This window comes from Alteromonas oceanisediminis (assembly GCF_018474025.1).
GTDB lineage: Bacteria > Pseudomonadota > Gammaproteobacteria > Enterobacterales > Alteromonadaceae > Alteromonas_E > Alteromonas_E oceanisediminis.
In genome coordinates, this window is the sequence record NZ_JAHCTA010000009.1 from 57,157 (window position 1) to 114,827 (window position 57,671).

56 protein-coding genes and 1 pseudogene (2 of these 57 only partly in view) are annotated in these 57,671 nt (G+C 48.1%); 42 read left to right on the plus strand and 15 right to left on the minus strand.

Features of this window, described 5'->3' with window-relative positions:
* Positions 1-2,907 carry the 5' portion of an amidohydrolase family protein gene (locus KIU71_RS14975; protein ID WP_214132111.1) on the minus strand. It extends 420 nt beyond the left edge of the window, so the window shows 2,907 of its 3,327 coding nt (coding positions 1-2,907); its start codon is at positions 2,905-2,907; the stop codon falls past the left edge of the window.
* A gap of 212 nt (positions 2,908-3,119) precedes the next feature.
* Positions 3,120-4,652, minus strand: a complete 1,533-nt coding sequence (locus KIU71_RS14980; protein WP_214132112.1) for a DUF3369 domain-containing protein — start codon at positions 4,650-4,652, stop codon at positions 3,120-3,122.
* Between the two features lie 194 nt (positions 4,653-4,846).
* On the opposite strand from KIU71_RS14980, the gene KIU71_RS14985 reads away from it, so the two are divergent.
* Both KIU71_RS14985 and glpD read left to right on the plus strand, forming a co-directional pair.
* Positions 4,847-5,638 carry a DeoR family transcriptional regulator gene (locus KIU71_RS14985; RefSeq protein WP_214132113.1) on the plus strand — a complete coding sequence of 264 codons (792 nt, stop codon included), beginning with the start codon at positions 4,847-4,849 and terminating at the stop codon, positions 5,636-5,638.
* 85 nt (positions 5,639-5,723) lie between these two features.
* Complete coding sequence (gene glpD, locus KIU71_RS14990; protein ID WP_214132114.1) at positions 5,724-7,256, plus strand: glycerol-3-phosphate dehydrogenase; 1,533 nt, start codon at positions 5,724-5,726, stop codon at positions 7,254-7,256.
* A 4-nt stretch (positions 7,257-7,260) separates the two neighbouring features.
* Here glpD and gorA read toward each other — a convergent pair whose 3' ends face one another.
* The 5 genes from gorA to KIU71_RS15015 form a co-directional block, all read right to left on the minus strand.
* A complete protein-coding gene (gene gorA, locus KIU71_RS14995; protein ID WP_214132115.1) occupies positions 7,261-8,607 on the minus strand; it encodes a glutathione-disulfide reductase in 1,347 nt (448 codons plus the stop codon).
* Positions 8,608-8,703: 96 nt separating this feature from the next.
* Positions 8,704-9,999 (minus strand): response regulator, encoded by a 1,296-nt coding sequence (locus KIU71_RS15000; RefSeq protein WP_214132116.1) that lies wholly within the window; start codon positions 9,997-9,999, stop codon positions 8,704-8,706.
* Positions 9,996-11,657: a sensor histidine kinase gene (locus KIU71_RS15005; RefSeq protein ID WP_250207544.1), complete on the minus strand. Its 1,662-nt coding sequence runs from the start codon at positions 11,655-11,657 to the stop codon at positions 9,996-9,998. The genes KIU71_RS15000 and KIU71_RS15005 overlap by 4 nt, the downstream gene beginning before the upstream one ends.
* Positions 11,654-12,484, minus strand: a complete 831-nt coding sequence (locus tag KIU71_RS15010) for a phosphate/phosphite/phosphonate ABC transporter substrate-binding protein (RefSeq protein ID WP_250207545.1) — start codon at positions 12,482-12,484, stop codon at positions 11,654-11,656. The genes KIU71_RS15005 and KIU71_RS15010 overlap by 4 nt, the downstream gene beginning before the upstream one ends.
* Before the next feature lie 10 nt (positions 12,485-12,494).
* On the minus strand, positions 12,495-13,067 hold the full coding sequence (locus KIU71_RS15015) for a response regulator (RefSeq protein ID WP_250207546.1): 573 nt from the start codon (positions 13,065-13,067) through the stop codon (positions 12,495-12,497).
* A gap of 190 nt (positions 13,068-13,257) precedes the next feature.
* On the opposite strand from KIU71_RS15015, the gene prlC reads away from it, so the two are divergent.
* The 13 genes from prlC (at position 13,258) to KIU71_RS18140 (ending at position 26,397) form a co-directional block, all read left to right on the plus strand.
* Positions 13,258-15,288 carry an oligopeptidase A gene (gene prlC / locus KIU71_RS15020; RefSeq protein ID WP_214132178.1) on the plus strand — a complete coding sequence of 677 codons (2,031 nt, stop codon included), beginning with the start codon at positions 13,258-13,260 and terminating at the stop codon, positions 15,286-15,288.
* Positions 15,285-15,977, plus strand: a complete 693-nt coding sequence (locus tag KIU71_RS15025) for a DNA-3-methyladenine glycosylase I (protein ID WP_214132118.1) — start codon at positions 15,285-15,287, stop codon at positions 15,975-15,977. Before prlC ends, KIU71_RS15025 begins: the two co-directional genes overlap by 4 nt.
* 78 nt (positions 15,978-16,055) lie before the next feature.
* Positions 16,056-16,841, plus strand: a complete 786-nt coding sequence (ubiE, locus tag KIU71_RS15030) for a bifunctional demethylmenaquinone methyltransferase/2-methoxy-6-polyprenyl-1,4-benzoquinol methylase UbiE (RefSeq protein WP_214132119.1) — start codon at positions 16,056-16,058, stop codon at positions 16,839-16,841.
* The gene (locus tag KIU71_RS15035; protein ID WP_214132120.1) at positions 16,841-17,470 is read left to right on the plus strand and encodes a ubiquinone biosynthesis accessory factor UbiJ; all 630 of its coding nucleotides are present in this window, start codon (positions 16,841-16,843) and stop codon (positions 17,468-17,470) included. Before ubiE ends, KIU71_RS15035 begins: the two co-directional genes overlap by 1 nt.
* 4 nt (positions 17,471-17,474) lie before the next feature.
* Complete coding sequence (gene ubiB, locus KIU71_RS15040; protein ID WP_214132121.1) at positions 17,475-19,112, plus strand: ubiquinone biosynthesis regulatory protein kinase UbiB; 1,638 nt, start codon at positions 17,475-17,477, stop codon at positions 19,110-19,112.
* 281 nt (positions 19,113-19,393) lie between these two features.
* On the plus strand, positions 19,394-19,603 hold the full coding sequence (gene cspE / locus KIU71_RS15045; protein WP_214132122.1) for a transcription antiterminator/RNA stability regulator CspE: 210 nt from the start codon (positions 19,394-19,396) through the stop codon (positions 19,601-19,603).
* A 274-nt stretch (positions 19,604-19,877) separates the two neighbouring features.
* Positions 19,878-21,059, plus strand: a complete 1,182-nt coding sequence (locus KIU71_RS15050) for an acyl-CoA dehydrogenase (RefSeq protein WP_214132123.1) — start codon at positions 19,878-19,880, stop codon at positions 21,057-21,059.
* Positions 21,060-21,440: 381 nt separating this feature from the next.
* On the plus strand, positions 21,441-21,974 hold the full coding sequence (locus KIU71_RS15055; protein WP_214132124.1) for a hypothetical protein: 534 nt from the start codon (positions 21,441-21,443) through the stop codon (positions 21,972-21,974).
* Positions 21,975-22,118: 144 nt separating this feature from the next.
* Positions 22,119-24,260, plus strand: coding sequence for an RHS repeat-associated core domain-containing protein (locus KIU71_RS15060; protein ID WP_214132125.1), 2,142 nt, complete (start codon positions 22,119-22,121; stop codon positions 24,258-24,260).
* Positions 24,261-24,267: 7 nt separating this feature from the next.
* The gene (locus tag KIU71_RS15065) at positions 24,268-24,750 is read left to right on the plus strand and encodes a DUF2947 family protein (RefSeq protein WP_214132126.1); all 483 of its coding nucleotides are present in this window, start codon (positions 24,268-24,270) and stop codon (positions 24,748-24,750) included.
* Positions 24,751-25,039: 289 nt separating this feature from the next.
* Positions 25,040-25,186 carry a hypothetical protein gene (locus KIU71_RS15070; protein ID WP_214132127.1) on the plus strand — a complete coding sequence of 49 codons (147 nt, stop codon included), beginning with the start codon at positions 25,040-25,042 and terminating at the stop codon, positions 25,184-25,186.
* Positions 25,187-25,208: 22 nt separating this feature from the next.
* Positions 25,209-25,784 (plus strand): hypothetical protein, encoded by a 576-nt coding sequence (locus KIU71_RS18060; protein WP_214132128.1) that lies wholly within the window; start codon positions 25,209-25,211, stop codon positions 25,782-25,784.
* A gap of 487 nt (positions 25,785-26,271) precedes the next feature.
* Complete coding sequence (locus KIU71_RS18140; RefSeq protein ID WP_390881911.1) at positions 26,272-26,397, plus strand: tyrosine-type recombinase/integrase; 126 nt, start codon at positions 26,272-26,274, stop codon at positions 26,395-26,397.
* A gap of 17 nt (positions 26,398-26,414) precedes the next feature.
* On the opposite strand, the gene KIU71_RS15085 is transcribed toward KIU71_RS18140, so the two are convergent.
* Positions 26,415-27,668: a type II toxin-antitoxin system HipA family toxin gene (locus KIU71_RS15085; protein WP_214132130.1), complete on the minus strand. Its 1,254-nt coding sequence runs from the start codon at positions 27,666-27,668 to the stop codon at positions 26,415-26,417.
* On the minus strand, positions 27,658-27,996 hold the full coding sequence (locus KIU71_RS15090) for a helix-turn-helix transcriptional regulator (protein ID WP_214132131.1): 339 nt from the start codon (positions 27,994-27,996) through the stop codon (positions 27,658-27,660). Before KIU71_RS15090 ends, KIU71_RS15085 begins: the two co-directional genes overlap by 11 nt.
* Before the next feature lie 137 nt (positions 27,997-28,133).
* On the opposite strand from KIU71_RS15090, the pseudogene KIU71_RS15095 reads away from it, so the two are divergent.
* Positions 28,134-28,262: pseudogene (locus KIU71_RS15095) on the plus strand (IS3 family transposase); the annotation flags it as partial.
* Between the two features lie 52 nt (positions 28,263-28,314).
* Here the strand turns inward: KIU71_RS15095 and KIU71_RS15100 are convergent.
* Positions 28,315-29,346: a hypothetical protein gene (locus tag KIU71_RS15100; RefSeq protein WP_214132133.1), complete on the minus strand. Its 1,032-nt coding sequence runs from the start codon at positions 29,344-29,346 to the stop codon at positions 28,315-28,317.
* Between the two features lie 274 nt (positions 29,347-29,620).
* Here KIU71_RS15100 and KIU71_RS15105 point away from each other — a divergent pair, with 274 nt between their 5' ends.
* The gene (locus KIU71_RS15105; RefSeq protein ID WP_214132134.1) at positions 29,621-30,808 is read left to right on the plus strand and encodes an efflux RND transporter periplasmic adaptor subunit; all 1,188 of its coding nucleotides are present in this window, start codon (positions 29,621-29,623) and stop codon (positions 30,806-30,808) included.
* 1 nt (position 30,809) lies between these two features.
* Positions 30,810-33,956 (plus strand): efflux RND transporter permease subunit, encoded by a 3,147-nt coding sequence (locus tag KIU71_RS15110; protein WP_214132135.1) that lies wholly within the window; start codon positions 30,810-30,812, stop codon positions 33,954-33,956.
* Here KIU71_RS15110 and KIU71_RS15115 read toward each other — a convergent pair.
* From KIU71_RS15115 to ubiD, 4 genes are all read right to left on the minus strand, one after another.
* Positions 33,953-34,792 carry a DUF2797 domain-containing protein gene (locus KIU71_RS15115; protein ID WP_390881916.1) on the minus strand — a complete coding sequence of 280 codons (840 nt, stop codon included), beginning with the start codon at positions 34,790-34,792 and terminating at the stop codon, positions 33,953-33,955. The genes KIU71_RS15110 and KIU71_RS15115 overlap by 4 nt on opposite strands.
* 2 nt (positions 34,793-34,794) lie before the next feature.
* Entirely contained in the window at positions 34,795-36,204 is a 1,410-nt protein-coding gene (locus KIU71_RS15120) for a M28 family metallopeptidase (protein WP_214132180.1), read from the minus strand.
* Positions 36,205-36,280: 76 nt separating this feature from the next.
* Positions 36,281-37,009, minus strand: a complete 729-nt coding sequence (fre, locus tag KIU71_RS15125) for an NAD(P)H-flavin reductase (RefSeq protein ID WP_214132136.1) — start codon at positions 37,007-37,009, stop codon at positions 36,281-36,283.
* Positions 37,010-37,072: 63 nt separating this feature from the next.
* Positions 37,073-38,542: a 4-hydroxy-3-polyprenylbenzoate decarboxylase gene (gene ubiD, locus KIU71_RS15130; RefSeq protein WP_214132137.1), complete on the minus strand. Its 1,470-nt coding sequence runs from the start codon at positions 38,540-38,542 to the stop codon at positions 37,073-37,075.
* A gap of 244 nt (positions 38,543-38,786) precedes the next feature.
* Here ubiD and KIU71_RS15135 point away from each other — a divergent pair, with 244 nt between their 5' ends.
* The 23 genes from KIU71_RS15135 (at position 38,787) to rplQ (ending at position 56,381) form a co-directional block, all read left to right on the plus strand.
* Complete coding sequence (locus KIU71_RS15135; RefSeq protein WP_214132138.1) at positions 38,787-39,029, plus strand: TIGR02647 family protein; 243 nt, start codon at positions 38,787-38,789, stop codon at positions 39,027-39,029.
* 97 nt (positions 39,030-39,126) lie between these two features.
* A complete protein-coding gene (locus KIU71_RS15140) occupies positions 39,127-39,768 on the plus strand; it encodes a tetratricopeptide repeat protein (RefSeq protein ID WP_250207549.1) in 642 nt (213 codons plus the stop codon).
* Between the two features lie 215 nt (positions 39,769-39,983).
* On the plus strand, positions 39,984-42,305 hold the full coding sequence (gene rnr, locus KIU71_RS15145) for a ribonuclease R (protein ID WP_214132139.1): 2,322 nt from the start codon (positions 39,984-39,986) through the stop codon (positions 42,303-42,305).
* A complete protein-coding gene (rlmB, locus tag KIU71_RS15150) occupies positions 42,306-43,049 on the plus strand; it encodes a 23S rRNA (guanosine(2251)-2'-O)-methyltransferase RlmB (protein WP_214132140.1) in 744 nt (247 codons plus the stop codon). It abuts the gene before it with no gap.
* A 311-nt stretch (positions 43,050-43,360) separates the two neighbouring features.
* Positions 43,361-45,016 carry a S8 family serine peptidase gene (locus tag KIU71_RS15155; protein ID WP_214132141.1) on the plus strand — a complete coding sequence of 552 codons (1,656 nt, stop codon included), beginning with the start codon at positions 43,361-43,363 and terminating at the stop codon, positions 45,014-45,016.
* Between the two features lie 197 nt (positions 45,017-45,213).
* Positions 45,214-47,208, plus strand: coding sequence for a S8 family serine peptidase (locus tag KIU71_RS15160; RefSeq protein ID WP_214132142.1), 1,995 nt, complete (start codon positions 45,214-45,216; stop codon positions 47,206-47,208).
* Between the two features lie 665 nt (positions 47,209-47,873).
* A complete protein-coding gene (rplN, locus tag KIU71_RS15165; RefSeq protein WP_214132143.1) occupies positions 47,874-48,242 on the plus strand; it encodes a 50S ribosomal protein L14 in 369 nt (122 codons plus the stop codon).
* 12 nt (positions 48,243-48,254) lie between these two features.
* Positions 48,255-48,569 (plus strand): 50S ribosomal protein L24, encoded by a 315-nt coding sequence (gene rplX, locus KIU71_RS15170; RefSeq protein ID WP_214132144.1) that lies wholly within the window; start codon positions 48,255-48,257, stop codon positions 48,567-48,569.
* A gap of 18 nt (positions 48,570-48,587) precedes the next feature.
* Positions 48,588-49,127 carry a 50S ribosomal protein L5 gene (gene rplE / locus KIU71_RS15175; RefSeq protein WP_214132145.1) on the plus strand — a complete coding sequence of 180 codons (540 nt, stop codon included), beginning with the start codon at positions 48,588-48,590 and terminating at the stop codon, positions 49,125-49,127.
* Positions 49,128-49,136: 9 nt separating this feature from the next.
* Positions 49,137-49,442, plus strand: a complete 306-nt coding sequence (rpsN, locus tag KIU71_RS15180) for a 30S ribosomal protein S14 (RefSeq protein WP_214132146.1) — start codon at positions 49,137-49,139, stop codon at positions 49,440-49,442.
* Positions 49,443-49,454: 12 nt separating this feature from the next.
* Positions 49,455-49,847 carry a 30S ribosomal protein S8 gene (gene rpsH, locus KIU71_RS15185; RefSeq protein ID WP_214132147.1) on the plus strand — a complete coding sequence of 131 codons (393 nt, stop codon included), beginning with the start codon at positions 49,455-49,457 and terminating at the stop codon, positions 49,845-49,847.
* Between the two features lie 13 nt (positions 49,848-49,860).
* Positions 49,861-50,394, plus strand: a complete 534-nt coding sequence (rplF, locus tag KIU71_RS15190) for a 50S ribosomal protein L6 (protein WP_214132148.1) — start codon at positions 49,861-49,863, stop codon at positions 50,392-50,394.
* 12 nt (positions 50,395-50,406) lie between these two features.
* Positions 50,407-50,760, plus strand: a complete 354-nt coding sequence (gene rplR, locus KIU71_RS15195; RefSeq protein WP_214132149.1) for a 50S ribosomal protein L18 — start codon at positions 50,407-50,409, stop codon at positions 50,758-50,760.
* A 9-nt stretch (positions 50,761-50,769) separates the two neighbouring features.
* Positions 50,770-51,270 carry a 30S ribosomal protein S5 gene (gene rpsE / locus KIU71_RS15200; RefSeq protein WP_214132150.1) on the plus strand — a complete coding sequence of 167 codons (501 nt, stop codon included), beginning with the start codon at positions 50,770-50,772 and terminating at the stop codon, positions 51,268-51,270.
* A 6-nt stretch (positions 51,271-51,276) separates the two neighbouring features.
* Positions 51,277-51,456, plus strand: coding sequence for a 50S ribosomal protein L30 (gene rpmD / locus KIU71_RS15205; RefSeq protein WP_214132151.1), 180 nt, complete (start codon positions 51,277-51,279; stop codon positions 51,454-51,456).
* 3 nt (positions 51,457-51,459) lie between these two features.
* Positions 51,460-51,894 carry a 50S ribosomal protein L15 gene (gene rplO, locus KIU71_RS15210; protein WP_214132152.1) on the plus strand — a complete coding sequence of 145 codons (435 nt, stop codon included), beginning with the start codon at positions 51,460-51,462 and terminating at the stop codon, positions 51,892-51,894.
* 5 nt (positions 51,895-51,899) lie between these two features.
* The gene (secY, locus tag KIU71_RS15215; RefSeq protein ID WP_214132153.1) at positions 51,900-53,219 is read left to right on the plus strand and encodes a preprotein translocase subunit SecY; all 1,320 of its coding nucleotides are present in this window, start codon (positions 51,900-51,902) and stop codon (positions 53,217-53,219) included.
* Positions 53,220-53,256: 37 nt separating this feature from the next.
* Positions 53,257-53,370, plus strand: coding sequence for a 50S ribosomal protein L36 (gene rpmJ / locus KIU71_RS15220; RefSeq protein ID WP_013343810.1), 114 nt, complete (start codon positions 53,257-53,259; stop codon positions 53,368-53,370).
* A gap of 153 nt (positions 53,371-53,523) precedes the next feature.
* Complete coding sequence (rpsM, locus tag KIU71_RS15225; protein ID WP_214132154.1) at positions 53,524-53,880, plus strand: 30S ribosomal protein S13; 357 nt, start codon at positions 53,524-53,526, stop codon at positions 53,878-53,880.
* Positions 53,881-53,893: 13 nt separating this feature from the next.
* Complete coding sequence (gene rpsK / locus KIU71_RS15230; RefSeq protein WP_214132155.1) at positions 53,894-54,283, plus strand: 30S ribosomal protein S11; 390 nt, start codon at positions 53,894-53,896, stop codon at positions 54,281-54,283.
* A gap of 24 nt (positions 54,284-54,307) precedes the next feature.
* On the plus strand, positions 54,308-54,928 hold the full coding sequence (gene rpsD, locus KIU71_RS15235) for a 30S ribosomal protein S4 (RefSeq protein ID WP_214132156.1): 621 nt from the start codon (positions 54,308-54,310) through the stop codon (positions 54,926-54,928).
* A 20-nt stretch (positions 54,929-54,948) separates the two neighbouring features.
* The gene (locus KIU71_RS15240) at positions 54,949-55,938 is read left to right on the plus strand and encodes a DNA-directed RNA polymerase subunit alpha (protein ID WP_214132182.1); all 990 of its coding nucleotides are present in this window, start codon (positions 54,949-54,951) and stop codon (positions 55,936-55,938) included.
* A 41-nt stretch (positions 55,939-55,979) separates the two neighbouring features.
* Positions 55,980-56,381, plus strand: coding sequence for a 50S ribosomal protein L17 (gene rplQ, locus KIU71_RS15245; protein WP_214132157.1), 402 nt, complete (start codon positions 55,980-55,982; stop codon positions 56,379-56,381).
* A gap of 78 nt (positions 56,382-56,459) precedes the next feature.
* Here the strand turns inward: rplQ and KIU71_RS15250 are convergent, their stop codons facing one another.
* Positions 56,460-57,260 (minus strand): hypothetical protein, encoded by an 801-nt coding sequence (locus KIU71_RS15250; RefSeq protein ID WP_390881917.1) that lies wholly within the window; start codon positions 57,258-57,260, stop codon positions 56,460-56,462.
* 291 nt (positions 57,261-57,551) lie between these two features.
* Here KIU71_RS15250 and KIU71_RS15255 point away from each other — a divergent pair, with 291 nt between their 5' ends.
* Positions 57,552-57,671: the start of a lipopolysaccharide biosynthesis protein gene (locus KIU71_RS15255; protein ID WP_214132159.1), read on the plus strand. 1,143 nt of this gene lie beyond the right edge of the window; the window shows 120 of its 1,263 coding nt (coding positions 1-120); it begins with the start codon at positions 57,552-57,554; its stop codon lies beyond the right edge, outside the window.

The following is a 57,671-nucleotide window of genomic DNA, read 5'->3' on the forward strand; positions in this document are numbered from 1 at the left end:
CAAGGTCTTGGCATATTCTGCAACATTAACATGGTTATACTGGTTATCGGGTGCAGTAGGGCGGCGTACGGCGCGACGCTCAATGAGGAAGTTAGGCGTGTAACGCATCAGTCGCTCATTTTTCCATACATCGGTGCGGTCATACCAATACTCTTCCCCCATTAACCCGCCATAAGACACGACAAAGGTGGGTGTGTAGCCGAACTGAGTCGCTTTCCACAATTGCGTTAGATCGTTGTAACCTTTCGCGATAGGGATCGAATGCTCAAGCCCAGTATGGCCATCGACCAGCATCGAGATATTTTGCTGGAATTTACCGCCACCTTCGGGCACCACCATCATCTCAAGTTGCTTAGACGCTTCCAGTATTTGTTGACGTTGGTCACGACGAGGCTGGTTGTAGCTTTTGACAGAAATGGCACCCACGTCTTTTAACCGTTGTACGTGAAAGTACGCGTCGTCATAGTCGTTGATAATCGCCTTGTAACCCAGTGCTTCTGCACCGTATAAAATTGTGCCGGTGCTATAGATGCGCGGCGCGATAATTTTACCGGCACGTTGCAACTCCGCCGCAGCCATGACCTCAGTGGTGTCGTTTGATGGATCATGGATGGTAGTGACGCCGAACGCGACATTTGAATATTGGCTCCAGTTTTTTTGTGGAATGATTTCATTGCGACCCTGCGCGCCGTGGGCGTGAGTATCAACTAATCCAGGAATGACAGTATGGCCACTGACGTCAACACGGCGGGCATCACCCGGGATCTCAACGTCTTGCTGTGAACCTACAGCGACGATTCGATTGCCGTCTATCAATACCACACCCTTTTCAATCACTTCCTGCTGATTATCTGCATCGCGCATGGTGACAATATTACCGCCAACTAGCGCCGTGAGGCGTTCCGGATTATCGGTCTCAACGCTAAACGACAGGTTGACGCCTTGTTTTTCTGCGTCAGGCAATTGTTCTGGGGCGCCTGCCACAAAATCAAACGCCTCTTTTATACTGCGCTTAAAGAAATACGGTCCGTGAAACCACGAAACCGTCTGATTGTCAGGCTGCCAATTAAGGTACTCTCCTGCACGTGCCGAAATTTGCGTGACGGGCAACGACTTCATATCGGGTGATAAGGTGACTTTTTTGCCGTTATCAACGAACGGTGCAACGTAAGCATTGTATTGATGCACAAAGGCCACCCACTGCTTATCATGCGATAAACGGTATTCGCTGATCTTGTCCGCGCCATAGAGGTGCACTCGCTTATCTTCACCGTTGAGATTAACGGAACTGAATTGTGTTTCCGGATAAGGCGTTCCGCCAACAGATTCAGTGAAGTAAACACGCGAATTATCGCCCGCAAAGTGCGGTTCACTGCCGCCTTTTTCGACGCGTACTGCTGACTGCTTTTTCAAGTCCAGCACGTAAATGCCAGGATTGACTGAGTAAGCGGGGTCGAGCAGGTAGCCGCCATTGAATTTGCGATACGTAATAAGCTTACCGTCGCTGGAAAAGCTGGGTTCAACAAAACGACCCGGCTCTGTACTCACCACCTTACCGTTGCCGCCTTGCGCCGACACGATGCGAATAGTGCCTAACTCTTCGTCGTTCCACGTGGTGTAAACAATGGATTTTCCGTCATTGGAATAGCGCGGATAAAATTCATCATGTTGATTTTGCTTGGTTAGACGCTTCGCTTCGCCTGACTTGATGTCATGTAAATACAGTTTGCCCAATGCTTGAAAGAGAATATGTTTACCGTCGGGTGACTGTTGCGACCACCGAATGGCTTTAACATCAAAGGTTTGGGGAGCGACTTCAACAGGAAAGCGCAGGGCATCGGCGTATTGTAGCGTAGCGTTGACCTTCACATTTAGCGTCGTTAACTTTGGATCGCGCGCGGTACTATTCGGTACGTCAATCTTATGAAATTTACCGCCTGTCCAAAATACAATCGACTGGCTATCCGGTGTCCAGTCGAAATAGGCGAAGTAACCCTCAGTACCAAAACCCTCTTGCATATCGCGCTCTAAACCTAAAAATAGCGGTTTTTCCTGACCGGTTTCAAGGTCTTTAATAAACAGTGCTGTGCGCTCGGTAACGCGTCGTACAAACGCGACGTACTTACCATCCGGAGAAGGCGTCGGAACGACCGCGCCGCCGGTACCGGAAATAAAACGCTCTTCTTCGCCTGTTTCACGATCAAATCGCGTGATTGCAAAAATAGATTTTAGGGGATCGCGGTTATAGCTAAATGTGCTACCGGGCGTGATATCTTGCGTATAGTAGATGTATTGCCCATCTGGAGAAAAACTGGGATCGGCAATGTTCTTCTGGTCTTTCTTGCCGTTCATTCGCTCTTTGATCGCCAGGCCACTGCCGCCGCTTTTGTGATACAGCCAAATTTCTCCAGCTGGAATACTACGTGACGACATGATCCCTTTGGTGGCGATGATATAATCGCCATCTGGACTCCATTTTGGGGAGTGCAGTGTGTTTTCCTTTTCTGAGGTAACCTGACGCAAATTGTCGCCGTCAATATCCATTACCCACACGTTGCTCAAGCCATCGCGATCACTGATAAAGGCGATTTCTTTACCGTCGGGGCTTACTGAGGGATGGATGTTCCAGGCAAAATCCTGAGTTAACGGTTGTGCGTCTCCACCGTTTGAATCAACGATGTAGATGTCGCCCAACATGTCAAATACCATACGCTGCCCATCGGGCGTAATATCTAAACTTGACCATGTCGTTTCGTCAGTTTCAATAGTGACTGAAGACAATGAAAAAGGTGGGTTTAAAATATCCCATTGGGTTTCTTCTTCTGTCGAGCTTTGCGCGATGGCGGCGCTAGAAAGCGTCAGGCTCAATAACAGTGAACCTGCCAATGCAGTAGTTTTTTTTATCATAAGTTGTGTTCCAGTAGCGTTACCCAACAGGTTTCTCTGTCGGGTCTCAATCGTGGGTCAAATAGCTGACTTAGCATTCGACTGATTATCGAATTCAAGATTAACATATTTATAACGATTACGACGAGCAATGCGCGACCAAGCCGCGTGGTTGCGCGCTAAAGTGCACATCGACACTGGGCCCGAGCAGCGCTGAGCATCAGAATGTTAGGTCAGTCAGGATAGCGTTCGCGAATGGCGATAAAGTCGTCTAGATTTGCCAGTAATGCATCTACCAACGCGGGGTCGAACCGAGTTCCTCGCTCTTGTTTGAACAGGGCCACGATATCCGCCATGGGCCAAGGCTCTTTATAACAGCGACGGCTTCCCAGCACGTCAAAAACATCAGCAACAGCCGATATTCTGCCTGCGATATGAATGTCTTTGCCTTTGAGTTGATTGGGATAACCTGTGCCATCCCAACATTCATGGTGTTGTTGAGCAATAGTGGCGCCGAGCTTTAGTATAGGATTGTGAGATTTTTGCAACATCTCATAGCCAATCTGGGCATGCTCTTGCATGATTTCCCATTCATCGGCGTCGTGCTTGCCGGGCTTATTCAGTATTTTATCGGGTATACCCACTTTACCGACGTCATGCAGCGGTGAGGCTAGCTTGATCATGTCAGCGTCGTGCTCGTTCATACCGATTAGCTTCGCAAGGAGATAGCTTATATGGGCGACCCGGCGAACGTGACTACCGGTTTCTCTAGAGCGCATTTCGACCGCTTCACCAATGACATAGGATAATTCACGTTGCGACTCTTTTATGGTCTCTCGGAGACTTAAGTTTTCGTGAGCGACCGCTATATTATGCGCAAAATATTCCAGCAAATGGTGTTGAACAGGCTCAAGCGCTTCAGTGCGCGACACATAGAGTAAATTTTCAGTGCCCCGGTTGGTGGTAAAATAGCCAATAAAACAGTCGTCAGAATGAATGCTCTGTTTGTTTTCAATCGCTTTGGCGACACGTGTCATGATCTCGCTATTCGGAGCGGCCGTCTGTTCGACCAAATGGTCTTGGTTGGTGGCTAAAACATTTAAGCCACGCGTGGGGGCCATACCGTGATCGTGAGTCACCGCGCAGCAGACAATATCGCGCTCTTCTAACCCGAGTATGACTGAGATTTGACGCAAAATAGTTGACGCGAACTGTGGCAGAGTTTCGCATTCGATAAATTCAGACGTTGCTGCAATGATGCGTTCAAGGCCGCTGCGATGGCGCTCAATGATTTTAATGTCTCGGTAACTGCGCAACGCCGAGTAAGCGACGGTTTTTAATCGTAGAGCGGTGAGCTCGGTTTTGTTTTTATAGTCATTAATGTCGTAATCGCGGATCACGCTTTCTTCCGGTGCTTCACCCGGTTGACCGGTTCGTAATACCAGCCTGACAGTATGATTATTGAGCTCAGTACGTACCCACTCAATAAGCTCCAAGCCCGCATTTTGGGTTTCCATCACCACGTCGACAATTGCCAGAGCGATGTCATGATTATCATCCTTTGATAGGATTTCTCGCGCCTGAGACGCCGAATAGGCGCTGATGCATTCAATGTGACGACCGTCAAACTGCATGTCGGCCATCACCATACGTGTGATCGTGTGAATTTCTGGCTCGTCGTCAATAATGAGTAGCTTCCACGCTTGCCCCGTCGGTAATAACGGTTCGGCGTAGTCATCAGCGGCAAAAACGAATTCTTCTTCCACTAGCACATATCACTTAGGTTGATGAATGATCCTTTATTGAATCTATCAATATTGGCGCGCAATTGCTAATGCTTCACAAAGCGTCGCATCTTTATCCATTGACGCTAGCCATCGCACGCTTGCGAAGCCACGGTTTACTTGCGATAGTTTCGCAAGTTGGTTTCAACCCCATCACGCAGGAAACCTGAGATAGCATGAATCAAACACAACGCCACGCTGAGATAGAAAAGTTGCTGATCGCCCGTCAGTACCTATCAATTGATGCGTTGGTTGAACATTTTAAAGTGACCCCACAAACCGTTCGCCGCGATTTAAATATCATGGCTGAAAAAGGTTTACTGCATCGAGTGCATGGGGGAGCCGGGCAGATAGGCTCAGGCAGCGGCGCGCAGAATACGCCCTATCAGCAGCGGAAAGCGGAAAATCTTATCGCAAAAGAGCGAATTGCCGAAGCAGTAGCCGCTATGATCCCTGACGGCTCATCGCTGTTCATTAATATCGGAACTACCGCTGAAGTCATTGCAGAAAAGCTGTTGGGCCACAGCAATTTGCGTATTGTGACTAATAATATTCATGTTGCCACGATCCTGAGTGGCAAAGAGGATTTCAGTGTCATTATTGCTGCTGGAGAGGTACGTTTTCGTGATGGCGGCATTATTGGCGAAGCAACCTGTGATTTTATTAATCAGTTCCGCATGGATTATGGTGTCATTGGGATCAGTGGTATCAGCGAAGACGGTGCTTTGTTGGATTTCGATTTTCGCGAGGTCAAAGTCTCGCAGGCTATTCTCAAGCACTCACGCCACGTTATTCTAGCCGCAGATGCGGCTAAATTTGGACGACATGCAATGGTTGAACAAGGCCACCTCAGCCAAGTGGATCATCTCGTGACCGACGAGTCGCCTCCGAAAAGCTTGCAGACGATTATCGATACCCATGACTTACAATTGACCATCGTGACAAAATCGAACAAAAACGAAAACTAGAATTTCATTTGTGTTCATAAATTTGCGTTTGATCGAATTTTTAGCTACATTATTGGCCTAAAACGATTAAGGCAGGGGATAGGGCATGTCAAACCAGACTACGATAACCGAATCCGTAGACGTTGTTGTTGTTGGCGGTGGTATCAATGGTGTCGGTATTGCGGCAGATGCGGCAGGGCGAGGTTTGTCGGTATTGCTCTGTGAACAGGGGGACCTAGCAGGAGCGACATCTTCGCGCAGCAGCAAGCTTATTCACGGTGGACTGCGTTATTTGGAGCACTATGAATTTAAACTGGTGCGAGATGCATTGGCAGAGCGCGAAATTTTATTGACAAAAGCCCCTCACATCATGTGGCCACTACGCTTTCGTCTTCCTCATCAAAAACATCTGCGCCCGGCATGGATGATCCGTATAGGGCTATTTCTTTACGACAATTTGGCTAAACGTGAAATGTTGCCTGGCTCTCGCCGCGTGCAGACAGATTCGAGCAGCCCCTTAAATGCCTCGATATCCACCTGCTTTGAGTATTCAGATGGCTGGGTAGACGACGCGCGTCTAGTCGTTCTTAATGCTTTACAGGCTCAGCACCTAGGTGCCACTATACTGACTCACACTCGATGCACAACAGCGCAAAAACAGGGCGATCATTGGCTGGTTACTTTACAACAAGCAAATGGCGACACCGTCACTGTTCGCACTAAAGCCATCGTCAATGCGGCCGGGCCATGGGCCGCGCAATTTATCAACGACGTGGTGCAAAGCCCTAAGAAAAAATCAATGCGCTTGGTCAAGGGGAGCCACATTATCGTGAACCGAATGTACGATTCGGGTGAAGCGTATATTTTGCAGAACAAGGATGGCCGGATTGTATTTGCTATTCCTTATGAGGACGACTTTACGCTGGTGGGCACCACGGACGAAGACTATCAAGGTGACCCCGCTGAGGTGTCGATCAGCGAGGCTGAAATAGCGTATATTTTGACCATCGCCAACGACTATTTCAAGCGGCCGCTAAGCCGTGAGGATGTTGTTCACCATTACTCAGGCGTTAGGCCGCTGCTTGACGAAGGCAATGCGTCTGCACAGGAGCTGAGTCGCGATTACCAAATTAAAATCAGCGGTGGCAAAGGCGATGCCATTATGCTGAATGTATTTGGTGGCAAAATTACCACTTATCGTAAGTTGGCTGAGCAGGCCGTCGATGAACTGTGCGATACCCTTAAAATAAGCGCTAAGGCATGGACGAAAACCGCGCCATTACCAGGTGGCGATTTTTCTGATAAAGAAACCTATGCAGTGCACCTGCACGCAAAATATCCTTTTTTAACGCCTACCTTGGTGCGTCGCTATGTGCGAAGTTACGGCACGCTTTGTGAGAGATTTTTATATGGAAGCTCATCGTTAAATGATCTAGGCACTCATTTTGGTGCGGGGCTTTATCAGGCCGAAGTAGACTATCTGGTTCACTCAGAGTGGGCAGGAGATTCCGAGGCAATCCTGTGGCGACGTTCCAAACTGGGTCTTCGGCTCAGTGCGGAGCAGGTTCACGGTTTGGATGAATATCTTGTCTCACAACGCGCTAGTATTTGCCCTACGCAATATGCAGTAGGGCATTAGCTGATTACATAGTGACAAACTCTTCAGCGCTGGTGGGGTGAATAGCAACGCAGGCATCGAAGTCCGCTTTAGTTGCGCCCATTTTGATGGCGACACCAAACCCTTGCAGGATCTCATCCATCGCATAACCAATCCCGTGCAGACCTACCACCTTCTCATCCGGCCCTGCGCAAATCAGCTTCATCTTCGTTACCTGACGGTGCGATGTCACTGCAGTATACATCGCCGCAAAGCTTGAATTGTAGACTTTGATGCCGTCTTCACCGTATTGCTCTATTGCCTGTGGTTCGGTTAAACCAATCGTGCCAATTGGCGGGTGGCTAAACACGACTGTCGGCACCAAACTGTAGTCCATATGTGCTTCAGGCTTGTTGTTAAATAATCTTTCAGACAATAGTCGACCGGCCTTAACCGCCACTGGCGTCAGTTCGATGTTACCCACACAATCGCCAACGGCATAAATGCCTTCTGCTTTGGTGTTCTGATATTTATCGACTTCGATATAGCCTTTATCGTCCAGCGTAACCGCGGTATTTTCCAAACCAATCCCATGGTTTGCCGGACTTCTACCAATAGCCCAGATTAAGCAGTCGGTTTCAATTTTTTCTCCGTCTGTAAGGATTACCGTCAGACTTTCATCGGCATTTTTCTCAACGGCCTTGATCACGCGATGGGTATGCAACGTCGGGCCATCTTGCTGAATGAGTTCAGTGAGCGTTTCCGTAATCATGGGGTCAAAACTTCGCAGTGGTGCATTTTTACGTACCAATAAATGGGTTTCACTGCCTAGACTGTGCATAACGCCAGCCAGCTCAACCGCAATATAACCAGCGCCTGCGACTACAATACGTTTGGGTTGTTCCGTTAACGCAAAAAAGCCGTCTGAATCAATGCCGTATTCGGCACCGGGAACATCATCAATATTGGGGTGGCCGCCTGTTGCGATCAAAATATGCTTCGCAGTGTAACGTTCACCGTTAACTTCAACCGTGTGGTTATCCACAAATGTGGCAAAGCCTTCAATGCGGGTGATGCCAGCGTTCGAGAGGACGCGATCATACGATCCATGAATACGTTTAATATAAGCATCTCGACTTTCGATAAGCTTTTGCCAACTAAACTGGTTAAGCGTCACATCGAAACCGTAGTCGGCCGAATACGTATTAATGGCCTCAGCCACTTGCGCGCCATACCACATCGCTTTTTTCGGGACACAGCCCACGTTGACACAGGTACCACCAATCGCTTTGGCTTCGATCAGCGCAACCTTTTGCCCGTAACGCGCCGCTCGATTGGCTGAGGCGATACCACCGCTACCGCCCCCGATACAAATATAGTCAAACTCTGTCATCTTTGTTGATTCCTTAAACGTACATACTGCGATAGCAGATAGCTTTACACAGAAAAAACTTTCAAACAAAAAAACTCACAGCCTTTAGGGCAGGCTCTACGTACCTTCGTTTTCCTGATCACTCGGTGACTGCGTCTTTTTAAGCTGAATATCGAGCGTAAATTCGGTGCCGTGCCCGCGTTCAAATTGTTTGAGCTTTTGTATACTGGATTCGGTGAATACGTGCCCCTCAGGTAGCAACAGAATATGCTGTTCGTTGAACAGGTTAAATTTAAGCACCATGCCCGGCGCTAAATCCTGCGAACGCATTCTTCCCTGATGGGTTTGTTCGAGCGTTCTGATATCCAATTGGATGAAGGTCTTTAAAAAATGGCTGTCGTAACGCACGCCGGCATATTTAGTTAACTCGTTGCGTGCGTCAAGTGCCGTGAGCGGCTGAGCAGTGATACGACCCAGCCGGTAACGCCAGTAATCGCGACAAATTGAAATGATGCGAGCACCGGCTGGGGGTTCAGGGGTTTGATTGACACGGTCAAACTGGTGCGCAATCAAATGTATTTTGGATTCCCAGTCGCTAACCGGTGCGAGTATCAATCGCGCCAAATCCGCCTGGCTTAAAAACAGCTGTTGTTGCTCGTAATTTAGCTCGTTGAACGGTTTCAGGAGAATATCAGGGGTGAGACCGACCAACCCGAGTTCACAAATCAGGCCCGCAAACCCTATGTCATGACGCTCCGACTCACTCAATCCTAAAGCGGTGGCAAGTTGCTGTGCGCTCTCACTCACTTGTCGTGCAAATTTTCCATCGATATGTGGGTGCTTGACGATCACGTTGTAAAGTACTTTGCCAAGCGCTTTGTTGTGACTGTCAATATTGGTAAGCGCTTGTTTAATTTGCTTGGTACGCAGAGAAACTTTCTTTTCAAGCTCAGCGTTGTTGTCTCTTAGCTTCTGATTTTGCGCTTGGGTGAGTGCCAGCAGCCGGGCATTTTCACGGCGCAATGTGGTGCGCTCAACCCCTTCACTGATAACGTCAAGTAAGATGCCATTGTCCCATGGCTTATGCAGATATCGATGCACTTTACCCAAGTTAATCGCCGACAACATGGCATCTGCATCAGCGTGACCACTCAAAATAACCCGAAACGAATGTGGCTGTATTTCTGCGGCTTTGCCTAGTAACGCCGCACCAGTCATGCTCGGCATTTTCATATCGGAAATAATCACGTCGACGTGTCGGCTTTTAAGGATATCGAGCGCCTCTATCGCATCGCTTGTCAGCAAGAGTTCGATGTCGACCTTGTGCAAAGCGCGTTTTACCGCATGAAGAATATTAACCTCGTCGTCAACGAATAAAACCGTGGGTTTTGGCGTCTCAGTCGACTTCGTCATTTGTGTGCTTCCTCTTCGCGAGAGATCGGTAGGCACACTGAGAAACAACTGCCTTTACCCAGCGTGCTGTCGACGGTCAAAGTACCTCCGTGCTCGGTAACAATGCCGATGGAAATAGACAGCCCCAGCCCCGTACCGCTGCCTTCTGCTTTGGTAGTGAAAAAAGGATTAAAAATGTCACGCCTGATCTCCTCAGGAATGCCGGTACCATTATCACAAATGGCAACCACCACATTCTGCCCCCGTGTGGCCGTATTGATTGTAATTTGGCCAAATTTGCCGGTGGCTTTGATGGCGTGCCCCGCATTGATCAGAATATTGGTAAACACTTGATTTAACTGGCCGACATTGATGAGTAAATGGGGCAGATCGCTGAACTGCGTGTCAATTTCGCAGTGATATTTAAGCTCGTTATTGACCATATTCAGGGTGGTCTTCAAGCAGGCGTTAATATCAAAAAGCTGACGTTCTTGCGAATCCATTCTCGAAAACAATTTCAGGCCATTCACGATTTCTGAGACGCGTCTTAGCCCTTCTGAAGACTCATTCAGCAACGCGTGAACGTCTTGATCAATAAACTCGATATCTTCCCTTTCAATGATGTGCCGCAGTTCTGCTAGCGTCGTATCGAAGGCTGCATCGTCGTCACAGTTAGCCAGTAACTGAGCGTGATGAATGAGCAACTGATAGGCACTCACGTAATCTTTTAATGTGGATAAGTTACTGGCAATAAACCCAACCGGATTATTAATTTCGTGAGCAACGCCTGCGGCTAATTGGCCAACAGAAGCTAGCTTCTCCGCTTGAAGTAACTGTTGCTGAGTTTCCTTCATGTGTTGGTTTGCTTGTGACAGTTCAGCGTTTTTATCACTGAGCGCTTGCGTGCGCCTGCGCACCTTACCTTCGAGTTCGAGATTCATTGACGTCAAATCGCGCCGCTGCTGCGCATTGACAGCCAGCTCATGCTGGAGCGCAGTAACAAGGCGATTGAAAGATTTGGCAAGGTCAGATAACTCATCATCACTTTTGACATCAACCTGTATCGTTGAGTCTTTGAAATTGCCACGTTGCAGCGCAGTTCTTACGCGGCGTGAACCTGCGGTGAGTGCTTTCAGTTGTCGGGTTAAATACGAACCCAGAATAAACGAAAAAGCTGCGACCAACACCAGTTCAACCAACGCAATCGACAGTGACCACCTGCGCACGGTGGCAATGGCTTGCTGTGTTGATTGAATGCCTAACCCGACTTCAACTCGCCCAAAAACGAATTCATCTTCGAAAATAGCGGCTGCCGTATCAAATATGCCATCAGTGACGTCGGCCAGTTGACTATCTTCAACAAACGTTCGATTCACCAGCGCAGGATCGCCGCCTGAAGCGAACAACGCGCCATTTTGCCCAATCACCCTTACATACGCGATGTCGGGGTGCGACATTAAATCGCTGGTGAATGCGTCTAAACTGGCTAAGTCATACGACAATACGGCGTCTTTGGTGGTGGTTGCGAAGAGTTCAGCGGTCGTTTTGGCGCGCTTTGTCAGCGTGTCATCAATGATTTGTGTCATAAAACCAATCGCCGTCACGATGAGAATAACCAGAAGTATTAATTCTATTAGTGCAACGCCGACAATCGTTTTGGTCCGCAGTGACAGCCTCATTCGACAAATTCGCCTGTCGCGTGTTGGATGTCCAGTGCGCGTATATCGTCCCATTCAGCGTCGTCAGCTGCTTCAAATCCAGAAAAATGGATTTGGCTAAGTAATTGTCGTTGTTCGGGATTTTCACTGATGGCTAGCATTGCCTCAAGTAACCGCTTACGTGTGGGGTTTGATATTGCTGGGTGCGTTGCTATGGCGTGAGAGGTGTAAGGTGGGCTGCGCCACAGCACTTTCAGCGAATTTTTGACACCGTCAGGCGCCGCATTGAGTGTGCGCGCCACGCCGCCTCCAGCGGGCATAAACTGACGCGCAACGTTCAGGTAAACAGAATCGTGTGAAGACACATAGCGGGGACGAATGGCAATACCCTCATGCTTCAATTTGGCCTGAACGATGATCGTGGCTGCAAATGAGGCTGGGGCGGGGAACGCGAGCATTCTGTTATTGAGTGCAGCAAGCGTGTCGATGTGACTGTCTTTATGCACCACGACAATCCCTTCGATAAGCTTATTTTTCTGCTTTGCCAACGCGCGATAGCCGCTTTGATGACTGAACACGACATAATGGTATGGGTTCATATAGGCGATATCGTAGTGCCCGAGGGCGAGACGTCGTTCAAATGTTGGAATATCTTTTGCGGTGATAAATTGGATCGGGGTGCCGATTGAGCGGCTAATCTCTGCGAGCAGCGGCGGCCATGTTTCCGCTAACTTGTGTGCTGACTGCTGAGGCACCACAGCAAACGTAAGCGATTGTGCATGGGCCACCGATACCGATACTACCGCCGCCAGTGAAAACGCCATTAATTTCTGCACAAAATAGTACATAGTCGTGGCTTTAACGCGTCGCGTTCTCAAACTCAGTGAGTAACTGAGCCTGATCAAAAGGTTTCGTGTAGATTTTTGTTGCCCCCAACGAAAGTGCCTCATCAAGCTTGTCTTGCGCTAACGCAGAGATCACCAGAATGTTGACATGTTGTAATGAGTCCTGTTGACGTGTGTGCCGTATAACATCGAACCCGTTCAATCCCGGCATGCTGAGATCCAGAGTCATAATGTCCGGTTTGTGCATACTAAGCATCAGACCTGCCTGAAAACCGCCCGTTGCAATCAATGTACGTAAACCGGCTTTGCGCGCAACTCGTTGTATCGCTTTTGCCATCGAAAGTTCATCGTCTACAATTAACACTAACGGGTTTTCAGATTTGTTCAACTCTGGCGGGATAGGCAAATCGTGTGCTTTTAAAAAACGAATGAAATCTGGCAGTAAAACCCGGTTATTACCTCGCCCCGGCAGCTTGTACCCTTTTAATTTTCCAGCATCTAACCACCGGATCACGGTACGTAGATTAACGCCACAATATTTTGCTATTTCACCTGTGGTTAATGATCGAACTTCCGAATCACTCAATGCTATCTCCTGATTGCCCCAGCACGCAGAGCAGTATACTAGGTTTTGCATAAGTGACAAGTGTGACAGTTGCGACATTTTTGCTTGGGAACGATTGAATGGCGCTATTGCAGCAGTCGTTACCCCTTGTATTTTAGTTGATCGTCCTCAAAATATTGCTACCGTGCATAACGCAAGCGAGTTCTATTACGTGCAATCCACCATTGAAGAGCAACAACAGCCACTACCTCAATTTTCAAGCATTAAACCGAAAGACATTAAGCCTGCTGTCGAACAGTTGATCAAAGAGGCGAAGCAACTGATTGAAACGGTAGTCAGCCATGGTGACTTCAGCTACGCGTCATTGGTCGAGCGACTGGAAGCTCAGGATGATCGCCTGAATCGTTACTGGTCGCCAATTTCTCATATGAATTCAGTTGTCAGTAGCGATGAGCTGAGAACGGCGCACGACGCTTGCTTGCCACTAATTTCAGAGTACGGCACTTGGGTGGGGCAGCATGAAGGGCTGTACAAAGCCTTTATAACGCTGCAGCAAAGCGACGAGTATCAAACATTGTCGGCAGCACAGAAGGCAAATGTTGATAACACGGTAAGAGATTTTACATTATCCGGTGTTGGGCTGAGCACAGAAAACAAGCAACGTTATGCTGAAATTCAGGCCTCCTTATCTGAACTCTCATCCAGTTTCAGCAACAGTGTGCTAGATGCAACGATGGCATGGACTAAATTAGTTGAGCACGAAGATGAATTGGTTGGCTTACCCGAGTCTGCGATTGCTGCCGCCAAGCAGGCCGCCACTCGCAAGTCGAAAAAAGGTTGGTTGTTTACGCTCGACATTCCCAGTTACCTGCCGGTTATGCTGTATTCTGAAAATCCGGCATTGCGCGAAGAAATGTACCGCGCGTTTTCAACGCGGGCGTCAGACCAAGGGCCAAATGCAGGTGAGTTTGATAACTCGCAACGTATTCAAGATATTTTATCGTTGCGTCAGCAATCTGCTGAATTGCTTGGGTTTGAAAACTACGCTGCGCTTTCGCTGGCGACTAAAATGGCTGATACGCCTCAGCAGGTCCTTGATTTTTTAAATGACTTAGCCACCCAATCGAAACCTCAGGCTGAGCGCGATCTTGCCGATGTGAAAGCGTTTGCCAAAGCAGAGTATGGCGAGGAAAAGCTTAATGCGTGGGATATCGGCTTTTACAGTGAAAAATTGAAGCAGCAGCGATATGCGATTTCTGACGAGCAGTTGCGGCCCTATTTCCCAGAAGACAAGGTTGTTTCAGGCCTGTTTAGCGTAGTATCAAGATTATTCGGGGTGCGTATCACGCCTCGCGACGGTATTGACTGTTGGCATGATGACGTCAGCTTTTATGACATCGTTGATAAAGATGGCACTGTGCGTGGCAGTTTTTATTTTGACCTCTATGCGCGCGAAGGCAAGCGCGGCGGCGCCTGGATGGCCGATTGTCGGGTAAGGCGTGTGACTGCCAACGGACTTCAGACACCAGTGGCATACCTAACCTGTAACTTTAACGGGCCGGTTGGCGATAAGCCGGCGTTGTTCACCCACAACGAAGTGGTGACCTTATTTCACGAATTTGGTCACGGCATTCATCACATGCTGACTAAAATCGATGTGGCAGGTGTCTCTGGCATCAATGGCGTGGCATGGGACGCTGTTGAACTGCCCAGTCAGTTTTTAGAAAACTGGTGTTGGGAAAAAGAAGCGCTTGCGCTGATTTCAGGCCACTATCAAACCGGCGAGTCGCTGCCCAAAGATTTATTGGATAAGATGCTGCGTGCGAGGAATTTCCAGTCAGCGATGCAAATGGTGCGTCAACTGGAGTTCAGTTTATTTGATATGGCAATCCATCAAGGTCAGGGTAATGTGGATGTGCAGGCTGTTTTAGACGACGTGCGTGCGCAGGTCGCCGTGGTTCAGCCACCCTCGTTTAATCGGTTCCAACATAGTTTTTCTCACATTTTCGCAGGCGGTTACGCAGCCGGTTATTATTCGTATAAATGGGCGGAAGTGCTTTCTGCAGATGCGTTTAGCCGGTTCGAGGAAGAGGGTATCTTTAACCCTAAGACCGGGGCGGATTTTCTGCATCATGTGCTAGAAATGGGGGGCAGCCGAAAACCGATAGAGTGCTTTACTGCCTTTCGTGGCAGAGAGCCTGATGTCGCGGCATTGCTGCGCCACAGTGGGATTGCTGCGTGAGCACGCCTGAACCCTTCGAGCGCATTTTAGCTCGCGCAATCGAGCGGAAAGGCGGAGAGCGTCAACTGAAGGCGTTAATCGGCGAACCATTGAATGCTGAGGCGATCAGCCAAATCGGCGACGATCGCTTTTTAGCTGAATTTACCAAAAAAGTGTTTCAGTCGGGTTTCGTATGGCGTGTCGTTCGTCAAAAATGGCCTGAGTTTGAAGCGTTATTCTTTGGCTTTGATGTTGAAAAAGTATTGTTGATGCCGGATGAAATGCTGGAACGAAAAGCGGCAGATCCGCGCATCATCCGAAACTACAACAAAGTGAAAACAATTCGTGATAACGCGTTAATGATAGCTGACGTGCAGCGCTCACACGGCAGTTTCGCGTCATTTGTTGCGCAATGGCCAGCGCACGACATTATCGGCCTCTGGGATTATCTGAAGAAACACGGCGCACGCTTGGGGGGAAACACGGGGCCTTATGCTTTACGTTTTTTGGGTAAAGACACGTTTTTACTGAGTAAGGATGTTGAGGATTACTTTACTCAACATCAATTGATTGAGGGCTCAGCGCGGTCTAAACGTAGTTTGAACGCAATTAACCAAACGTTCTTAGATTGGCAGGCGCAAAGTGGCTGGAGTTTGCAAGGGCTCAGTCAACTTGTTGCTTACAGCTGCGGCGACAATCACATCAATTAAGCCTGTCGTTCAGATTACGTTTTCGCTAAACTCTGTGGTAATTCGTTACGCCAACTCCACGCATAAGGCAGCATTGCAATGACTGAGCAACAATCCACCACCTCGCCCAGCAACGCGACCGATAGTCAGCAAACCCATTTCGGGTTTAAGCAGGTTGATGCCGATAAAAAAGCGAGCATGGTGGCGGGCGTGTTTGACTCCGTGGCCGCAAAATATGATGTCATGAATGACCTGATGTCTATGGGGATCCACCGTGTCTGGAAGCGCTTCACTATTGATTGTAGCGGCGTGCGTAGCGGTCAACGCGTTTTGGATCTGGCTGGCGGCACCGGTGATTTAGCCGCTAAGTTTTCGCGGCTTGTGGGCGACTCTGGTCAGGTTGTTTTGGCGGATATCAATCGGTCTATGCTGAGAGTCGGGCGAGATAAATTACGTAATCAAGGCATATTCGGCAATATTGACTATGTACAAGCCAACGCTGAAGCGTTGCCCTTTCCAGACAACTATTTCGATGCCATCACCATCGCTTTCGGGTTACGTAATGTCACTGATAAAGATGCGGCGCTAGCCTCTATGTATCGAGTGTTAAAGCCGGGCGGGCGATTACTGGTGTTGGAGTTTTCCAAACCAACGCAGGATTGGTTGAGTAAAGTGTATGACATGTACTCATTCCACGTACTACCTCGCATGGGCGAGCTGGTCGCGAACGATGCTGAAAGCTATCAGTATCTTGCTGAATCAATTCGCATGCACCCCGATCAAGATACATTAAAAGGCATGATGGATAATGCCGGTTTTGAGCGTACCGAATATTTCAACTTGACCGGCGGCATTGTGGCTCTGCATCGTGGGTTTAAGTTTTAATGCCAACCGCGCAACTCGTATTGGGCGCCGTTGAGCCGGTTATAAATCGCGCTTTAGCGCTTGATCCTCAAACGCGCGAGCGTATGGCCAAACTGCACGGAAAGCGCTTGATCATTTGGTTGGAAGAATCGCCTTGGCCGATTGAACTGGCCTTCGAACACACGGTGTCGCTACACCAATATATGTCTACCTGGGAGCACGCGAACGCGTGTGACAACGGGCAGGAGTGTCGCCTGAAGTTAGCGCTCAGTATTTTGCCTACGCTGCAAGATAGCCGTCAAATTACTCGCTTAATCCGCGAAGGCAAGCTCGATTTAGAGGGTGATATTCACATTGCTCAGCATGCCAGCGCGCTGTTTCAACAGCTAAGCATCGATTGGGAAGAGGTTTTATCAACGTATGTGGGTGATGTCGCTGCCCATCACGTGGTGCGTAGTGTCAAAACAGCCAAGCAGGTGCTCAAAAATCAACATGAAAACGCGCTACAAACGCTGGGTACGGCCTTGATTGATGAAAAAAAGCTTGCGGCGCACAAACTGCAAGTGATGCATTTTAGCGATCAGGTCAGTGATACGCGCAATGCTGTTGAACGTCTGGCAGCGCGTGTAGCCCAATTGGATGGGCGTTAGGACGATGCGGCTGTTTAGGCTTTATAAAATCAATCGAGTTTTGTTAGAGCACGGTTTAGATGACCAGATCCCTAAGCGTTTTATGCCATGGTATGCGCGCGCCATGCGACATTGTTTGTTTTGGCTGCGAAACAAGCACGCCGGAGAACCCGCCGGAAAGCGAATTCGATTAGCGCTTCAGGCACTTGGCCCCGTGTTCATCAAGTTTGGTCAGATGATGTCTACGCGGCGAGATCTATTGCCTCCCGATATCGCTGACGAGCTCGCCTACCTGCAAGACAAAGTCCCGCCTTTCGATACGGATCTCGCCCAACAGATCATCAAAGACGCGTTGGGTTTACGTCATCTGGAAGAACTATTCAGCGAGTTCGATCCCATTCCTTTAGCGTCAGCGTCTATTGCTCAGGTGCACAGTGCGCGGCTGCGCCTTGATGAGACTGCTGTAGTGATAAAAGTACTTCGGCCGGACATCGCTGAGACCATTCAAGCTGACATTGATTTGCTCCAGAGCTTCGCGCACGTGTTGCAAAAGTGGTTGCCTGATGGCAAGCGTTTACGCCCGGTTGAAGTGGTCGGTGAATATCGCAAGACCATTGTAGATGAACTGGATTTACTCCGCGAAGCCGCGAATGGGATCCAGCTCAAACGCAATTTCGATGGTTCGCCTGCCTTGTATGTTCCGCATATTTACAGTGATCATTGTCGCACTAATGTGTTGGTGATGGAGCGCATCTACGGTATACCCATCGCCAATGTCGAGGCACTACGCGCACAGAATACCGATTTTAAAGTGCTTGCCGAACGCGGCGTAGAAGTCTTTTTTACCCAAGTCTTCAGAGACAGCTTTTTCCACGCTGACATGCATCCTGGCAATATATTTGTCGCGACAGAGAACCCTGCAGATCCGAGGTACATAGCGATCGATTTTGGCATTGTTGGCACGCTTAACCGTGAGGATAAACGTTATCTGGCGGAAAACTTTATCGCCTTTTTCAATCGTGATTATCGCAAGGTCGCGCAGTTGCATGCTGATTCTGGCTGGGTGCCCAGTGATACCAATATTGATGAATTCGAGATGGCCATCCGCACGGTCTGTGAGCCCATTTTTCAAAAACCATTGGCGGATATTTCTTTTGGCAATGTGTTATTGCAACTGTTTAGCACCGCTCGGCGCTTTAACATGACGGTGCAGCCTCAACTTGTTTTGCTGCAAAAAACCTTGCTGTATGTCGAAGGATTGGGACGCCAATTGTATCCTCAGTTAGATTTATGGAAAACGGCCAAGCCATTTTTGGAGAATTGGATGAAGGAACAAATAGGTTTTACGGCAATGTTTAAAAAAGTGAAACAGAACCTGCCGTTTTGGTCTGAAAAACTCCCTGAAATGCCTGATCTCATTCACGATAGCCTGTACCAGTTGCGTCGCCTGCCAGAAATGCAGCAACGTCAATTTGAGCAACAAGTACAGCTTCAGCACAAACAGAATAAAGCGGTGCTGATGACATCGGTCGGCGCAACCATGTTCGTGCTATCGGCACTGATGCCATTGAGCACAACACATTGGTGGCCTTCCGCCGTACTAGCCATTTTAGGTGTAAGCGCGTGGGTTTATGCGTATTTTCAAGCAAAATCAAAGTGGTAATGTGCATTGAATGCAGAGTTCAATTGTGACGCTTTGATGATCTTTTCTGTTTAGATCGCGAATTGTTGTAGCTTATTGAATATTTGGTGGTATAGTAAACGCGTCTTTGATAGACGTGTGTATAGAGTTAGAACTGCAAGTGATATTAAACCTCTCAAGTTACTTAGTGATTTGCTGTAAGACGTTTTCCATTTCGTACGTGTTGACCCTCCATATAAGCAAGTTCATCGAAGATATAACACGCGCTTTTTTGCGCAGAAACAATTTATTTGAGGTTTTACATGTCTAAAGTTACAGGCACCGTTAAATGGTTTAACGCTGACAAAGGTTATGGTTTTCTAACACAAGATAACGGTGGAAAAGACGTATTTGTACACTTCCGCGCAATCGTTGCAGAAGGTTACAAAACACTTCCAGAAGGTCAAAAAGTTCAGTTCGACGTTGAAGAAGGTCAAAAAGGTCTTCAAGCAGCCAACGTAGAAACGCTCTAATTGCGCTTCATAGTGATGGCCGCTTGGCCATCACTGTTATTCCCTTATTTTTTATCCCCTAACTTTTTCTTTTCAGTTTTTTCTCAATACGCTGCTGTGGTTACCGTAAAACGCACGGATTAATCTCATTTACGTGGTTTGTTGTCTGTTCTCGCAAACGTTACTGCTCTCAATAAAGACACTCATTGACTCTCTGTTGATCTGCGTCCATAGGCGAAGTATTCCCTTACTGGTATGATTGGCGCCTGATGACCACGCTATGTGAGAGATTTTTATGTCTGAACCTATCGCAATCTGGGACGACCTGCTACTGCTAGACGGGCAACTCAATGAAGACGAGCGCATGGTGCGCGACAGTGCTCACGATTTCTGTCAAGCTGAACTCATGCCGAATGTGTTGTTGGCGAACCGCCATGGCGAGTTCAATCCGAAGATCATGCGCGCATTTGGTGAAGCCGGGCTGCTCGGTTCAACGATTGATGGATTTGGTTGTGCGGGAGTCAATTACGTCAGCTATGGATTGATCGCCCGTGAGGTGGAGCGGGTGGATAGTGGCTATCGCAGTGCGATGAGCGTGCAATCATCACTGGTTATGCATCCGATTAATGCTTTCGGGTCACATGCCCAAAAAGAAAAATTTCTACCAAAGCTTGCTACTGGCGAATGGATTGGGTGTTTCGGTTTAACGGAGCCCGATGCGGGCTCAGATCCCGCAGCCATGCGTTCGTGTGCAGAAAAAGTTGACGGCGGCTATCGATTACGTGGCAGCAAAATGTGGATCACCAATTCTCCTATCGCCGATGTGTTTGTTGTTTGGGCTAAAAACAATGCACAGAACGGACAAATCTGTGGTTTTATCTTAGAAAGAGACATGCAAGGGCTTAGCACACCAGAGATCCAGGGTAAGTTATCGCTCAAAGCCTCGATGACCGGCGAGATTGTGATGAACAATGTCTTTGTTCCTGATGAAAACATGTTACCGGAAGTGCGCGGCCTCAAAGGACCATTCAGTTGCCTAAATATGGCACGATACGGCATTTCGTGGGGCGCGTTAGGAGCGGCTGAATTTTGCTGGCATGCAGCCCGTCAGTATGGCCTTGACCGGCACCAGTTCGGTAAACCACTTGCCCAGACGCAGTTGTTTCAGACCAAGTTAGCCAATATGCAAACCGAAATAACGTTGGGTTTACAGGCGTCGCTGCGCGTCGGCCAACTGATCGACTCTCGTCAGTTTGATCCTGCAATGATTTCGCTAGTCAAACGCAATAACTGCGGCAAAGCGTTGGACATCGCAAGAGCCTCGCGCGACATGCACGGCGGCAACGGCATCGCCGACGAATTTCACATCATGCGACACATGATTAATCTGGAAACGGTCAACACCTATGAAGGAACCTATGATGTGCACGGCTTGATCCTCGGCAGAGCACAAACGGGATTGCAGGCGTTTTTTTGAAATTTCGAAAGGACGCTACCACCGTCAGTGTTGAACCGCCCTAATCTGCCTTCACCAACCTCACCTCAGAAACGGTGTTTTCATCACTCCGCTTTCCGCAAATACTACTATCTGTACTCTCGAAAATTAGTTCGACTGCAGAATTATGTTGTTTGGCAGGATAAATTTGCTGCAGTAAACTGGCGGTTGAGGGACTATCAGCATTGCCTAATGAATGCCACGGCAAATTCTTCAGAGCTGATGCTTTCAAATATGTAGTTGGTCATGAGTTGGGTCATGTGACTGAGTTGAATACAAGAATTTTCGATAAGCGCGGAAGAGAAGCTGCGGAAAGCAATGCAGACATTTTTTACGTACAACTTTTCAAAAATGGAGAATAACGTGAAAGTTCTTCTAATTTTGACCCTGTGCATCCTCAATGGTTGTGCTGTGAGTTCGAATACTACGATTGAATACATGCAAATTTTTTCAGAAAACAGGTCTATGAGCGGTATCGAGAATAATAAAAATATTGGAATAGGTGACTATTTTGGAGAGGAATTGTTTGAAAGAACTAGAGCTGATATTTCCATTTTAAGCAACGGAGAGATCCATACTAAAGTAGGAAGCGACACCTTTCAGGGAAGAGGGAAGGTATTGCAGTGTGAAGGATACAAAAATCAATGCCTCGATATTGATACTTTTAAATTTATGATTAGGAAAAACTACGATTTCAGCACCAGTGCGAAATGGTCGTGGGGTGACTATCAATATGATGCAGTTGAAGTGATAGGGGTCAGTAAAGAAGACCTATCCTACTCGATCCAGTTTTCAGTTTCTAAAAAGAGAGGGCTTCTTTACTTCATCATTGCAGGGGAAGACTATTCAGCTATCTATGTTCTCGCATCTCCGAAAGGCTTTTGGGCAGAGCCGTAAAGAGCTTAAGTTGCAAAATGGGTAGGTCAAGAAAATCCACATAATTATGTTCGAGTAAAACACAAAGGATAAGTAACACAGGTCCGAGCCAGCGCGCCGGCCACCTTTGCGTTTAACACCCGCGGGTTGCTGGCCAGTGAGACGGTGAGCGGGCACAGCCGCACGTACACTTACGACACGGCAGCACGGGTAACCGGCACAACCGTGACGATGGGCAGTGCAAGCTATGTTACGTCACACACGTATGACGCTGCTACGGGCACGCTAACGTCGATGACCTATCCGACGGCGAGCGGTCACAGTCATGGCCTGACTGTGGAGTATCGGTATAACCCGCGCGGCTATTTGACTCACGAACAAAACGCGGCAAGCAAGTATGTGTACCGTGAAGTCACCGCGCAGGATGCGTTTGGCAGTATCACGGCGGCGAGGATAAACAATAACGGTTTACTCGGTACCTATGAGTATTCCAGTAAAACCGGCCAGATGACGTCCACCCGGGCGGGCTACGACCATTATCTGACGTACGATAGCTATGACAGCTTTGGTAACTTACAGAGTGTGACCAACCATGCCGATTTGTTCTCGGCCAGCACGACCCAAGACACCTACCAGTATGACAGCCTGCACCGCCTGACCCGCTCAACCGTTGCATTTGATGGGCAAAGCCTGTCAATAGACTACGGCTATGATGCCGCGGGTAACCTGAAGAAAAAGACTGACTACTCCACGACATCAGCCAGTGCATACACCTACGCGCCCGGCAGCAATAAACTTCAGTCGGTGGCGCTTAAAGGCGGTGGCAGTGCAACCTTTGGGTATGACAACAAAGGCAATCAGACCCACCGCAATGGCCAGTTGGAGGTGAGTTACAATGTATTTAGCAAGCCCGCGCTGATAAACCGCAACGGCGCGTCAAACACCTTCAGCTACGATGCTAGCCTGGCCCGCTACCGGCAGGTGTCTACCGCCACCACTGGGGGTGAAACGGTTACCACGACGACCACCTACATTGGCAAGCACTTTGAAATCAAACACAGCGGCGGTGAAACCACCTTTGAGCATTACATCAGTGATGTGGCCATTGTGACGCTGGGCAGCAGCAAAAAGATAGCCTTTACTCACCGTGACCGGCTAGGCAGTGCAGTGACCCTTACCGATGAAGCGAACCGGGCGGTATCACGGCGTTACTTTGACCCCTTTGGTAAACCCCGCTCCGGCGACTGGTCGAGCACAAGCCCGGCCACCCTTGGCAACAACGTGTTTGAGCTACGCAAAGACCTCGTGCGAGGCTTTACGGACCATGAGCATCTTGACCAGGCTGAGCTTATTCACATGAATGGCAGGGTGTATGATTACAACGTGGGTCAGTTCTTAAGTGTCGACCCTTTTGTGCATGGTGGCAGTCAGGGCATTAACCCGTACTCCTACATCATGAACAACCCACTGTCTGGCACTGACCCGACTGGGTATGAGCCGGAAACGAAACAAAAACGTGGCAAGCTCGAAACAATTGTTGATAATGACCGCTATCATAATGGGCCGGGAACCGACAGCCGGGGTGACAACACGCCTGCAACGGCGCGAAATGGCGCATTTGATGCGGCATCAGCGCAAAGGCAGTCTCAAAACAGGAGCGGTAGTGCGCCTCAGGATGTTGGGTCGCAAAGCCAGCTAGCGCAGTCAAGTAATCAACAAGGTCGAACTCCAAACTTTGGTGATTTTGCCGCTGGTTTAAATGAAATATGGAGCAACGCAAGTGAATACATCCCAGAAATTTTTGGTTTGGCTTCTGAAGATATGTCAAACAATCTGGGAGGTATTGTATCTTCTGACACAATTGCAACTATGTCTGGAGGAGAGGCAATTGGAGAAGGAATTGTCGCAATGTCTCAGGGTAATGTATCCGGTCTTGCTGAAGCAGGGGCTAGCTTCGCAGCAGGTAAATTCAAACCTCTCAAAAACACCATTGAAGCTGCTTCCGATTTGCCAGTCATTCGTCAAGGAACAAGCGAGTGGAAGCAAGCTGTGAACGAATTATCGTCTATGGGTAAGGCGAAGTTAAACTTTCGCACTGAGACCGCTACTGATGCGAAGCAACTTCTACTGGAAGGAAGAGGAAATATGAATCGGTACAAAAATTACACTAACACAAGTTATTCAAAAGGATATGAGGCTCATAATGTTCAGAACGCGAGAGAGTTAGGAGCCGGGAACAATTTGCAGCATTTAAAATGGAAAGATGCTAAATCTGGTGGGCATATTTTCTACAATAGGGCGAATTAGAATTATTATGGAAAACATTGATGTTAAGAAAACAGAGTTCAAATCGCTATTTGACAGTGTACCTTTTGGGGTTGTTCAATTTCTGGGTGCCAATGATTCTAAGAAATTTTGGAAAAAAAATATCGATGAGCATTCTAATAACTATTTTCGATTACCAGAAAGTAACTGGATTGTTTCATCAAAAAGCATTGATATAGGAAGGTGGCTGGAGCCATATAACGAAGATTCCAATAAAGAACTCGCTCAAAAGTTGAAAAAATTTATCAATATTGAGGGAGACTTGGTCGTTCATTTTGCTTTTAAAGGCCAGTATGTTTTCGCCGTACGGTGGGCGGATTTTCTCCAGTATTGGGATAGCTTTCTCGCTATGGAAGATGACTCTCCTATTTTGCTTATCGATGAAGAAGGTAAGAGAAAAGCACTAGTCTTCAATGGTATGGGCAATGTGATTTTGGTCAACGAAAGTAATGCATTCAACTTAGTACGTTGACTAAATTCAGTTTCTTTTAAAGCGCCCAACATAATTTGAAACCAAATCCCTCTTCGGAGGGGTTTGTATTTTAAGGGGTAAACGTCTGGACAAACACACTGAGCCATTAAAAATTAGCAGCGCCACAATCTTGATTTTAACTATCAGGAGAAAATAACATGGTGATCCGTACAACTGAGCAATGGCAAGACCTATTCAAACAAAAATAAGCATCCGGCGATCCCCACCTAGCCAACTGAATTTAGCAGCGCCAAACTCTTGATTTTGAGCATCAGGAGACAGCGACGAGGTGAAGCGATCAACCCAGCAGTGGCAGGCATTGTTCAAACAACATGACGACAGTGGCATCATAGCCGCGCAGTTTTGCCGTGAGAACGATTTATTTCTGAAGTATTTTGCCAAGCGCAAAAAAGATTTAGATTGGCCGACAAATTAAATCGTGATTATGGCTTAATACGGTGGACACCCAGGGTGGTGAAACACATTACGCCTACGACGGCACTGGCAATGTGATTGCCATCGAAGATGCTAACAACAACACGATTACGGCCGGGTATGATGCCCTGGGCCGCAAACGCCACGTCAGCGACCCTAACCAGGGCACCACGCAGTTTACCTACAATGATTTCGGTGAGCTGGAAAAAGAAACTGACGCGAATAATCAGTCCATTTATTACGATATGGACCATCTGGGCCGGGTCACCCACCGCTATGGCAGTAACGGCGCGCCGGCCACCTTTGTGTTTAACACCCGCGGACTTTTGGCCAGTGAGACGGTGAGCGGGCACAGCCGCACGTACACTTACGACACGGCAGCACGGGTAACCGGCACAACCGTGACGATGGGCAGTGCAAGCTATGTTACGTCACACACGTATGACGCTGCTACGGGCACGCTAACGTCGATGACCTATCCGACGGCAAGCGGTCACAGTCAGGGCCTGACTGTGGAGTATCGGTATAACCCGCGCGGCTATTTGACCCACGAACAAAACGCGGCAAGCAAGTATGTGTACCGTGAAGTCACCGCGTAGGTGCACATTAACATGATGCCGATCGGGCAATAACTCGCTATGTCAGGATTGTTGACGTTCTTTAGATTTGCTGGTTTAGCCGATTCAACTCATACTAGTACACGTGCAATAGTTATTGAGTACAACCATGCGAAGTAATCTGCGCCCAGAAATGAGCAATGTTATGGAAAAGCGCCTTCAAGAGAAGGACTCGCTTCGCATGCGCTCGTACCAAGAACGTCAAAACTCACCTTGCCAATTTAATGCCAACCGCCGTCGTGTAGAGCGTGTTAGCTTTGGTTTTGCATAACACCAAAATAAACCCTTTCGACACACTCGAAGAAGCCACCCAACTACTTTCAGTCATTCCTCAAGAGCTAGCTGATAGGCTCATTTTAATTGGTGGAGAAGCCCTTTTGCTGTGGGGTGAATATTATTTTATCACCAAACTCACAGGTAAGCAGCTTGAATCGCTTTTCAATAAACTGAACTTTACTAACCCAAAGGTGTGCGCGATAAAGTTGTGCTTAAGATGTATTATGCGTCAGGTATGAGGCGGGCAGAGCTGGCCGGGTTGGCCGTACTTGATGTAGATACAGTCAAGGATTTGGTTCGAATAAGAAACGGGAAATAGCGACGCTGCGCTGGGTGCTATTGCGTCATCGAGTAAGGGTTTAAAAACTGCCGCTGCCAAAACAACCGCTTATCGATTTCAGAAAGTTCAGCTTCGGCACAGGCGGCATCAAAGTTATCTTTAATGATCTGAATTTGGTGTTCAAAAATAGCCTTAGCTTCCTCTTGCGATAGCAAAAAGTTATGCGCAGTTTGCAGGCATGTCGCGAGTTGACTCATTTTATTGTTACCTGCAATCAGCATTGCCTGAGACGCTTCGTTTCCGGTACGACCCTGAGGGCATATATCATAGGCTGGTGTTAATGTTAGCGTGTGCCCATTCCAGAACGCTGCATGGTTGCGAGCATGATCGTCTGTATTGCCACAAAGAACATTAAATGTCAGGCGGCAAAATAGTTCCCGAAGTGTCTCTTTCGGTTTAGTAAATCTGTGTCGAATGATTTCTGCCAGTGTCTCATAGCTAGCATACCGCGCCATCATGTCATCCAGTGCAAACAGGGTAAGTGCTGACACAATAGATTTTCTTTCCCAGCCTTTCTCTGAAGCCACACGATCAAATCTTTCTACCAGCAGTACATCTTTATTCGCGGATTTGGTTAGTTTGACCGGCGCCACATCAAGTCCAGCCAGCTTGGCCAATCGCATGGCGATGTATTCAGCCTTAACAACACTGTAGATATCATTACTGGCAGAAAATTTTGCAATGTATTTTATTCCGTCCTCTTCCATCAGAGCTTTAGGGCGTGCGCCACCAATCGAACTTCCATGAAACAAGGCTTGATCTAGCTCGGGTGTTAGTGGTACGCCTTTTTCAACGCGTTCTGCCGATTCTACTAATTCCTCCATGGTGACATTCTTTGCAGAGCGCAGCACGTATTCGGTAGCAGAAAGCTGAAAATCTAATGCACCAATGCGGTCAGACCCCGATTCCAGAAGATAGGTCAGCTCATCTAGCTGAGCCGTATCTATATCATCACCTTTATACCCGAGGCGTCGGTTGATAATAACGCGTCTGCCCCATGCATCTGGCGCACTGTCACGGATACAGCCGGGCACACTGAGCCCTTCTAATAACGGAAGTGCACCGGGACGCAGGGGGAGTTCAGGTTCATAGATAGGCACTGCCTCATTCAACCTTTCTAAGTAACTTTTACCGTAGTTGAAAATCAAATTATCACCGTCAGGTGCGAGACGACCTGCCACAACAGGCTGGGTTTCTTCGGGCAGCCAAATCCAGACGAATGCTTCTTTATAATCCTGTTTAGAAGTCATCTATTACTTCCTTACTCGTTTTTCGGGCACTTTTAGGCAGCAGTGACAGCTTTTCTTCAATTTGCCTGATCTGCATAGTGAGTCGGCTCGGCTCTGCCTCAAACAGTGTTACACCGACGATTCTGGCTACCTCAAAAGTTGCTCCTATTTCGCATTTAGGATCTGCTTTTTCTATGCGGGAGAGCATCCCTCTGGAAATGCCTGCACGGTCTGCAACTTCCTGCGCACTCATCTTTTTCTCAAGTCTTGAGGCACGAATGAGCTTCGCCAGCAACGTTAGCGCTTCTTCGGTGTAACGGGAGTAACTTCTGACTGTGGATCTTGGCATTTGTGTCACATATGAAACGTTATTAAGTCTTATGTTCTATATATTGCTCGTTTAAACTGCTCTGGTCAAGTAGTGTAGTGAGTCATATATAAAACATATGATTACCTTATGTATCATATGTGATGCATTTTTGAATGGAGGGCAAAAGCGATATCTTTGATTACATCGAGATGTTTTATAACGGCAAACGCAAGCATGTTTCCAATAATCTGCCGTCACCAATAGAGTATGAAAACCGTGACCAAGAACGGCTGGGAAGTCTCTAGTTTATTGGTGGCGATTCAATATGATAACCCTGTCGTGGCAGCCGCCTTATAACTACCACCTATCTAAAATCCGTTTGTAAGCATCTTTATCGAGAAAACTGCTGCGGCGAGATTGCAATGATTCATCGACGTTGTTTAGTAGGTGCTGTCGGGCTGCACCCCATGAATTAAACGTGTTACCGTCGATGAGTATGGTCGATGTACTATCAAGCGCGCTGCTGTCCCAACGGTAAACATTTTCGCCAATGCTTTCAGGGTAGTTGTCTATCAATGCGATTGAGTGGAAGGTATTTGACGATGTGATCCAATCGCTGGTGCCGTTATTGTCAACATCCGCAGCTATCCACTGGATGCCGAACAATGTATTGATACTGCCGTCAACGAGCATTTCAGCGGCGGTTTGGTTAAAAGCTGATATTATCGATGTGGCGTTTGTAATTGACCTATTCAATGACAATTGAAGGCCGGTGGTAAACATCGGATTAATACTTCGGTGAAGGGGTTGCTCGCCGCGATCTTTGAGCAATCGATTAAACTCAACCAACATCAAACTATCTGAAAGTAAGTAGTCACTTCTGTTTCCCGCTATATTGGCTATGGATTCGAAGGTGGTTGGGTTGCGCGACCACTTGACATCTTTGATCAAGCGCAGCGGCGGGGTGGCAGCATATCGATTCTCAACAGCAACGCGACTGTCACGAATTTGAGCAAAACTCCGCACACTCTCTACAGATGCCTGTTTGCCAATGATATGTAAATGTATTGGAAAATAAACTGAGGAATAGACAAAGTTAGGATGCGTTTTGTCTAAGTCGATGAAGTCGATCTGGCCATCGTACTTTCCGGTGTTGAGACCGCTGCCCGCAAAGGCGGGTCGTTCGATAGTAATGTTCGCATGGTAACCAGCGCGTCCCAACGCTTCAGCGACAAATTCATTTAAGCGCGCAGAATGTGAACCGTCGCTTGTAAAAGTTTCCCACTCCGTGGTGACCAGCTTCAGTGTTTCATCCTGTGCGAATGCGACCCCAGTCGATGCAATTAGGCTAAGCCCACAGCTGAAAAACAGAGATTTCTTAGTCCACATGCTCAACACATTACTCCTCAAATTCCGCTACATCACACCATAGTACGTGGTTGCGCCGGATTTTAGTCATTTTTTACTTCACAGCAACGCTCTCATGTTTGTCGTGCTGGCACAGCGCAACATCAGATTGGGCGTACTTCTTGCTGCTACGCTCGCTTTGGCTGCCAAATACTAGCCAATTGAACTTTGAATCATCGTTTACGTAACCAACACTAACATAGCGTTGCACAATTTATCGTGTTACCGGAGTCGAGGCGTGTCAAAAGGAGCCAAAGTGACAGCATTCAGGAGATTAGTCAGGCCAAAAGTTGAAGCTCAAGCCCAGCAGTTGGCTTTTATTATACCGACATTAGTGCTTTTCATGTTGCTCAGTGGTTGCACAACTGAGCAAGAACAGCCTGAGCAACAAGAAGCAACACCGCCTCTTGTCACAAGCAGTGTTGCAAGCCCAGAGACCGAGCCATTCACGCTGAGGGGCAGCGGTTTTGTGCAAGCAACGGAAAAAATCAATGTGGTTGCTGAGGTCTCGGGTCGTGTTGTGGAGGTTAATCCTAAACTCTCGCCCGGCAAACGTATTGCCGCGGGCGAAGTGCTTTTCGCCATTGACGATCGAACGTATCGCGCTGAGTTAGCGCGGGCTGAAGCCGCGGTAGCAAGTGCCAAAGTGAGTGTAGATAAAGCTGCGCGTGAGCGGGCTCGGCAGCAACAACTGGTTGAATCAGGCGCAACCTCACAACGCGCTTTGGACAATGCCTCCATCGAATTCGCTGCCAGTGAAGCACAGTTGCAACAAGCGCAGGCGAATTTAACGCTGGCTCAGAAACGCTTGGAGGATACACGGGTGATGAGTCCTTTTGATGCCGAGGTTATTGTTGACAATGTCACCGTGGGAGCTTTTGTGTCAGTTGGCGCAAGTGTTGCGGAGTTGTTTGATGTTAACGCTGTGGAGCTTTTGGTCGGCTTGCCTCAGCGTGATGCCGATTTGGTTTTAGCCCATCGCCAGCGAGTTGCAGACAATGACAAGGCACTGTTCGCGACCATCAGTAAAGAGCAGGTAACCTTCGGTCAACAAGCCAGATTGGTTGATGTTGAGCCTCAGATAGAGCGTGCAACACGCACTGTCACACTACGGTTTTCCTTGAGCGCTTTATTTAACCAGCAAGCCGACACAGCGCTTTTTTTAGGTGATTATCTGCACGCCGACATGCCTGTGATGCTCAATAAACCGCTGTTCTCAGCGGCCGAAGGTGTGGTGCGCAAAAATGCGTTTGTTTATACCATTACCGGTCAACAATCGAAAACGCTTAAAAAAGTTGCAGTAACGCCGCTTAAACGGCGTGATGGCAGGGTGTTTTTTACTGGCGAGCAATCACTTGCCAATACCCCTCTGTTACTTTCCGGGTTGGTTCAAGAATCGAACGGCATGGCGGTGACAATACAAGCACCGTCGAAGGCGCAATAGCATGGGGTATCTCATTAAACGTGCGCTGGAGAGCCGCGTATTCGCCAACTTGTTTGCCGGGTTATTGGTGCTTTTAGGGTTTATTGCGATCCAAAACATCACCGTAAAGCTATTCCCAGAACTCAACATTGAAGCCATTAATGTTTCGGTAGTCTACCCCGGTGCCAGTCCTTCTGAGGTGGAAGAGGCTGTTGTGATCCCAATTGAAGAGCAGCTTGAGGGTTTAGAAGGAATACGCAAAATCACGTCTAGCTCGTCAGAAAACATTGGCAGCGTGCTGGTCAGTTTAAACGCGGGCGAAGACATGAATGTGCGTTTGAACGATATCCAAAATGAAATCGACCAGATCACCGTTTTCCCGCAACGGGCTGAACGCCCGGTGGTGGCGATTGCTGATCCTGACGAATTAGCCATTCAAGTGGTACTAACCGGCCCCGTGGATGCGAATCGAATCAAGCAGGAAGCGAATAGGATCCGAGACAGGCTGGTTGATTCCGCATCGATCTCAGATGTACGCATAGAATCTGCGCCTGAGTATCTGATTGATATCTTAGTCGAGCAAGATACGTTGCGAGAATATCAGTTATCGCTTCCGCAAATAGCGAGCTTGGTACGCCAGCAAAGCCTTGAGTTATCCGGTGGAGAAATTGAGAGTGATCAATCACGCCAACTGGTACGAACGTTAGGTGAAAACAAGCGCGGCGAAGAATTTGAGAACGTCATCATTCGCACTGGAGATAACGGCGCGACGCTTCGTCTTGATCAAATCGCCACTGTCACTGATGGGTTGTCGGATGACCCCAAAGCCGGCTATTACAACGGCCAGCCAGCGGTGGTGTTGAGCGTTTATCGTGTTGGCACTGAACAGATATTTGATGTGGTTGAACAAACTCGAAGCGTTCTTAAGCAAGCAGAGCAAACGGGTTTACCGCTGGGGATTGAGGCGGTGGTGTGGCGAGATGAGTCTTCCAACCTGTCAAGCCGAATCGATTTGCTCACCCGCAATGCAGTCATCGGGCTTGCGCTAGTAGCACTGCTGTTGATGCTGACGCTTGATCTTCGCATTGCGCGTTGGGTTGCTTTTGGCGTAGGGGTTTCGTTTGTTGGTAGCTTTACGTTGCTCTCACTGACCGGTTACACCATTAACCAACTGTCATTGTTTGGCTTCATATTAGCGATCGGGATTGTCGTTGATGATGCCATCGTCGTGGGGGAAAACATATTTTCAAGGAAGGAGCAGGGCGACTCGCCCATGGAGGCAGCCCACAACGGTGTCTCTCAAGTGGCAATGGCCGTGTTGATATCCACACTAACCACGGTAGCCGTGTTTCTTCCGCTGCTCTTTATCCCCGGCATTTATGGGCAATTTATGGGCCCCATTGCGGCGGTTGTCATTTTTGTATTGATACTGTCGTTAATTGAAGCATTTTTCATTTTGCCTAAGCACCTGTCTAACTTGCATGATAAAGCCCCCGGCTCGTTCTCGTTGCGGCGCATTGCTGATCCTGCACGTGAATGGACGGCGGCGAAGTTAAAGTGGTTGACTGATAACCCGGTAACGTACGCAGTGGATAAGGCGGTACGCTATCCATTGCTGATGGTCGGCACTTTTATCGCCGCGTTCATGCTGTCATTGCTGTTAATTGTTTCTGGTGCAGTGAAATTTGTCTTTTTTCCCAGCATAGAGGGGAACTACGTAACGGCGCAGTTAGTGTTGTCGAATCGGGCATCAGACGTGCAGACACGTGATGAAATTAATTTTTTGGAGAAAACGGCGCAGCAAGCCGCTGAGTCATTTTCGCCGTCGCAAGACAACCCAAATGACACGGTGATTGACGGTATATTTTCTACTCGAGGGGTTAAAATTGGGGGGGGCGATCCCAACGCCTCGACAACCTCAGGTAGCGCATCCAATCTGGCGTACGTGACCGTCAAGATAGAAGATTCTGCGACGCGCACCTTTTCTGCGGTGGACTTTGAACGTGCTTGGCGAGAGACAAGTGGCCAAATCCCTGGTGCCAAGCAACTTACGTTTAGTTCAAATTTAGTCAGTGCTGGTGCAGCAGTCGCGATTGAAGTACGTTCTCGCGATGAACAAAAAGCGCGCGAGGTAACCGGTAAGCTCAGAGAGGCGCTGGAGGGTATTGATGGAGTAACGGATATCCGTGACGATCGTTTCAATACCACCGAAGAGGTTCAAATTTCATTGAAGCCCGAAGCGCTGAATTACGGCGTTAATCTGGAAACGCTAGCAACTCAGGTTCGTGCTGCATTCTTCGGTGCCGAGGCAACTCGCATACAGCGTGATAGAGAAGAAATAGAAGTGCGCGTGCGCCTTAGCAATGATGCGCGGTCTACATTAGACACATTAAATGAAACGCGTATAACAGTAGAGGGGCAAGCGATTCCCTTGTCGGCTGTTGCGAATGTCACTATTGGCGATTCACCCGCCTCCATCGCACGTAAAAATGGGCGACGGGTAATCACGCTTTCATCCGACGTGGACACGCGAGTTATTACTGGCGGCGAGGTTACCTCTCAGCTCCTTGAGCAAACATGGGCAGAGCTTAAACCGCAATACCCCGATGTGTCAGTCGGCGTCGGCGGCGATCAGGAAGAGCAACAACGCGCAGGGCCAGCCATCGCGATGAATTTTGTGGTATCGCTATTTGCGATCTATGCGTTGCTGGCACTGGTGTTTGGTTCGTACAGCCAACCTATTATTATCATGTCTATCATACCCTTTGGCTTTATGGGGGCATTGTTAGGCCACTTTCTGTTGGGGTTTGATCTGACCTTGTTATCGATGTTTGGCGTGATTGGATTGTCGGGCGTTATCATCAATGATGGGTTACTGCTGGTAGAATTTATCAACGCTCAACTGGAAAAGGGTAAGGAAATTGTTGAAGCTGTTAAGCAAGCTACATTGCAGCGCTTTCGTCCTATATTGCTGACGTCACTCACAACATTTCTTGGTGTAACACCGATCATCTTTGAGCGCAGTGTACAGGCAAAATTTTTGGCGCCTACTGCAGTATCGCTGGGTATCGGGATCTTATTCGGTACGGTGATATTGATTTTTCTTCTGCCAGCCGTGGCGGTATTGCAGCTTAAGCTCAAACGAAAGTTGGCGGGCAGCGCTGCTTAAGCGCTGACTTCCAGTTCATAGCCCGCGTATTTGCGCATGTTGATCACGCGGTCACCGTTTAATAGCAAATACTGGCCCTTAATGCCTAACAATGTGCCGCTAAATTCTGGGGTCTTGTCCAGATTGATCGACTTCACCTTGTCGGGATAGGTAATAACGGGATAGTCGATACGAACGGGCTCACTCTCAACCGGTTGAACTGATTGCAAACCATGCTGCTGGATGATGGTTTCAATATCCTCACTCAGCGACCCTAGAATATGCTCGGCTCGTGCTTGTATGTCTTGTGGCTCGGGTTGGCCTTTGAGCATTGTACGCCAATTCGTTTTGTCACCAATGTGGCCTTTTGCGGCCGTTTCAACCAAACCACTGATCAAGCGTTCAGATACGCGCAAAATAGGGAGTGCTTGGCTGGCACCTTGGTCAATCCAACGCGAGGAAACCCCATCCGTTACATGTCGCGTAATACCAATTTTCAGCGCCCCTGTGTTGGACAGGTACACAAAATGATCACTTAAGCAGTTGGCCTCACCCCATTGCGGCTCTCGACAAGTACCTTGAGCGTAGTGGCAAAGTTCGGGTTTGATAATGCACGTATCGCATTGAGCAAGTTTGATCAGGCATCGATAGCAGTAGCCCTGATTGAAACTCTTTTTCGTTTTGGATGCACAGTGTACACAGTGAATAACGCCGCTATGTTTTACCGAAATGGGCTGGCCGATGATGGGCGTCATATCCAGAGCCTCATCACCCACAGGGAGTTGATAATTGGCTAAAAAAGAGCCGTCATCCTGACGCGTGGTGCTCACGCGCATTTTACGAATAGTGCCCAGCATCATTAGCGCTTGCTACTTGGCTCAGCGTAAGGATCGGGCAAAAATGCACCGGCTGCCCCCGGGAAAACCACGGGGCTTTCATAGCCATCTTCACTGACTGAGGCAACACCGAAAAAGTAATTATCGATGACCACATTTTCCAACATAGCTTCAGTGACGTTGCCTACAAACTTGCTGAACTGCCACTGTGGCGCATCGGTTAGACGCCAGTAAATTTTATACCCTTTTAAATGCGGGTTGGTTGCGGCATCAACAGCATTCCAATTCAGCGTTGTACTGGGCTTGACCGCACCACTGATACGCACACCGGTTGGGGGGGAGGGAGCCCACGATAAACTTGCCAGTGATGCGGCATTAAGACCGGTAAGCTTGGCGGCGTAGTCAAAATCAACTCCATCAATGGTGTCGCCATAAGTCACGCCATTTTCAGTGCGCAAATCCTGATGTTGGCGGTCGTAGTGCTCATTGGTTTCCATGATACGAATACCCGGATACCCCAAATCGTTGAAGGGCCGGTGGTGACCGCCGCGACGAAAGCGGTCAAGGCGATAAATCACCATGGTGTCCAGATTGGGCACATAACGATCAGCAATCCAATCAATGTAACGAGCAAGATTCCGACTTGGCGAATCTACCTCGCCGCCAGTGAACCTGCGCAGGCGAGCCTCGTCTTCGGTTTCCTGCATACGCGTACCTTCAGCGAAAATGCGTGCGGTGGTGTTGTTGATGACGCCGTTGACGCCTTCAATATTACCGATCATGTCGTTATTCAGAACGCCAACAATGCGCCAGCCCTCTTTTTGTGCAGCATCTGCCATGATCTTGCCGCCGAATAAGCCCTGCTCTTCACCGGCTAATGCGGCATACACAATACTGCCGTTGAATTTATATTGGCTCAACACGCGCGCCGCTTCGAGCGTGCCAGCCACACCCGACGCGTTATCATTGGCACCAGGCGAATCAGAGGTGAAATCCATGACATCGGAGACCCGCGAATCAATATCGCCTGACATGATCACGTAGCGCCCGGGGTCCGTCTGTCCGCGCTGTATTGCGATAACACTGACAACATCGACAGGGTCTGGAATACGTGCTTCATCACTGATGGTTTCGCTTTGATAGTACACGTCTAAACAGCCACCACACTCGGCACTGATTTTCTCAAATTCTGCTTTTATCCAACGTCTTGCTGCACCAATGCCACGCGTCTCTGACTCGGTCTCAGACAGCGTATGGCGTGTACCAAAATTCACCAAGGTCTGAATATCTTTTTGAATATGACTTGCCTGAGGCGCTGTTGCGATGGTGTGCAGTGCCGCTTGGTCAGTAAACTCTTCGGTATTGGCGTGAGCGGTAAACGCGACACTCGACAGCACACTCGTGGCCAGCGCAAACGTCGTTGTCTTGAGCATGCGTGTTTGGCGCTGAAGGGTGGGTAATGTAGCAGTCGTCATTATTCGTCCTGTTGTTAATCTTGCGAGCGATAAATTACAAATAGTCATAGGCGTCACCAAATAGCTGAGAGGCAGGCAAACCACGTGCGCCAAAATCATCTCGCACCACTTTAGCCATTTCAAACCGGCCCGCCACGTACACATCAAACCCACTCAGGTCAGAGATTTCTGTCATGACGGCTGTATGCACCCAGCCTGTTAATCCTTGCCATTCAGTTGTAGCGTTTTCCAGCACAGGCGAAAAGCGAAACCCGCTGTATTGCTCACTCAATGCGTTTAAATCATCTAGACAATAAAAGTCGTCGATATGGCGAACCCCCCAGAACAGCTCGATCTGTCGGTCAGGATCCTGTAACAGCGCTTGCTGTAGAATAGCATAAACGTAAGAGAAGCCAGTGCCGCCAGCAATGAGTAGAAGCGGCCTCAATGAGGGCTGGTATGCGGCATTACCGTGCGGACCATCTAATTGTACTGAGTCTTGCGCTCGCAATTTTTCCAGCACTTCCCATGCGTAGGGGTTATCCGGTTGAGCACCAATTTGCAAAAAGAGATGATTGCCAGGTTTAGCACCGTTGTAGCGCTGCGGCGCATTCGCAATAGAGAAAGGGCGCGCATCGGTATCACTCATCACAACCTTCACATATTGCCCAGCAACAAAGTCTACTGGTTCATCGGGTGCTAGCGTAATTTCATACACAACTGGGGTCAGTGGTTTTATCTGTTCAATAGTGCAGTTGATGAGCGAACGAGCGGTATGCGACATGAAAGGTCTACTTCTCTTGTGGTGTGAAAATAATAACCCTCACAAAGAGGGTTGCTATCGCTATTATGACAACAAATCGAGTTCATCCCAAATCGCGTCGACTTTGGCTTTTACAGCGTCGTCCATCAGGATGGGCGTGCCCCACTCGCGATCGGTTTCGCCGGGCATCTTGTTGGTCGCATCTAAGCCCATTTTAGAGCCCAGACCAGACACCGGTGACGCGAAATCAAGATAATCGATAGGGGTGTTATCGATTAACGTGGTATCACGCGTTGGGTCCATCCGCGTGGTGATAACCCAAATCACATCTTCCCAGTTGCGTGCGTCAATATCATCATCACAAACAATCACAAATTTGGTGTACATGAACTGGCGCAAGAACGACCAGACACCCATCATCACCCGTTTGGCATGCCCGGGGTATTGCTTTTTCATCGTGACAATCGCCATGCGATAAGAACAGCCTTCGGGGGGGAGATAGAAATCCACAATTTCCGGGAACTGCTTTTGCAATATCGGCACAAACACTTCATTCAGTGCCACGCCTAGTATTGCAGGCTCATCCGGTGGCCTGCCGGTGTAAGTTGAATGATAAATCGGATTTTTACGGTGGGTAATGTGCGTGATGGTAAAGACAGGGAAATCGTCGACTTCATTATAGTAACCGGTATGATCACCATAGGGCCCTTCAGGGGCGGTTTCGCCAGGCTGAATGTAACCTTCTAGAACAATTTCTGCCGACGCCGGTACCTGCAGATCGTTACTGACAGATGACACCACTTCTGTTTTGTCACCGCGCAGAAGCCCGGCGAACGCATACTCAGATAATGTGTCAGGAACCGGTGTAACGGCCCCTAAAATGGTGGCCGGATCAGCACCTAACGCTACTGAAACAGGATAAGGTTGATCAGGATTTTGCTGGCACCATTCTCTAAAGTCCAGTGCTCCGCCACGATGCGACAACCAGCGCATGATCACCTTGTTTTTAGCAATCACTTGTTGGCGATAAATGCCTAAATTCTGGCGTTTCTTGTGCGGGCCGCGGGTGACGGTAAGCCCCCACGTGATCAAAGGAGCGGCATCCCCTGGCCAGCATCGCTGGATCGGTAGTTGATTCAAGTCAACCTCATCGCCACTTAATACCACTTCCTGACAGGGCGCTTTTTTCAACACCTTGGCAGGCATATTCAGCACTTGCTTAAAAACCGGCAGCTTTTCCCACAAGTCCTTAATCCCTTTGGGGGGCTCTGGCTCTTTCAAATAGGCAAGAAGTTTACCCACCTCTCGTAACGCGCTGACAGACTGTTGGCCCATACCTAGGGCCACACGTTCGGGCGTACCGAACAGGTTTGCCAGTACGGGGATCGAACTGCCTTTGGGATTTTCAAATAACAGTGCGGGCCCCTTGGCGCGCAAAGTACGATCAGCAATCTCTGTCATTTCCAAATCGGTATCTATCTCGTGGCGGATACGTTTAAGCTCTCCGCGCTCTTCTAACTGATGAATAAAATCGCGTAAGTCTTTGTATTTCATATTGAAGGCAGGATCTTGTTTGGCGATGTTAAGTGAATAGGATTATACCACGCTAACCGTAAACCTGATCACTCGCATGCGCGAAATGCCATTGGATGCTAGCTTTCATTGCACAATTGTGGTGTTATCAGGCATGACATCACTGATGACGTTGGCGGTGAATGTGCAAATTGATAATGTTTTCATAGCGAGCGGCTAAGTAGGGCACCAGACCCCTGCTAACCCATTGATACAGGAGTATTGCATGTCATTTTCTGCGGACATGGTTGATGAGTTAAATTTGCTGTTGAAGTTCCCCACCGAAAGTTTGATGCAAGGGTTAAAAATTCACCACGATGCGAGTCAATCTGTGATTGATGCCGCGACTCGTCTTTATGCAAAAGGGATCACGACACAACCCGACGGTGGTTACCTTACTGATCTCGGCCATGATTTAATTGAGCACGCCCAGCGTCTGCGTCTGGCGCTTGATCCGCGCCCCAACTAAGCGCGGATTCAAGGCGCAGGATTATGCGCCGATAACCTGTTTAATAGCGCATTTATCTGCGCTATTGTGTACTTATCAATCGGCAGGTTTTTTTACTATGTTCTACACTATTCTTCGTCGTGCTTTGGCAGTTTGGATTGTTGGCGCTTGCGCATTCTTTGCCGCGAGTGCAGCCGCTGAAGAGATCAAAGCGGTTCAGCTTTACTCTCAGGATGAATTGATCCGTCTGATTAATAAAAACGAGCATCTGGATCGTGTAGTGCTTGATAGGTGCCAACTCGTGCAAGATATTCAAGCCCGAGCTGAAGTGCTGACGGTACCGGCTTATCAGTTCCTGTGGGGAGACATGCTTGCATGGGGGGTGTGTGTAGACGCCGACCCGAAGCGTGGCGTGGCATTGATGCGAGATGCAGCGAATCAAGGGTTGTCCGCCGCATTGGAGCAGTTAGGCCGATACTACGCTAAGGGGACATTGGTACAGGAAGACAAAGCGCGAGCGGTAATTTATTTACGCGAAGCATCGGCGCTGGGTAACATGCAGGCTCAGTTGCAGTTGGCCGATTTATTTCTTGCCGGCTATGGCAGCCCCTATGATTATCAAGATACCTATCACTGGCTATATAACGCCATTACCGATGATAAAGCATTGCATAGCCGCATTGCTGACCAGCTCAGCGAACTGGAAAAGCTCATGCACCCTAAAGCGGTCAGAGCAGCACGTAAGCCTCTCGATAGCTAGTCATACGCCGACATACGACGAGTTGCTCACTACGCAAACACCCTTATGTAGCGGCAGAGTAAATCGCCCTGAGTTGTGATGTTCTCTTGAAAGTCTCGCGGTCATCCTCATTCCTAAATTATTCATCAATGGCGTCGAATAAAAAACATCCGCACTAATGCGGTAGGTTCGCGTTATACTATGCACAACCAGAAAGAAAGGTAAAAGTTTACTTAATGAGTGATGATCCGCACTATCAGCGTGAAAAGTCTCAATACGAAAATCCGGTCGCAAGTCGCGAGTACTTGACCGAGATCCTCAAATCAAATGGCAAACCGATGTCATTTTTAGAGATTTGCCAAAAAGCGAATGCAAAATCTGAGGATAATCGCATCGGGATCCAGCGCCGACTACGCGCTATGGAGCGTGAAGGACAAGTTCAGTTCACTAAACAAAAGAAATATGTGGCGGCTGATGTGGCTGAGTTAGTTCGCGGTCGTGTCATCGGCCATCGTGACGGCTTTGGCTTTTTACGCCCGGAAGAGGGCGATAAAGACTTGTTTATCAGCGCGGGGCAGATGCAGGTCTTATTGCACGACGATATTGTTGAAGCTCATGTTGGCGCTACGGATCGCAAAGGCCGCTCAGAAGCGCGCATCGCTCGGGTAGTTGAACCGCGCAGTGAGCCGATAGTCGGGCGCTATTATCTAGAACAGGGCGTAGGGCTGGTAATCCCAGACGACGCTCGAATTCCGTATGAAATACTGATTCCCCCTGAATGTGCAAAAGGGGCTCGCCAAGGGCATGTTGTGGTTGTTGATGTCACGCAGCGGCCACGCAGAGGCATCAACCCGATTGGCAAAATTCGCGAGATACTCGGTGAACACATGGCGCCTGGCATGGAGATCGAAATGGCGCTGCGCAGTTTCGATATTCCTCACGTATGGCCTGCCGCTGTTGAGAAGCAGGTGGAAAAGCTCAAACCCGAGGTTGACGAGAAGCCGAAGAAGAATCGAGTTGATCTGCGCTCGTTAGGGTTGGTCACCATTGATGGCGAGGATGCGCGTGATTTCGACGATGCAGTGTATTGTGAGCGCCTAGACAATGGAGGCTGGCAACTCTGGGTTGCGATCGCTGATGTCAGCTATTACGTGCGCAATGGCACTGCGCTGGATGATGAGGCACAGAAACGCGGCAACTCGGTGTATTTTCCCGAGCAGGTTATCCCAATGCTACCAGAAGTATTGTCGAATGGTTTGTGCTCACTGAATCCTGAAGTGGATCGGTTGTGTATGGTATGCGAGATGACGATTTCTGCGCAGGGAAAAATCACCGACTATCAGTTCTACGAAGCCGTGATGAATTCTAAAGCGCGCTTAACCTACAACAAAGTCTGGGCTATTCTGCAGGGCGACGCAAAGCTAATAGAGCGTTATGAAGAACAGGTGGAGAATCTTCGCGAGCTTCATCATCTGTACAAAGCACTTAAGAAAACGCGCGCACAACGCGGTGCCATTGAGTTTGAAACAATGGAAAGCAAATTCGTTTTCAATGCCCAGCGGAAGATTGAAAATATCGTGCCGCTGGAAAGAAACGATGCCCATAAGCTCATCGAAGAATGCATGATCTCAGCTAATGTGTGTGCAGCGCGTTTGCTGGAGTCGAACAAAGCGCCCGCGCTCTATCGGGTGCACGACAGCCCAGATGCGGATCGACTCACTACGTTTACGTCATATCTAAAAGAAATTGGGGTTTCACATCGCATTACCGACGATGCGCAGCCCACGGACTTTACGGATGTGGTAAATAAGGTTCAAAATCGACCCGACAAAGAACTTATTCAAACCATGTTGCTGCGTTCTATGAAACAGGCAGTGTATGACTGCGACAACGTCGGTCATTTCGGTTTGGCACTAGACGCCTACGCGCATTTCACGTCGCCAATTCGGCGCTACCCTGATCTTGTCGTGCATCGCGCGATAAAATCTGTGATTGCGAAACAGGCTGGTAAGCGCAGTTACTCGGGCGGCAAGGCCTACACGACTGAGGAAGTGGAACAATTGGGTGAGCAGTGTTCGATGACTGAGCGCCGGGCAGATGATGCGACCCGGGATGTCTCTGATTGGCTCAAATGCGAATTCATGCTCGATCATGTTGGCGACACGTTTGAAGGCGTTGTTGCCTCAGTCACCAATTTTGGCCTGTTTATTCGTATTACGGAATATCACATTGATGGGCTGGTGCACATTACGTCGCTTGAAAATGACTACTATCATTATGACGACGTAAAGCAGTGTTTGATTGGGGAAAGCTCCGGACGAGTTTATCGGCTCGGCGATCCAGTTAAGGTCAAAGTCGCTGCCGTGAATCTGGATGAGCGTAAGATTGATTTGTTGCTTGATGTACCTCATAAAGAACGCAAGCGCAGCACAGGTAAACGAGGCGTCAGCAAAAGTTCCTCAAAAGCCGCTATTCCTGCGAAAGATGATGGTCGTCCGGCCTCGAAGAAAGCCGGGGGACGCAAGAAAAAATCCAACACAAAGCGACGGAAAGGGTAAATGGCACGCATAGATTGGCTGTACGGTATTCACGCACTGGAAAGTGCATTGGCAAATGAGCCAGAAAGAGTACTAGAACTCTTTGTACTGAAAGGGCGTGACGACGAACGATTGCATAAGCTGATCAATCTGGCACGTAAGCATCGTATCTCGATTCAATTTTGTCCGCGTAAAACGCTCGACGACATGGTTAGCAGCCCTCAGCATCAGGGCGTAGTTGCTAAGGCAAAGCCCGGCAAGGTGATGGATGAAAGCGACCTGTCGGGATTGGTTACTCAGCATGAAAATCCGCTGTTTTTAGTCCTCGATGGGGTTACCGATCCACACAATATTGGCGCGTGTTTACGCACCGCTGATGCAGCGGGTGTCACTGCGTTGATTGTTCCCAAAGACAAAGCCGGCGGGTTAACGCCCACCGCGCGCAAAGTTGCCAGTGGTGCAGCAGAAACCCTGCCGTTTATCCAAGTCACCAATTTGGCGCGCACCCTGAAGTCACTACAAGCTAGCGGCGTTTGGATTGTAGGCACGGCTGGGGAAGCCACACAAACATTGTATGACACCAAAATGACAGGCCCGATTGCGCTAGTGATGGGATCAGAAGATAAAGGCATGCGTAGGCTTACGCGAGAGCATTGTGACGAGCTGATCAAACTGCCCATGGCGGGCAGCGTGTCCAGTTTAAATGTGTCTGTCGCTACAGGTGTGTGCCTCTATGAAATTGTGCGACAGCGGACTAATGTGTAGCGAAAAGACTACGTTCTTGCACAAGTCTTCAACGTAGTCAGTCAATTTGAGCAGATTGTTGTCGGCAAAAATTAAAAGGGTCACCTTCATTCATACTTGCAGGATATATAATTTAACGCTCTGAATTAGTTGCCCTGCCCGTAAACACTGACTTTCAATATAACTGTGTAAATAAAATTATACATAAATGTTAATAGTATGTTTAAACTTGCCTGTTAATTAGGGCACATGGTTTGCTATACCTGTTATTCCATCGGAATAAGCACCGACAGAGTGCGCGATGGTTTCTTTACATAACAGGAATAAATCAAATGATAAATATTACAACAAGAAAGGTCGCAAAGGGTGTTTTAGCGACTTCATTGACGTTAATTGCGTGTGCCGTCAGCGCAGCAAACAATGAGCCGAAGGAAGTGCGCTCAACATCGTCAGACACACACAACGCAACGAAACACGAGTTGGTACAGCTGTTTTCTTCAGAAGCAACCGAGCAACGTTACATTGTAACCTTTAAGCAGAATCAAAGCACACACGCGGCTGGTGCAGAAAAGCAACAATCGATGGATAGTGCTTCAGACAGCGAAGAGCGCGCTGTTGGTTTTGATGCTGAAACGGCAAAAAGTACGTTGAGTCGCTATGGTGCAACAGTGCACAAAGTATTAGCGCCTCAGGGAATGGTTTCCGCTTCAATGGGTAAGAAGATTTACAACCAATTGTTAGCTGATCCAGCAATAGAAAGCGTATCGACTGACTCTCGACGCTATTTAATGGCACAAAATACACCGTATGGATTCAATATGGTGCAAGCGAATCAGTTTTCGCAAAATGATACGCAAGCTCGAAAAGTCTGCATTATCGACACCGGATATAATTTAGGTCACCCGGATTTACCTGATCAGAACGATGGTGTTTCAGGGAACGCAAATAATAGTGCGGTAGGTAACTGGTACAACGACGGCAATGGCCACGGTACGCATGTAGCCGGTACCATCGGAGCTTTGAACAATTCCTCGGGCATAGTGGGTGTTTACCCAGGTGTAGATATGCACATCGTCAAAATTTTTGATGACAATGGTGAATGGACCTATGCGTCAAATATCATCGATGGTGTCAATCAATGCCAAAGTGCTGGGGCTAATGTCGTCAATATGAGTCTCGGCGGGGGCAGTTCATCGAATGCAGAACGTAATGCCATGGATCAGTTCAACGCGAATGGCATTTTGTTGGTCGCTGCGGCTGGTAATGACGGAAATAGCTCGTTGTCTTATCCTGCATCTTATGACGCAGTGATGTCTGTAGCGGCGGTTGGTTCAAATGAAAGCCGGGCATCCTACTCACAGTATAATAGTCAAGTTGAGATCGCCGGTCCTGGCTCAGCGGTCTATTCCACTTATCCTACAAACACTTACGCGACATTGAGTGGTACGTCGATGGCGACACCCCATGTTGCAGGCGCTGCAGCGTTAGTGTGGAGTTTCTTCCCACAATGCACAAACTCGCAAATTCGCACCGCGTTAAACGTCACTGCAAAAGACAAAGGCAGTGCTGGCCGCGATAATTTCTATGGCCATGGGATTGTTAAGGCTGCCGATGCCTACAGCTACCTGAACAATAATGGGTGCGATGGAAGTGGCGGTGGCAACGGCGGTGGTGGCGCCGGTGTCGAGCCGGTATCTGGGCAACTTAATAACTTGTCAGGTAATCGCAATAGTTGGAAGCGTTACACGTGGGATGTTCCAGCGGGTGTGCAGACTATGCGCATAGAGATTTCTGGTGGAACGGGCGATGCTGATTTGTATGTTAACTTAGGCTCACAGCCTGAAACCAACCGCTATGATTGTCGCCCTTATAGAGAAGGTAACAATGAAGTTTGTACCTTTGATGCGCCATCAGACGGTACATGGCATATCGGTATTCGAGCTTACAGTAGTTACAGCGGCGTCACGATGACCTATAGCTACGAATAGACGCAAACTGGTAATACTCGATAAAAAGCGACCTTTCGAGGTCGCTTTTTGATTTTAGAAGCGGTAGCGTTGCCAACAATGAGCGACCACGCAACACGGGTTAGTTATTGTTAAGGATACGCATAGATAGGTTATCCAATTGGTCTTTGTTCAAAAGGGAGTATATTCAAAGGCTAGGTGAAATGAGGTAGTCCATTATGTTTGTCCCTTCTCGAAAAGCTGTTGCGGCAGCGTGCGCTTCAGCAGCGATGGTTATTAGTGCTTCCAGTGTTATTGCTGAAGAAGTTGACCCAAATAGTAAAGCTAACGCGCAGTCATTTGAAACTGCATTTAATCAACTGTTCTCAATACGCGCAGAAAGCCAGCGTTATATCATTCGTTTTAAACAAACCGCCAGCGATCTACACGCGGTCAATCAAGGTTTAACGACAAATTCCTCAGACAGCACAACAGCACACAGTACGCTTCAGCAAACGTCTTCGCTGTTAGAATCTTTAGGCGCTAAAATGCACGTAATGGTGGCGTCGCAGAACATGATTGCCGCGACATTGAGTAAGCAGGCATTGACGCTGTTGCAAAGCGACAAGAACGTGTTAAGTATAACGCCTGATGTACAGCGCGAACTATTGGCACAGAGTACTCCCTTCGGCTATAACATGATCCAGGCAAATCAGGTGGTTCAAAGTGATCCTAGTTTGCAAACTGTGTGCGTCATTGATTCAGGTATTAGCAGAGGTCACCCCGACTTACCCAATCAAAACAATGGACTCACGGGAGAGGCCAACAATAATCAGGTGGGCGAATGGTTCACCGATGGCGATGGTCATGGAACGCACGTTGCTGGAACCATTGCGGCATTGGACAATAGCTACGGTTCAGTAGGCGTGTTTCCCGGTGTCAATTTGCATGTGGTCAAAATCTTTAATGATAATGGCAAATGGACATGGGCCTCTAACCTGATTTCAGGTATAACTCAGTGCCAACAAGCCGGTGCGAAAGTCGTTAACATGAGTTTGGGGGGCGCCAGCCCAAATGGCGCTGAACGTGCGGCGATGGATCAGTTTAAAGCCGATGGTATGTTGCTGATTGCTGCTGCAGGGAATGATGGAGACTCGAGTTTCGGCTATCCAGCTTCCTACGACTCGGTCGTTTCTGTTGCAGCAGTCGATTGGCGTGGTGATAGAGCTTCCTACTCGCAGTACAACAACCAAGTAGAGTTGGCTGCACCAGGCTCTGCCGTATTATCAACCTATGGAGCCAGTGGGTATGTCAAGCTATCGGGGACTTCCATGGCCACGCCGCATGTCTCAGGGGCAGCAGCGCTCGCATGGAGCTTTTACCCACAATGTACCAACGACGAAATTAGACAAGCCCTTAATGCCACCGCACTTGATAAAGGCACAACAGGCCGTGACGTTAACTACGGTCATGGCATTGTGCAGGTGAAAGATGCGATCCAGTACCTCGAAACGAATGGTTGCGCCGCTGACGACGGCAGCCAAGGGGGTGGAGGCGAAGAAGGCGGTGGCGAGGAAAGTGTTGATCCTGTTCATGTGGAGCTGGGCGCACTGTCAGCCTACACAGCAAACACATGGAAGCGATTCAACTTTAACTTACCGGCTGGCGCAAAAAATTTACAGGTCGAAACAAGCGGAGGTTGGGGCGAAGCTGATTTGTATGTGCAAAGAAGTGGTGCACCGGATTTAACTAATTTTGATTGTGAATCAAAGTCCTACCGCAACAGCGAGATCTGCACATTTGACGCGCCAGATTCGGGAGAATGGCATATCGGTGTTTATGCTAGAAATAAAGCGTTCTCTGGTGCACTGCTCAGCTACTCTTATGAGTTCGAAGAAGACGAAAGCAATTTGGAACCCGTTCACGTTGAAATAGGAGCTGTGACATCTTACACAGCAAACACGTGGAAACGTTTCAGTGTGTCTGTACCAGCGGATGCACAAAATTTTACTGTGAAGACCCGCGGCGGTTGGGGAGAGGCTGACCTTTACTTGCTCCGGGATGGTCAACCTGCGCTAGCTAATTTCGACTGTTCTTCTCGCTCATACCGCAACGACGAAACCTGCGTAATTAACACGCCAGAGGCTGGAGAGTGGCATATCGGCGTCTTCGCACGAAACAGAAGTTTCTCAGGTGCTGTTCTCAGCTACTCTTACGACTTCAAAGTGCCATAAAACGCATAGAGTCGCCCACTCAGTCAAGTGGGTGACTCACCCTAACGTCGTCCGGCTCTGTTAATCTACGTTAATTGCACAGAGCCATCGAGCGACCAGTCCAATCGTACCTGATATTAAGATGATTCCAACCAGCACAGCGGTTAGTACCCACAATGGAACCGTTGATACTGTGCTCATGAAAATGAACAGAAGCGCGGTAACGCCTCACACTATGCAGATAGCTTTTTCTAATAGCGATGAAGATTTGATGGAAAATATCACAATTCAACCTCAAACTAGCAGGAACACTCCTGCGCCGCTAACCTGCTCGATGTCATTTAACGTTATTTCTCGCATCTCATATTGCATGATAAGCATCCTGTGAAGTTGGTTGCTATCCGATTGATAACCCCAATAATACTAATACGAAGTAAGGACTTATCCACTGGCCTGTTGAACAGAAAAGTCTCCCAATAGCGCCATGACGATTGCTTAAAATTAATTCAAATATCAGCTATCTCTCCCCGTAGTTTTCTGTTATAGTTTCGCGCCCTTTTTATGGGGTATGGTTAAAATTTGGCTAGCCTTGTCGACATTGTTATTACTAACGGTATACACGAGCGGTCAGTTTTTAGCAGCTTTAGTGGCTCGGGAGAGTCGTAATTTAACAGCGGAGCACTAACATGATCCAAATGCAAACTAACCTGGATGTTGCCGACAACAGCGGCGCTCGCAGGGTTCAGTGTATTAAGGTTCTTGGTGGCTCGCATCGCCGTTATGCACATATCGGTGACGTCATCAAAGTTACGGTCAAGGAAGCAATTCCTCGTGGCAAAGTGAAAAAAGGTGACGTTCTGAATGCAGTGGTGGTGCGTACGAGGAAAGGCGTTCGTCGTCCAGACGGTTCAACTATCCGTTTTGATAACAACGCAGCTGTGTTGTTGAACAACAACAAGCAACCTATTGGTACGCGTATCTTTGGTCCGGTTACCCGTGAGCTTCGTGGCGATTCGTTCATGAAGATTATCTCATTGGCCCCAGAGGTACTATAAGGAGTCACGATAATGGCTAATAAAATTCGTCGTGATGATGAAGTAGTCGTATTGGCAGGTAAAGACAAAGGCAAGCAAGGTAAAGTATTGCGTGTTCTTGCGTCTGAAGACCGTGTCATTGTAGAAGGTGTGAACATCATCAAGAAGCATCAAAAGCCAAACCCACAAGTGGGTGACGCTGGCGGCATTATTGAGAAAGAAGCATCAATTCACGTTTCAAATATCGCGTTAGTTAACCCGGCGACGGGCAAAGCTGACCGTGTTGGTTTCCGTTTCGAAGACGAAAAGAAAGTACGTTTCTTTAAGTCGAACGGCGAACTCGTTTAATATTAATTGGAGAGTACGATGGCGAAACTGCATGATTTCTATAAAGAAACAGTAGTAGCTGAACTTGCGAAGCAGTTCGGGTACCAAAGCGTCATGCAAGTCCCTCGGATTGAAAAAATCACTCTAAACATGGGTTTAGGTGAAGCTGTAGCTGACAAGAAGGTGCTTGAGAATGCTCAAGCTGACATGACTGCAATTGCAGGTCAGAAGCCGATTGTTACTGTAGCGCGCAAATCTGTAGCGGGTTTTAAAATCCGTGAAGGTTATCCGATTGGCTGTAAAGTAACCCTGCGCGGCGAGCGTATGTGGGAATTCCTTGAGCGTTTAATCTCAATTGCAATTCCTCGTATCCGTGACTTTCGTGGTTTAAACCCGAAGTCATTTGATGGCCGTGGAAACTATAGCATGGGCGTTCGTGAGCAAATTATCTTCCCTGAAATCGATTTCGATAAGGTAGATAAGGTACGCGGTATGGATATTACTATCACTACTAGTGCAAATACGAACGAAGAAGCGCAAGCATTACTGACTGCGTTTAACTTCCCGTTTAAAAAGTAAGGTAGGGTTATGGCAAAAGAATCAATGAAAGCTCGCGAAGTAAAGCGTTCTAAGCTAGTTGCTAAGTACGCCGAAAAACGCGCAGCATTAAAAGCGATTATCAGCGATGTTAACGCCTCTGATGAAGAGCGTTGGGATGCTGTTCTGAAGCTACAATCATTACCACGTGATTCGTCTAAGTCGCGTCAACAAAATCGTTGTCGCATCACTGGCCGTCCTCACGGGTTCCTTCGCAAATTTGGTCTAAGCCGCATTAAGCTTCGTGAAGCTGCTATGCGCGGTGAAGTCCCTGGCCTTAAAAAAGCCAGCTGGTAAGGGGTAGCTGATATGAGTATGCAAGATCCTATCGCGGATATGTTTACCCGCATTCGTAACGGCCAAATGGCACAGAAAGTTTCTGTTCTTATGCCTTCATCTAAACTTCGTACTGCGATTGCCGCCGTATTGAAAGAAGAAGGGTATATCTCAGACTTCGCTGTCACTGGTGATGTTAAGCCGACCCTAGAAGTGACACTTAAGTACTTCGAAGGAAAGCAAGTAATCGACACAATCGAACGTGTAAGCCGTCCAGGTCTGCGCATCTATAAGAAAAAAGATGAGCTACCAAAAGTATTGGGTGGATTAGGCGTTGCTATCGTGTCTACTTCAAAAGGTGTGATGACTGATCGTGCAGCGCGTAAAGCGGGCATGGGCGGTGAGATCATCGGTTATGTAGCGTAACGGGAGAAGTAGAATGTCACGTATAGCTAAAGCACCAGTCGACGTTGTATCAGGCGTAGAAGTTTCTATCGCCGGTCAACAGGTCACTGTTAAAGGTAAAAACGGTTCATTGACCCGTGTATTCAACGACGCAGTTGAAGTTGTTCAGGAAGAACAGCAACTGAAAGCTCTACCACGTGATGGCGTTGCAAATGCAATGGCCCAAGCCGGTACAGCTCGTTCATTGTTGAACGCAATGGTAATCGGTGTAACTGACGGTTTTGAGAAGAAGTTACAGTTAAACGGTGTTGGTTACCGTGCGCAAGCACAAGGTAAAAAACTGAACCTAACACTCGGCTTCTCACACCCTGTAGTTTATGAAATGCCTGAAGGTATTTCTGTTGAAACTCCTAGCCAAACTGAAATCGTCGTAAAAGGCGCTGACAAGCAGGTTGTAGGACAGGTTGCAGCTAACATTCGTGGATACCGTCCACCAGAGCCTTACAAAGGCAAAGGTGTTCGTTACTCTGACGAAACCGTTCTGCGTAAAGAAGCTAAGAAAAAGTAGGTGGGTGATTCGATGGATAAGAAAACAGCTCGGATACGTCGCGCCACGCGCGCACGTAAGAAGATCAGTGAACTGGCCGCGCATCGCTTGGTAGTTAACCGTACACCTCGCCACATATACGCACAGTTAATCGCGCCTAGCGGTTCTGAAGTATTGGCAGCGGCTTCTACTCTTGAAGCAGACCTTAAGAAAGGTTTGAAATCAACGGGTAATGCAGAAGCAGCAGCGGCGGTCGGTAAAGCAATTGCTGAGCGTGCGATTGAGAAAGGCGTTAAAGACGTTGCTTTTGATCGTAGCGGTTTCAAATATCACGGTCGTGTGAAAGCATTGGCTGATGCGGCTCGCGAAGCCGGCCTTCAGTTCTAGGAGTTTATAATGGCTAAAGTAGAAGTTCAAAACGGTGAACTGTTAGAAAAGCTCATTGCCGTAAACCGTGTATCAAAAGTAGTTAAAGGTGGTCGCATCTTTAGTTTCACTGCTTTGACCGTGGTAGGTGATGGCAATGGCCGCGTAGGTTTCGGTTACGGTAAAGCACGTGAAGTGCCTGCTGCAATCCAGAAAGCTATGGAAAAAGCACGTCGCAATCTTGTTGACGTTGACTTAAACGGCAATACATTACAGCACCCGATTAAAGGTCGTCACTCTGGCTCAAAAGTTTACATGCAGCCTGCATCTGAAGGTACCGGTATTATTGCTGGTGGTGCGATGCGCGCAGTATTGGAAGTAGCTGGTGTACAGAACGTCCTTTCAAAATGTTACGGCTCAACAAACCCAATCAACGTGGTTCGTGCCACGATCAATGCTCTGGTAGAGATGAATTCTCCAGCGCAGGTCGCCGCGAAGCGTGGATTGTCTGTTGACGAAATTTTGGGGTAATCAGACATGGCAACGTTAAAAGTCAAACAAACGAAAAGTGCGATTGGTCGTTTGCCTAAACATAGAGCCACTTTGACTGGCTTGGGTTTAGGTAAAATCGGTCGCGTCCGTGAGTTAGAAGATACCCCTGCCGTTCGCGGCATGATCAACCGTGTTCAATACATGGTTGAGATAGTGGAGGAGTAACAGATGCGTTTAAATACTCTTGCTCCTGCTCCAGGGGCGAAAAATTCTGGTAAGCGTTTGGGCCGTGGTATCGGTTCTGGTTTAGGTAAGACTGGTGGCCGTGGTCACAAAGGTCAAAAAAGCCGTTCAGGCGGTACCGTTAAGCCAGGGTTCGAAGGCGGACAAATGCCAATCCAACGCCGTTTGCCGAAGTTCGGTTTTACGTCACGTGTGAGCATGGTTTCTGACCAAGTTACACTGGCTGAAATCGCTAAGGTAGAGGGTGACACTGTTTCTGTTGAAACTTTAAAAGCTGCTGGGCTGGTTAAAAAGCACATTCAGTTCGTTAAAGTGATGAAGAGCGGTGACATCTCTCGCGCGGTAACGGTAAGTGGCGTAAAGGTTTCAAAAGGTGCGCGTGAAGCGATTGAAGCTGCCGGCGGTAAAGTAGAGGAATAAGCTAGATGGCTAAACCAGGATTGGATTCAGGCGCGAAAGGCGGTTTGAGCGAGCTTAAATCAAGATTGTTGTTCGTATTCGGTGCGATCGTTGTATTTAGGCTTGGCTCGTATGTGCCGATCCCTGGTATTGACCCCGCTGTGTTGGCTCAATTATTTGAGCAGCAAAAGGGTACTATCGTAGAAATGTTCAACATGTTCTCTGGTGGTGCGCTTGAGCGTGCGTCAGTACTAGCCCTGGGCATCATGCCTTACATTACAGCTTCGATTATTATGCAACTATTGTCGGTGGTTCACCCGCCGATGATTGAGCTTAAAAAAGAAGGTGAGGCAGGCCGTCGCAAAATCAGCCAATACACGCGTTATTTAACGTTGGTATTGGCGACATTCCAGTCTATTGGTATTGCGACTGGTTTACCCAACCTGATCCAGGGTTTGGTAATTGCGCCAGGCTTCGGCTTTTATTTTACAGCGGTAGTGAGTCTAGTGACGGGAACGATGTTCCTGATGTGGCTAGGTGAGCAAATTACTGAAAGAGGTATTGGTAACGGTATCTCAATTTTGATTTTTGCTGGTATTGTTGCCGGTTTGCCAACTGCGATTGGTCAAACTGCGGAACAAGCGAGACAAGGTGAGATTAACCTACTGTTCTTATTGTTGATTGGTGCAATTGTATTAGCTCTCACATACCTAGTGGTGTTTGTTGAGCGTGCACAGCGCCGTATCGTGGTAAATTATGCTAAGCGTCAGCAGGGCCGTAAGGTGTTCGCTGCGCAAAGCACGCATTTACCATTGAAGGTCAACATGGCAGGTGTTATTCCACCTATTTTTGCCTCCAGTATCATTCTGTTCCCTGGCACTATTGCCAGTTGGTTCGGACAAAATGAATCGACAGCGTGGTTAGCCGACGTAGCGTTATTGCTATCGCCAGGCCAGCCATTGTACGTAATGCTTTATGCAGCGGCGATTATCTTTTTCTGTTTCTTCTACACGGCGTTGGTGTTTAACCCGCGTGACACAGCAGATAACTTGAAGAAGTCCGGCGCGTTCATTCCTGGTATTCGCCCGGGTGAGCAAACGTCTCGCTATATCGATAAGGTAATGACTCGCCTCACATTAGCTGGTGCGCTCTACATAACCTTTATTTGTTTAGTGCCTGAATTCATGTTGATCGCTTGGAATGTTCCATTCTATTTCGGCGGTACATCACTACTGATTATCGTAGTGGTTATCATGGACTTTATGGCACAGGTGCAGACTCATTTGATGTCACATCAATATGATTCTGTTCTGAAAAAAGCCAATCTGAAGGGCATCGGCCGCTAAGGTCGAGTCTGATGATTGCGTACTACGGAGTGATGTAATGAAAGTTCGTGCATCCGTTAAAAAGATGTGCCGTAACTGCAAAGTCATTAAGCGCAACGGTGTTGTGCGTGTGATCTGCAGTGAGCCTAAGCACAAGCAAAGGCAAGGCTAATCAACGCGGCGTTCAGTTTTCTTTGCGTGGTAACAGCGATTGTGCCACGCATGTTAACAGAGACTTTACGCCTAAAATTGCAATTTAGTCGGCGGGTAAGTATCCTATCGGGCTTTTTAGGCCGCTGACATTTAATTAAGAGGAGTGCTGTTAATGGCCCGTATCGCTGGCATTAACATTCCTGAACACAAGCATGCCGTTATTGCTATTCAAGCAATTTTCGGTATCGGTGCTACTCGTGCGAAAAGCATTTGTGCATCGGCTGGTGTTACAGAATCTACCAAGATCAAAGATCTTGATGAAACTACAATTGATAAACTACGTGACGAAGTGGCGAAATTCACTGTTGAAGGTGATTTACGTCGTGAAGTCTCAATGAGTATCAAACGTTTGATGGACCTAGGTTGCTTCCGTGGTATACGCCACCGTCGTAGCTTGCCTCTACGTGGTCAGCGCACCAAAACGAATGCGCGTACCCGTAAAGGTCCTCGTAAACCTATTAAGAGATAACGGGGAGTAAGTTATGGCTAAAGCACCAGCTCGCGCGCGTAAACGCGCCAAGCGTCAGGTCGCAGACGGAATGGCTCATATCCATGCGTCTTTCAACAATACAATTGTGACAATAACAGATCGCCAAGGTAACGCTTTGGCATGGGCAACTTCAGGTGGTTCTGGTTTCCGTGGTTCACGTAAATCTACACCATTTGCTGCTCAGGTAGCAGCTGAGCGCGCAGGCGTTGCAGCACAAGAATACGGTCTGAAAAACCTTGAAGTGTTTGTTAAAGGTCCAGGTCCAGGCCGTGAGTCTGCGATCCGTGCACTGAATGCTACTGGGTACAAGATCACAAACATTACCGATGTGACACCTATACCTCACAACGGTTGTCGTCCACCGAAAAAACGTCGCGTTTAATCGACGGACAGCAGGAGAAAGATCATGGCAAGATATTTGGGTCCAAAACTCAAACTTAGCCGTCGCGAAGGGACAGACTTGTTCCTTAAGAGCGGCGTTCGCGCAATCGATTCTAAATGTAAGATCGATCAACCGCCTGGTCAGCATGGTGCCCGTCGTGGCCGTTTGTCTGACTATGGTGTGCAATTGCGTGAGAAGCAAAAAGTACGTCGTATGTATGGCGTATTGGAAAAGCAATTCCGCAACTATTATAAAGAGGCGGCTCGCTTAAAAGGCAATACAGGTGAAAACTTGTTGCAACTTCTTGAACAGCGTCTAGACAACGTCGTTTATCGCATGGGTTTTGCAAGCACGCGCTCTGAAGCTCGTCAGCTTGTGAGCCACAAAGCTATTCTTGTTAATGGCAAAGTGGTTAACATCCCATCGTTCAACGTGAAAGCTGAAGATGTGGTGTCTGTTCGTGAGAAAGCGAAGAAGCAAGCACGTATCGTGGCAGCACTAGAACTTGCTGACCAACGTGAAAAGCCAACGTGGATTGAAGTTGATAACTCTAAAATGGAAGGTACGTTTAAGCGCGTTCCTGAAAGAACAGACTTATCTGCAGAGATAAACGAACAGTTGATCGTCGAACTTTACTCTAAGTAAAGTGTAACTAAAGGGGATACATTGTGGGTTCTGTAACTGAATTCCTTAAACCAAGATTGGTTGAAATCGAGAACGTTTCTCCAACGCGCGCGAAAGTCACACTGGAGCCGCTAGAGCGTGGCTTTGGCCACACTTTAGGTAACGCGTTACGTCGTATCTTACTCTCTTCTATGCCGGGTTGTGCCGTCACAGAAGTTGAGATTGATGGTGTTCTACATGAGTACAGCACTAAAGAAGGCGTGCAGGAAGACGTCATCGAGATCTTGCTAAACCTTAAAGGTTTGGCCGTTAAGCTTGAAGGTAAAACTGAAGCAACGTTGACCTTGGTGAAATCTGGAGCGGGCCCGGTAACGGCTGGTGACATCCAGCACGACGGTGATGTTGAAATCGTCAACCCAGAGCACTTGATCTGTACGCTTACGGGCGACACTGAAATCAGCATGCGTGTGAAGGTTGAGATGGGCCGTGGTTATGTTCCAGCGGCAACGCGTCGTTCCTCTGAAGAAGATGATCGCCCAATTGGTCGTTTATTAGTTGACGCATCGTACAGCCCAGTTGAGCGTATTTCATACGCGGTTGAAGCTGCACGTGTTGAGCAACGCACTGATCTCGATAAGCTTATTATCGACATGGAAACTAACGGTACTTTGGATCCTGAAGAAGCAATCCGTCGTTCTGCAACCATTCTGGCTGAACAGCTAGATGCGTTCGTAGAATTGCGTGATATGTCAGAGCCAGTAGCGAAAGAAGAGAAGCCGGAATTCGATCCGATTTTACTTCGTCCTGTTGATGACTTAGAGCTTACCGTACGTTCTGCGAACTGCTTGAAAGCGGAAGCTATCCAATACATAGGTGACTTAGTACAGCGCACCGAGGTTGAGTTGTTAAAAACGCCTAACCTGGGTAAAAAATCGCTTACTGAGATCAAAGATGTGCTCGCATCCCGTGGTCTATCTCTAGGCATGCGCCTAGAAAACTGGCCGCCAGAGAGCATCGCTGAAAGAGATTGATCAGACGCTAAAACGTCCGATTTTTAGAGAAGGATAAAACTATGCGCCATCGTAAAAGTGGTCGTCAGTTGAATCGCAACAGTAGCCACCGCCAAGCTATGTTTAAAAACATGGCTGGTTCATTGGTTAAACATGAAGTGATTAAAACGACATTGCCGAAAGCGAAAGAATTACGTCGCGTTATCGAGCCGTTAATCACCCTTGCTAAGCAAGACAGCGTTGCAAATCGCCGTTTAGCTATGGCTCGTACAGGTGATAAAGAAGTAGTCGGTAAATTGTTCAACGAACTTGGCCCGCGTTATGACACGCGCCCAGGTGGCTATATCCGCATTTTAAAGTGTGGTTTACGTGCTGGTGACAGCGCGCCTATGGCTTACGTTGAATTAGTAGACCGTCCTGTTGTTGAAGACACTGAAGAAGTGGTTGAAGCAACAGAAGAGTAAGAAATTACTTTGAACAACAAAAAACCCGGTGAAAGCCGGGTTTTTTGTTATTAGTTAACAGATATTGTGAGTTGATGACTAATCTATCGCGCGGGCAATTTCGTCTTCGGTTGCGCCGCCTTTGCGCGCTGAGGCTCTGAGCTGCTCTGTGTTAACACCACGGTTTTCAGCCGTTTCGATAATCCGCACAATTTGTTCACGCTGGGTTGACGACTCTCTCACGGCCGTTTCCACAACCGACTCTGCTTCGTCAGGAAACATGGCCAGAAGGCCGTCGACGATATACTCGCCCACGTAAGGTACTGCGGAAATTGCGGTGCGTAAAATTTCAACCATGTCATTGGGATGCTCTTTAGACAGGGTTTGTACAATTCTGTCCGCCGAATCAGGTTCTGTCATCACTGCGACACGTACGATATCTTGCAACTCTTCAGGCGTTGTATTGGCTGCCGCCGTGACGACAAAGTTCACGTAACTGGGCTCGGCAATAATGGCGAGTTCAACAATTTTAGGGCACTCACTCACATCCTTTTCTATCGCTATTTTAACGATTTCTTCGGTTGCCATCGGTTGAGCAGATATCGCAGAGTAAATGATTTCTTTGTATTTCTCAGGGTAAGTGTCAAGAGCAACACTCACAATATTGGTTATTTCTTGGGGGTAATGGCTGGCGATGGACTTTATAGCACGCCCTAAGCTGGCGTTGTTTTCCATCTGTCGCTTAATAAATGACGCTTTTAAAGCGCGGCCGGCCTCGTCCGCGTTAACGACTTCAACTGGCTCAACAGCAGGAACAGGCTCAATAGCATGTACATCAGAAATCTGTACCAGATTCGCTACACTCGCAAAACTGATGACGGTAAAAATACTCAACGACATGCGCATATATACTACTTCTCTTGGCTGCATCCATGCGATTAAAAAAGGTGTCTGTGCTTTGAGTCAGAAAAGCAAAGCAAGTTCAAAAATTGTTAAATTTTGTTAACAAATGTAAGTTACGTAAAGATTGTCCAAAGATCAAACATTTGTGCGTATTATATTCGTGTCATTACGTGATAAAAAAATACTCAATCGGGCGCAGAGCGTAACGAAATATTACTTCGGCTCGTCGAACGATTCTGATAAGGTTGGCGTTCTACACTGCCTTTATCGCTGAAAATAACTATAATTATGGCGAATACGCTCGCGACCAATTCCACCTACACGCTGCTGGCCAATACTGCACTGGCTGCAAGTAATTGGCTGGTGTTAGTGCTTATCACTAAATACTATCTGCCAGCTCAATTGGGC

Bases quoted from the DNA above. Each gene is read 5' to 3' on its own strand.
- KIU71_RS15085 (WP_214132130.1), bottom strand. From the start codon at position 27,668: ATGACTTCTAAACAGGATTATAAAGAAGCATTCGTCTGGATTTGGCTG.
- rpsE (WP_214132150.1), top strand. From the start codon at position 50,770: ATGGCTAAAGTAGAAGTTCAAAACGGTGAACTGTTAGAAAAGCTCATT.
- KIU71_RS15110 (WP_214132135.1), top strand. From the start codon at position 30,810: ATGGGGTATCTCATTAAACGTGCGCTGGAGAGCCGCGTATTCGCCAAC.
- KIU71_RS15005 (WP_250207544.1), bottom strand. From the start codon at position 11,657: ATGAGGCTGTCACTGCGGACCAAAACGATTGTCGGCGTTGCACTAATA.
- ubiE (WP_214132119.1), top strand. From the start codon at position 16,056: ATGACTGAGCAACAATCCACCACCTCGCCCAGCAACGCGACCGATAGT.
- rlmB (WP_214132140.1), top strand. From the start codon at position 42,306: ATGGCACGCATAGATTGGCTGTACGGTATTCACGCACTGGAAAGTGCA.
- rplE (WP_214132145.1), top strand. From the start codon at position 48,588: ATGGCGAAACTGCATGATTTCTATAAAGAAACAGTAGTAGCTGAACTT.
- KIU71_RS15250 (WP_390881917.1), bottom strand. From the start codon at position 57,260: ATGTCGTTGAGTATTTTTACCGTCATCAGTTTTGCGAGTGTAGCGAAT.
- rpmJ (WP_013343810.1), top strand. From the start codon at position 53,257: ATGAAAGTTCGTGCATCCGTTAAAAAGATGTGCCGTAACTGCAAAGTC.
- KIU71_RS15155 (WP_214132141.1), top strand. From the start codon at position 43,361: ATGATAAATATTACAACAAGAAAGGTCGCAAAGGGTGTTTTAGCGACT.
- rplR (WP_214132149.1), top strand. From the start codon at position 50,407: ATGGATAAGAAAACAGCTCGGATACGTCGCGCCACGCGCGCACGTAAG.
- rpsM (WP_214132154.1), top strand. From the start codon at position 53,524: ATGGCCCGTATCGCTGGCATTAACATTCCTGAACACAAGCATGCCGTT.
- KIU71_RS15000 (WP_214132116.1), bottom strand. From the start codon at position 9,999: ATGACGAAGTCGACTGAGACGCCAAAACCCACGGTTTTATTCGTTGAC.
- KIU71_RS15090 (WP_214132131.1), bottom strand. From the start codon at position 27,996: ATGCCAAGATCCACAGTCAGAAGTTACTCCCGTTACACCGAAGAAGCG.
- glpD (WP_214132114.1), top strand. From the start codon at position 5,724: ATGTCAAACCAGACTACGATAACCGAATCCGTAGACGTTGTTGTTGTT.
- rpmD (WP_214132151.1), top strand. From the start codon at position 51,277: ATGGCAACGTTAAAAGTCAAACAAACGAAAAGTGCGATTGGTCGTTTG.
- KIU71_RS15120 (WP_214132180.1), bottom strand. From the start codon at position 36,204: ATGCTCAAGACAACGACGTTTGCGCTGGCCACGAGTGTGCTGTCGAGT.
- rplF (WP_214132148.1), top strand. From the start codon at position 49,861: ATGTCACGTATAGCTAAAGCACCAGTCGACGTTGTATCAGGCGTAGAA.
- ubiD (WP_214132137.1), bottom strand. From the start codon at position 38,542: ATGAAATACAAAGACTTACGCGATTTTATTCATCAGTTAGAAGAGCGC.
- rplN (WP_214132143.1), top strand. From the start codon at position 47,874: ATGATCCAAATGCAAACTAACCTGGATGTTGCCGACAACAGCGGCGCT.
- rplO (WP_214132152.1), top strand. From the start codon at position 51,460: ATGCGTTTAAATACTCTTGCTCCTGCTCCAGGGGCGAAAAATTCTGGT.
- KIU71_RS15160 (WP_214132142.1), top strand. From the start codon at position 45,214: ATGTTTGTCCCTTCTCGAAAAGCTGTTGCGGCAGCGTGCGCTTCAGCA.
- KIU71_RS15100 (WP_214132133.1), bottom strand. From the start codon at position 29,346: ATGTGGACTAAGAAATCTCTGTTTTTCAGCTGTGGGCTTAGCCTAATT.
- KIU71_RS14985 (WP_214132113.1), top strand. From the start codon at position 4,847: ATGAATCAAACACAACGCCACGCTGAGATAGAAAAGTTGCTGATCGCC.
- KIU71_RS15065 (WP_214132126.1), top strand. From the start codon at position 24,268: ATGGAAAACATTGATGTTAAGAAAACAGAGTTCAAATCGCTATTTGAC.
- fre (WP_214132136.1), bottom strand. From the start codon at position 37,009: ATGTCGCATACCGCTCGTTCGCTCATCAACTGCACTATTGAACAGATA.
- ubiB (WP_214132121.1), top strand. From the start codon at position 17,475: ATGCGGCTGTTTAGGCTTTATAAAATCAATCGAGTTTTGTTAGAGCAC.
- KIU71_RS15010 (WP_250207545.1), bottom strand. From the start codon at position 12,484: ATGTACTATTTTGTGCAGAAATTAATGGCGTTTTCACTGGCGGCGGTA.
- KIU71_RS15140 (WP_250207549.1), top strand. From the start codon at position 39,127: ATGTTCTACACTATTCTTCGTCGTGCTTTGGCAGTTTGGATTGTTGGC.
- KIU71_RS15050 (WP_214132123.1), top strand. From the start codon at position 19,878: ATGTCTGAACCTATCGCAATCTGGGACGACCTGCTACTGCTAGACGGG.
- rpsK (WP_214132155.1), top strand. From the start codon at position 53,894: ATGGCTAAAGCACCAGCTCGCGCGCGTAAACGCGCCAAGCGTCAGGTC.
- rplX (WP_214132144.1), top strand. From the start codon at position 48,255: ATGGCTAATAAAATTCGTCGTGATGATGAAGTAGTCGTATTGGCAGGT.
- rpsH (WP_214132147.1), top strand. From the start codon at position 49,455: ATGAGTATGCAAGATCCTATCGCGGATATGTTTACCCGCATTCGTAAC.
- rplQ (WP_214132157.1), top strand. From the start codon at position 55,980: ATGCGCCATCGTAAAAGTGGTCGTCAGTTGAATCGCAACAGTAGCCAC.
- rpsD (WP_214132156.1), top strand. From the start codon at position 54,308: ATGGCAAGATATTTGGGTCCAAAACTCAAACTTAGCCGTCGCGAAGGG.
- secY (WP_214132153.1), top strand. From the start codon at position 51,900: ATGGCTAAACCAGGATTGGATTCAGGCGCGAAAGGCGGTTTGAGCGAG.
- gorA (WP_214132115.1), bottom strand. From the start codon at position 8,607: ATGACAGAGTTTGACTATATTTGTATCGGGGGCGGTAGCGGTGGTATC.
- KIU71_RS15135 (WP_214132138.1), top strand. From the start codon at position 38,787: ATGTCATTTTCTGCGGACATGGTTGATGAGTTAAATTTGCTGTTGAAG.
- KIU71_RS15115 (WP_390881916.1), bottom strand. From the start codon at position 34,792: ATGCTGGGCACTATTCGTAAAATGCGCGTGAGCACCACGCGTCAGGAT.
- rpsN (WP_214132146.1), top strand. From the start codon at position 49,137: ATGGCAAAAGAATCAATGAAAGCTCGCGAAGTAAAGCGTTCTAAGCTA.
- cspE (WP_214132122.1), top strand. From the start codon at position 19,394: ATGTCTAAAGTTACAGGCACCGTTAAATGGTTTAACGCTGACAAAGGT.
- rnr (WP_214132139.1), top strand. From the start codon at position 39,984: ATGAGTGATGATCCGCACTATCAGCGTGAAAAGTCTCAATACGAAAAT.
- KIU71_RS15035 (WP_214132120.1), top strand. From the start codon at position 16,841: ATGCCAACCGCGCAACTCGTATTGGGCGCCGTTGAGCCGGTTATAAAT.